This is a genomic window from Amycolatopsis sp. NPDC028719 (genome assembly GCF_055565395.1).
This window is the reverse complement of the sequence record NZ_JBVHUL010000016.1, coordinates 55,413-109,861: the sequence shown is the minus strand read 5'-3', so window position 1 is coordinate 109,861 and position 54,449 is coordinate 55,413. Positions and strand designations below refer to the sequence as shown.

The following is a 54,449-nucleotide window of genomic DNA, read 5'->3' as shown; positions in this document are numbered from 1 at the left end:
CGGGGTGTCCCCGGCCAGCTCGAACTGCTTGAGCGCTTCCTCGCCGATGATCGTCTGGTGCAGCAGCACGTGGTTGAGGACGCTGCCCAGCGCGTACCGCGCGTCCGGGTCCTGCGCCGCCTGCTCGACGGCCTCGCTGATCGCGATGCCGAGGCTGCCCGTCGAATCCGGGTGCTTCTCGAGGATCGCCCGGCCGGACGCGGTCAGCTCGGACGGGCTCGGGTGGACGGCCGCGCCGAACGTCTCCATCATCAGCTTGCGGTAGGGCTTCTGGTCGTAGGACGCGCGGACCTGCCACACCTCGCACTCCAGCCCGTACTGGGCGCAGGCGAAGGCGAGCGCGCTCCCCCACTGGCCGGCGCCCGTCTCGGTGGTCAGCCGGGTGACGCCTTCGGCCGCGTTGTAGAACGCCTGCGGCACGGCGGTGTTCGGCTTGTGCGAGCCGACCGGGCTGACACCTTCGTACTTGTAGTAGATCCGCGCCGGGGTGCCGAGCGCCTTCTCCAATCGGCGCGCCCGGTACAACGGCGACGGCCGCCAGAGCCGGTAGACCTCCCGGACCTCCTCCGGGATGTCGACATAGCGATCAGTCGTCACTTCCTGGGCGATAAGGGCCTGCGGGAAGAGCGGGGCCAGGTCGTCCGGGCCGACGGGCTCCCGGGTACCGGGGTGCAGCGGCGGGGGCGGCGGCTCCGGCAGGTCGGGGATGACGTTGTACCACCGGGTCGGCAGCTCGTCTTCGTCCAGGACGTACTTGGTCTTCTCGGCCATCGCGCCTCCTTGGTCGGCACCTCAACCTAGGACGCCTCCGGCCGCGTAGCCAGTACGGTGACCGGGTGGGGAACTACGTCCTGATCGACGCGCCGTCCGACCTGGGCCTGCGGCCACCGGCCCAGGGCGCGGTGCCCGGCTGCTACAAGACCCCGTCGTGCTGCGTGACCTCGCCATCCGCGACCGCCTGGGCGCGGCCGACGGCGGCGTCGTGACCCCGGGGCGGTACGTCGGCACGTGGTCGCCGGGCGACGGGGTCCGCAACTCGGCGGCCATCGCGTCGTACACGCGTGCGCCGGCTTCGCGGGTGGCGGCGGTCCGGTCGTCGGGCGGGTTCCCGGTGGTGCTGGGCGGCGGCGACTGTTCGATCTCGCTGGGCGCGATGCCGGCGCTGCGCCGGTCCGGCCGGTACGACTTCCGCCACCTGGGCATCGCGGACCACGTCGGCGCGGCGGCGGGCGAGGACCTGGCGATCATGACCGGCCGCGGTGCCGACGACCTCGCCGACATCGACGGGCTGCGGCCGTACGTCCGCGACGGCGACGTCGTGGTCCTCGGGGTGCGAACGGCCGAGTCGGCACACTTGCGCGCCGCGGGGATCCCGTTCGTCACGTCGGGAGCGCTGATGGCTTCGACGCCGGTGCCGTCGTTTCCTGAGCTGGACGGCTTCTGGATCCACGTCGACATCGACGTCCTCGACCCGGCGTACGTGTCCGCAGTGGACAGTCCCGACCCCGGCGGCCTCGATCCGGCCACGCTGGTCTCGGTCCTGCGGGAGCTGGTGGCCAGGCCGGGCGCCGCGGGCTTCGAGCTGACGGTGTTCGACCCCGACCTCGACCCGGACGGCCACCAGGCCGGACTGGTCGCCGACATCCTGGAAAGGGTCTTCCGATGACCGACGTGCCGACCGACCTCCCGGTGTGGCAGCCGCCCTCGGGTCGCGGCCCGGGCCTGGTGCTGATCCAGGAGATCTTCGGACTGGACGACTACCTGCGCTCGGTGGCGGCGGAGCTGGCCGCCACCGGGTACGTGGTGGCGGTCCCGGAGCTGTTCCGGCGGACGGCGCCCGGCTGGTCGTCCACGCACGACGAAGCGGGCGTAGCGGCGTCGATGGAGGTGGCGTCCACATTCGACCCGACGCTCGGGCTCGCGGACGTCCTGGCGACGGTGGCCCACCTCCGCGCCCTGCCCGCGGTGTCCGGCGGGGTCGGGGTGCTGGGGTTCTGCCTGGGCGGATCACTGGCGTTCGCGGCGGCGGCCGAGGGCGACCCGGACGTCGCGGTGTCGTTCTACGGCTCGACGGTGGCCGCGCGGATCGCGGACCTGGCGAAGATCACGTGCCCGATCCAGTTCCACTTCGGCGGCCGGGACCCGTACATCCCGCGCGCGGACGTCCGCGTGGTCGAGGAGGCGGTGGCAGCGCACCCGGGAGCGGAGATCCACGTGCAGGAGGAGGCGGGGCACGCGTTCCACAACAACGTGGCCCCGATGTTCCACCACCCTGAGGCGGCGTCCCGCGCCTGGGCGCTGACGACCGGCTTCCTGTCGCGCACCCTGCCGACCTGAGGAGCACCCGGTGCCGCCGGTGGTCCGTGCGGCCGGCCCACGCGTCGTCTACCGTCGTCACCAGTGCGTCCGCTGACCCGGGAGGAACCCGCCATGCCCCACGCCGTCGACTTCGGAACCGTGTCGACCGCCGGCCTGGAGTCGTCGCCGGTCGCGGCCGCGCTCGCCGGCCTGCGGGCGAACGAGGCCCGGTACTTCAAGAACAAGTACGACCACGTCTTCACGGTCGAGCCCGCGAGCGACGCCGCGGCGACCGTCGACTGGGTGCACCGGATCCTCGAGGAAGAACGCGGCATCGTCATTTCCTCGCCCGCGCTCGAAGCCACCGAGTTCCAGGTCGAGGACATCCGGATGGCTTATGTGTTCTACGAAAGCGGCCTGTCGGTCAACGTGATGTACACCCTCGGCGACGGCGGAAAACGAGCGGTCGGGTTCAAGCTCTCCGACGGGATGGAAGTCCCCGCGGAACTCGGCTCGTTCAAGTTCGCCCGGCAGAAGTCGAAGCTGGCCGGCACGATCCGCGGCTCCTACTTCGTCATCAAGAACGAGTACTGACCAGCCCTCGGGCCGGCCAGAGCAGGTCGACGGCCTCCTCGCGCGCCAGCACGGGACGCAGCACCGGCGCGCCGAGCAAGCGTGCGGCGAGTGCCGGCTCGGCCGACCGCTCGTACCGCCGCAGCCACCGGTGCACGGCCGGTCCGACCGTGTCGGCCGGCCGCCGGACCAGCTCGGTCCCGGCGGGTTCGCCGGCGGCCTGGTGGCCAGCTCCACCGACCAGGGCAGGTAGCACAGCGCGTACGCCGGTGCGAGCAGCTCCGCCGGGGTGGTCGCCGCGGCGCGCCTGGATACCCGTCGCGGGTCAGTCCCAGTAGTTGAAGAGCACTTCGCCGAGGTCGGCCGGAGCCCAGTACTTCAGGTCCTCCGCGTAGTACCCGGGCCACGTCTTCGCGTCGAACGGCCCGGCCAGGTCGGCCGGGGTGAGCACCAGAAAGGCCGGGTGTTCCGCCAGCACGGCGACCAGGTCGGGAGCGTCGAGGAACGTCAACGGGCCCCAGCCGGCGGCGGTCCCGTCGATCGCCCGCGGCTCGGCGACCGCGAGCACCGGTTCGGTCCGATCCCCGGTGCACACGATCGAGAGGCGATGGTCGCCGTAGTCGACGACGCCCTGGTGGAAGTTCGGCGTGACGCCGTCGGCGATCCGGAACTCCACGACCCGGCCGCCGGTACGCCGAGCCGCCTCGTGGCACACCCGGCGGAACTCACGCAGGTCCATCGCGCGACCGTATCCGCCCGGCGCCGGTCCCCAGGACCGATTTTCGCCGGCGCCAACCGATCAGGAATCGAGAAGCGCTGGTCATCGCCCCGCGCCTAGCGTTACCGGCATGACGAACATCGACTCCATCACCCTCGAAGTGGCCGACACGACCGCCGCCGAGCGCTTCTACGCCGACGCCTTCGGCCTGACCACCCAGGTGCGTTTCCGCGAGGCGCAGCAGCCCTCCACCGGCTTCCGCGGCTACACCCTCTCCCTCATCGTGGCCCAGCCCGCCGACGTCGACTCGCTCATGGCCACCGCCCTCGAAGCCGGGGCCACCACGCTGAAGCCCGCCGCGAAGTCCCTGTGGGGCTACGGCGCCGCCGTCCAGGCACCCGACGGTGCCATCTGGACCCTCGCCACCTCGACCAAGAAGAACACCGGGCCGGCGACCCGGGCGATCGTCTCGATCGTGCTGCTCCTGGGCGTCCAGGACATCCTCGCCAGCAAGAAGTTCTACGTCGAGCACGGACTCACCGTCGCGAAGAGCTTCGGCCGCATGTACGTCGAGTTCGACGGCGGGAGCGGCCCCGTCAAGCTCGCGCTCTACCGGCGCAAGGCCCTCGCCAAGCAGGCCGGCGTCGCGCCCGAAGGCACCGGCGCGCACCGGATCGCCGTCAACGCCGCCGCGCCGTTCACCGACCCGGACGGGTTCGCCTGGGAGGTCGCGACGACCCAGTCACTGGACGCCTGACCGGAGTTCCGCGCCGGCCGTCACCCGTTCGGGAGCTCGACCAGGGTGCCGCGGCCGACCGGCGCCGCGGACTTGGGGCTGCCCGCGCAGACGTATCCGCTGTACGTCCGGCCCTTGACCCGTTCGGCCACCGGCCGGAACCGATCGGGCCGGAGGCCGCGGAACCGCGTGGCGACGACGTCTTCGTACAGGCGCTGCGAGACGACCAGCACGACGTCTTCGCCGGGGTGCCGGGCCAGCGTTTCGCGCACGGATTCCGCGTCGAGCAACCGGCAGGCGACGACGAGGGCGTCTCCGATGGGGCCGAAGACCCCCGCGGTCAAGGCTCCGTGGTGCATCGAAATCCGCAGCCGCGGCCGGCTGCCCCGCCCGAGTTCTTCCACCACCTCGTCGACGAAGTCCGCGACGACGCGGGAAACGTCGGAATCGGCGGGCAGCACCGCCAGTTCACCGTCCCCTCGCGGTTGCCGGAGCCAGCCGGCGCGGACGAGCCCGGCCCCTTCGGCAGCCCGGTCGAGCACCTCCTCCAGCCGCAACGAAACCGCGGCCTGGTCGAGGATCCCCATTCCGGAGAAGCCTTCGACGTCCACCGCGACGACGAGTCCATAGACGAGCTGACCTTCGTGAAGCATGTTTCCATCCCCTCGGCAGAGCCGATGTCCCTGGGACGATTGAACCGTCACGAGCGGTTTCCGCACCACGTCCGCGGACACACGCAGACGAACGCGCTCCGGGACACCGGAGAAAGCCGAGGTCCCCGAATTCCGTCTGTTTTCGACCGCCCACCAGAGCACCTGGAAGTGAGACAATGTGAGACAAAGCCGGCCGACGTGGGACACGATGTCAAGATGCCTCTTTCCCGACCCGGGCCATACGGTGATCTTGACCCGTCCGGGGCTGTGACGCTCACCCAGTTGGCCGATTTACTCCGGCAATGCCGGGTGCGTGCCGGAAATCCGTCACTGCGCGATATCGAGCGGCTCGGCGAGAAACGCGGACACACCCTCCCCCGTTCCACGGTGGCCGGGGTCCTGGCCGGCCGGCGTGCGCCACGGCGGGATCTGCTGCTGGCCTTGCTGGCCGCGTTCGGGATTCCCGACGGGGATTGGGCGGCGTGGACGAGCGCCTGGGAAAGGGCGGTCACCGGCCGGCCGGTGGACCCCGCGGAAGCCCTTCGGCCGGCTGATGAGCAAGCCGACATCTGGCGGTTTCCGCCGGACGAGCCGGTGATGATCGTCTGCGGGCGCATCCCGGAATCGGAGGCCCGCAACCTCGCCTCGAGCGACCCACGGGATCCCGACTACGGCGACCTGCTGAACTACACCGACGTGGACGCGCTGGTCCACCTGTACGGCCACATTCGCGCCTTGAACCCGCATCACGATGTGAAGTTCGCGACGACGGCTGAACTGCAGGCCGCTGACTACGCCAGCCACCTCGTGGTGATCGGCGGATCGGACTTCAACATGCTCACCCGCGATATGTTCTCCGCTCTGCACCTGCCGGTGAAGATGTCGCCGCGTTTTCCCGAAACGGATTGGCTCGGCCTGGAGGTCGGCACCGGCGAAGGAACTCAGCGGTTCAGCCCCGTCCTCAGCGAGGAATACGGGGCGCGCGTCCTCCACGAGGACGTGATCCTTTTCGTCCGCGGCGTCAATCCGGCCGACCGGCGGCGCACCATCACGATCTGCGCGGGCATCCACGCCCGCGGCACCCTGGCGGCGGCTCGGTGCCTGACCGATCCGGTGCTCGGGCCGGGGAACCAGGCCTACCTGCGCCGCAAGGTCGGCGCGAACCTGCACTTCGGGTTCGTCGCGAGGGCCATCGTCATCGACCGGTCGGTGGCTCCGCCGGACCTCTCCGATCCCGAGCACCGGCTCTACGAGTGGATGCAGCCGGAGTGATCTGCGGGCGGGCGCCGGAGCCGCCAGACTGGTCGGCGTGCCGGAACTACCCGAAGTGGAGCTCGCCCGCCAGGTTCTCGCCGACGCGCTCGGCCGCGAGATCCGGGACGTCGACGACCACGACGACTGGGTCTGCCGGCCGCACGCGCCCGGGGATCTCGCCCGGGCGTTGCGGGGCGGGCGGCTCACCGAGGCGCACCGGCGGGGCAAGACGCTGTGGTGCGAAACGGAAAACGGCGACGGGCGGCCCGGCCCGAACCTGGGCCTGCACCTCGGGATGGCCGGGCAGCTGCGGTTCGGCGGCCGGAGCGGGCCGCCCGGGCCGAAACGCTTTCACGGTCGCGAAGAGAAGCCCGAATGGTTCCGGTTCGGGATCACCTTCGCCGACGGCGAACAGCTGCGGCTCTTCGACACGCGCCGGCTCAGCCGGGTGCGGCTCGACCCCGATCTCGACGCGCTCGGCCCGGACGCCGGCGAGGTGTCGCGCGCGGACTTCCGTTCGCGCGTCGGCCGGGGACGGGCGCCGGTGAAGGCGCGGCTGCTGGACCAGTCCATGCTGGCCGGGATCGGGAACCTGCTGGCCGACGAAACCCTCTGGCAGGCGGCGGTGAGCCCGGCCCGCCCGGTGAACGAACTGGGCGACGACGACCTCACGAACCTCCACAAGGCACTCCGGAAGTCCCTGCGCGCGGCGATCGAGCACGGCGGTGTCCACACGGGCGAGATCATCGGCCACCGCCGCGCCGGCGAGCACTGCCCGCGCTGCGGCGCGGAGATGGCGCACGGCACCGTCGGCGGCCGGTCGACCTGGTGGTGCACGAAGGAACAGGCTTAGCGCGGCCCGAGCCCGGTGCGGCCGTCGATCAGCTCGCGGACGACGTCCAGGTGGCCGGCGTGCCGGGCGGTCTCCTCGATCATGTGCAGGACCACCCCGCGCAGGTCGGCGATCTCGTCCGCGAGCGGCGCGGGGTGGCGCAGCTTCGGCACCGCGGACAACGGCGTCGCGGCGAAGATCTCGTCGGACCGGCGGCACTGGTCGCGGTAGAACGCGAAGACGACGTCCGCGGACCGGGGCGTGGTCAACGGCGCGTGGTCGTCCGGCCACGTCACCGGGTCCGCGGTCCCGGTGACGATCTCCTGGAACCAGTGCCGCTCGGCGTACCCGAGGTGCTCGACCATGCCGAGCGGGGTCCAGCCGGACGGCAGCACCGGGGTGGTCAGGACGTCCTCACCCAGTCCGTCGAGGATCGCCAAGACGCTGCCGCGCTGGGCTCGGAGGAACGACAGCAGTGTGTTCTTCTCGTCGTCGGCCACGATCGCGGACCTTAACGGGCGGCAGGGCACCTTGGCGGGCGGTTTTTGTCGGTGGTAGCCGGTAGCGTCGGAGACATGGCAACACTGGTCACCTTCCACGCCCACCCGGACGACGAATGCCTGCGCACCGCCGGGGTGATGGCCAAGGCCGTCGCCGAGGGGCACCGCGTCGTGCTCGTCGTCGCCACCCGGGGCGAGGTCGGCGAGGTCCCCGAGGGCTTTCTCGCCGAGGGCGAACAACTGTGGGAGCGGCGCGTGCGGGAGTCGCACGCGGCCGCGGAGATCCTCGGGGTCGAACGCGTCGAGTTCCTCGGCTACCGCGACTCCGGGATGATGGGCGAGCCGACGAACGACGATCCGGAGTGCTTCTGGCGGGCGGACGTCGAAAAGGCGGCCGAGCAGCTGGCGGCGATCCTGCGCGAAGAGTCGGCGGACGTCCTGACGGTCTACGACGACAACGGCGACTACGGCCACCCGGACCACATCCAGGTGCACCGCGTCGGCGTCCGCGCGGCCGAGCTGGCGGGCACGCCGCGCGTGTTCCAGGCGACGTTCAACCGCGAGTTCATGCAGCGCGGCTTCGAAACGGCCGTGGAGCAGGGGTTGATGCCCCCGGAGGCGGCCCCGAAGCCGCCGGAGAACGTCGAGTTCGGCAAACCGGAGGCCGAGATCACGGCGGCGGTCGACGTGTCGAAGTACGTGGGGGTGAAACGAGCGGCGATGCGGGCCCACCCCAGCCAGATCAGCGAGGACATGTTCATGCTGGCCATGCCGGACGACGCCTTCGCCTTCGCGTTCGGGACGGAGTGGTTCATCCGGACGGGACAGGGGCCGGGCATCACGGAGACGGACTTGATGGGCGGACTGTAGGGGTAGGGCCGGGGCCAGGGCCGCTTGGTCCACATCGACGGTCGCCCGGGCCGCTTCGGCCCGGGCAGCAACGGCTCCAGCGCTGCCCACTGAGCGTCGGTCAGGTCGAACCGCCCCGCCACCGCTGGGGTGTCCACGAGGTCTCCGGTGTTCAGGTTCTTCGATACAGGCCCTAGTCGCTCCGCGCTACGATGCCGGACGTGGCGCTCGACCGGTTTGAGGACATTTCAGGGCTGGAGTACCGATTGTCGGACTCGCCCTATGTCGAGGGCGTATATCGGGTGGCGCCGAATGGTGGGCACGGCAGTTTCGCGCCGGAGCGCATGGTGTCAGTCGTGAACTCGAACTGGGAGCTGCTGGTGTGGGCGTCGGACGGCGTCACCACCGTCTCGGTCCGCGGTCCCGAGACCCGGCCCACCGTGGTCCCGTTGGGTGGCGGGCTGGGCAGCACCTTCGGCGTGATCTTCCGGCACGGTGCCTTCCTGCGGAACCTGCCCGTGGGCGGGCTTGTGGACGGCAGCGTGTCGAGCCCGTACACGACGCCGCGCTCCTTCGTGCTGCAGGGCAGCGAGTGGGAGATCCCCACCTACGAGAACGCGGAGACGTTTGTGCAGCGCCTGGTCCGGGCGGGGTTGCTGGTGCGGGACCCGTTGGTGACCGACGTCGTCGCCGGGGAGCGGCCGGTGCTGGTCACACCGCGCTCGGTGCAGCGCCGGGTCGCCGCGGCCACGGGCCTGACGCAGGGCACGATCCGCCAGATCGAGCGGGTGCGGCAGGCCACGATGCTGCTGCGGCGGGGCGTGGCCGCGACCGAGGTCGTGCATCTGGTCGGGTATCACGACCAGCCACATCTGGCGCGGTCGCTGACCCGGTTCGTCGGCCGGACGGCGACCCAGCTGCGGCGGCCCACCACCGGCGAGATGGTGTCGCTGCTGTACAAGACCGAGGTCGAGGTACGGCCGTAGGTTCGAAGTCAGCCGGAAGGGCCGGCCACGAGAACCGAGGAGCACCAGTGGCTTTCACGCAGATCTATGTCAACCTGCCGGTCACCGACCTGGACGCGAGCACGTCGTTCTACCTGGCGCTGGGTGGTGTGCTCAACCCGCAGTTCACCGACGAGACCTCCGCGCAGGTCGCCCTCGGCGAGGTGGTGAGCGTGCAGCTGATGACGCACGAGCAGTTCGGTCAGTTCACCTCGCGGCCGATCGCCTCCGGTGCGATCGAGTCGATCCTGGCGCTGCCCGCCGAGTCGAAGGAGGACGTCGACCGGCTGGCCGACGCCGCGGTGAAGGCGGGCGGGTCCGAGCCGCGCCCTGCTCAGGACATGGGCTGGCTGTACAACCGTGCTGTGGACGACCCGGACGGCCACAGCTGGGAACTGCTCTCGTTCGACGCGTCGGCGATGCCCGGCACGCCCGAATGACCCGGAATGATGAGGGGCGCGGGCGGTTGATTCTCACCGTCCGCGCAGCACCCGGCCGAAGTCTGGTGTGGAGGTGCGAGTCCGGCCGGCCTCCCCCGCCGGGCCCGTCAGTCGAGCGCCGCCGTCACGTCCAGCTCCACCAGCTGACCCGGGTACCCGAGCCGGGCCACCCCCAGCAGCGTGCTCGCCGACCTGAACGCCGCGCCGATCTCCGAGCCCGTCAACCGGTCCCACACCGCCGACAGCTCCGCACGGTCCTCCGTCACCACGTAGATCACCGTCCGGACCACGTCGGCCGGCGAAGCTCCCGCGAAAGCCAGCGCCGCCGCCGTGTTGGCCACGACCTGGTCGACCTGCGGCAACAGCCCCTCGGCCACCGAACCGTCCGCGGCCAGCGGGCACTGGCCGGCCAGGTATACCGTCCGGTTCGAAACAGCCACCGTCACGTGGTGGTAGCCCGGCGGTGTGTGCAGTCCGGGCGGGTTCTGTCGTTCAATGGTCACCACCGCATCGTCGCCGGGCACGCAAGCCGAAAAAGGAGGGGCACGTGCGCAGGACCATCGACTGGGCCGGGGACGCCGTCGTCGTCATCGACCAGACCGCGCTGCCCGCCGGATACCGGCTGCTGCACCTGCGGACCGTCGGCGAGCTCGTCGACGCCATCAAGCGCCTCGCCGTCCGCGGGGCGCCCGCCCTCGGGGCCGCCGGGGCCCTCGGCGTCGCCCTCGCCGCCCGGACCAGCGAAAACGTCGAAGCCGACGCCGAACTGATCGCCACCGCGCGCCCCACCGCCGTCAACCTCGCCTGGGGCGTGCGGCGCGCGATGGCGAAGCTCCACCAAGGCGCCGACGCCGTCCTCGACGAGGCCCTGGCCCTCCTCGCCGAGGACGAAGAGCTCAACAAGGCCGCGTCGAAGCACGCCGCCGAGGTCGTGCTCGCCGAGTGCGCGCGCCGGCCGTTGCGGCTGCTCAGCCACTGCAACGCCGGGCGGCTCGCGACCGTCGGGTGGGGCAGCGCCCTCGGCGTCGTCTGGCACCTGCACGCCCGCGGGCTCGTCGAAGAAGTCCTCGTCGACGAGACACGCCCGCTCCTCCAGGGCGCCCGGCTGACGGCGTGGGAGCTGGCCCAGGAAAACGTCCCCTACCGCGTCCAGCCCGATGGTGCGGCCGCCGCCGCGATGGCGCGCGGGATGGTCGACTGCGTGCTCGTCGGCGCCGACCGGATCGCCGCGAACGGCGACGTCGCCAACAAGATCGGCACCTACGGCCTGGCGATTGCCGCCAAGCACCACGGCGTGCCGTTCGTCGTCGTCGCGCCGTCGTCCACTGTGGATACGGCGCTCGCAAGCGGCGCGGGCATCGCCATCGAAGAGCGCGATGCCCGCGAGCTCACCGAATACGCCGGGGTCGCGATCACCCCGCCGGACGCGCAGGTCTTCAACCCCGCGTTCGACGTGACACCCCACGAGCTCGTCACGGCCGTGGTCACCGAGCACGGCCGCTTCGCACCCTAGGGACGCGGGCCGATCTCGCGGCCGCCGTCGGTCACGGTGATCGCCATCGCCGGGCACGAGTCCGCCGCGTCCAGCACCGTCTCGTCCCCGTCGACCTCCGAGACGACCGCCTGCGCCACCGCGCCGTCGAGGACGAACACCTCGGGCATCAGCGCGGCGCACATCCCCGAGCCGATGCAAGTGTGTTCGTCGACTTCCACGTGCCAGCTCATGGTCACCTTCCGAGTCACCAGCCGATCGGCATCGACCGCGGTCCGCGGACGAGCATCTGCGTCTTCCACACGATATCGCCGGCCAGGTGCAGCCCCGGCAGCTCGGTCACCAACGCGCGCAGCGCCTCCTGCAGCTCGAGCCGGGCCAGCGGCGCGCCCAGGCAGTGGTGGACGCCGTGGCCGAACCCGAGGTGGTGGTTGTCCTCGCGGTCGAACCGCAGGCCCTCCGCGTCGTCGAACCGCAGCCGGTCGCGGTTGGCGGCGCCGATGGCCACCAGCACCGGCTCCCCCGCCCGCACGAGCACGCCGCCGACCTCGACGTCTTCGGTGGCGTAGCGCGCGAACCCGGCGCCGGCACCCAGCGGCACGAACCGCAGCAGCTCCTCCACCGCGGCCGGGATCAGGTCCGGGTCGGCGCACAGCCGCTCCCACTGCCCGGGCTGGTCGAGCAGCGCGTAGACGAAGTTGGGGATCTGGCTCGCGGTGGTCTCGTGCCCGGCGACGAGGATGCCGACGCACAGGTCGACCAGCTCCAGCTCGGTCAGCCGGTCGCGGGTGTCGCGCGCCTCGATCAGCGCCGTCATCAGGTCGTCCTGAGGCCGCGCCCGGTGCTCCGCGATCAGCCCGCGCATGTAGTCGCGCAGCTCTTCGCGGTTGCGCTCGAACTCCTCGGGCGTCAGGCCGCTGGTGGACAGCGCGGCGTCGCTCCAGACCCGGAACTTCGGCCGGTCGGCGACCGGGACGCCGAGCAGCTCGCAGATCACCGCGACCGGGATCGGCAGCGCGTACCGGTCGACGAGGTCCGCGGGCGGGCCGGCGGCCTTCATGCCGGCGATCAGCCCGGTCGCGAGTTCGACGACACGCGGGCGCAGCAGCTCGACGCGCCGCATGGTGAACGCCTTCGCCACCAGCGTCCGCAGCCGCGTGTGGTCCGGCGGGTCCATCTGCAGGATGCCGCCTTCGCGCTGGACGGGTGAGCGCCGCGGTGCGTCCTTCTCCTTCTCCATCGCCCGCGAGAACCGGCGGTCGCCGAGCACCAGCCGGGCGTCGGCGTAGCGGGTGGCCAGCCACGCCGGCTCGCCGTAGGTCATCTTGACCCGGACCATGCCCTCGGCTTCGCGGGCGGCCGCGTAGGCCTCGTTGAGGTCGAGCCCCGCCTCCTCGTTGAAGGGGTAAGAGAGCGGCTCGGTGTGGGTGACGGTCATGCGGCAACCCCTCGCTCCGATTGTAAGCAGCTGCTTACAAAACTACTCGGTTTCTTACCACCTGTCACGGTCCGCCATTGCCCGGTCACGAACATATAGGTTACGGTGACCTAGGTGTGGATCGAGATCCTCTTGCTGGCGAAGCTGGACCGCGAGCCGATGCACGGCTACGAACTGCGCAAGGCCGTGGAGGCTTCGACGGGCCACACCTTGTCGAACAACTCGCTCTACCCGACGCTGCGGCGCTTCGTCGACGCCGGCGCGGTGAGCCGCAGCGCCGAGGAGCAGGAGGCGAAACCGCCGCGGCACGTCTACACGATCACCGGCGTCGGGCGGGAGCTGCTGCGCGACATGCTCGCCGACTTCCCCGGCGAACTGGCGCTCAACGAACCGGAGTTCCTGGCCAGGGTCGGGAACTTCGGCCGGCTGAGCCGGGACGAACGCGCCCGCGTGCTCGACGTCCGCAAACAGGCACTGCTCGCCGAACGGGCCCGGGTCACCGGGCTCGCTGCCGGGCAGGCCGACCCGTGGGGCCGCGCGGCGCTGCAGCACGTGCTCGGAAAGTTCGACGCCGAGCTCCGCTGGCTCGCCGACCTCGAAACCGAACTGAGGAGAGACGCATGACCACCACCGAAGAGACGCCTCGTCTCCCCTTCGCCCGGGCGAACGCGCTCGCCATCGCGCCGGACTACGAGATCCTCCGCCGGCAGGCCCCGATCAGCCGGGTGCTCACCCCGGCCGGCGACCCGGCGTGGCTGGTGACGTCGTACGAAGAAGCCAAGGAGATCTTCCGCGACAAGCGCTTCGGCCGCTCGCACCCCGCCCCGGAACAGGCGTCGCGCATCTCGCACGCCGCGGTGCAGGACGGCCCGAGCGGCGACTTCGAGACCGAAGAAGCCGAGCACAAGCGGATGCGCCGGATGCTCGCGCCCGCGTTCTCCGCGCCCCGCATGCGCGCCCTCGGCGACCGGATCGCCGAGCTGACCGACCGCTGCCTCGACGACCTGCAGGCCGCGCACGACGCCCACCCGGGCGAGCCGGTCGACCTGACCGACTTCCTCGCGTTTCCCCTGCCGGTGCTGGTGATCTGCGAGCTGCTCGGCGTGCCGTACGCCGACCGCGAGAAGTTCCGCGGCCTGTCCGAGCGGATCGCGAGGATGGACGGCGGCGAAGACGCGCAGGCGGCCATGACCGAGTTCAAGGCCTACATGACGAAGCTGGCCGACGAGAAGCGCGCGGACCCGCGGCCCGACGTCATCTCCGACATGGTCGCGGTCCAGGCCGACGATCCGACGTTCACCGACGACGACCTCGCCCGGATGGGCGCCGGCCTGCTGTTCGCCGGCCACGAGACGACGTCCACCCGGATCGCGATGGGCACGTTGTTCCTGCTCAGCGACACCGCCCGCCGCGACCGGTTCGCCGCCGACCCCGAGGGGGAGGTGAACCGGACGATCGAGGAGATCCTGCGGCTGACGGCGACCAGCGGCACCGGCCTGCTGCGCTACGCCCACGAGGACGTCGAGGTCGCCGGGACGCGGATCATGCGCGGCGACGCCGTGCTCATCTCCAGCGATGCGGCCAACCGCGACGCCGCGGTGTTCGCCGACCCGGACGAGTTCGACCCCGCCCGCACGCCGAACGTCCACCTCGCCTTCGGCACCGGCGCGCACGTCTGCATCGGCGCCAACCTCGCCCGCACCGAACTGCGGACGGTGTTCCCCAAGCTGTTCTCCCGGTTCCCCGGCCTGCGGCTGGCGGCCGGGATCGACGAGATCCCGGTCCGCGTCAACCGTGTCGCCGGCGGCGTCGACGCCGTTCCCGTGACCTGGTGAGGAGGAGCCGATGAAGATCACCGCGGACACCGAGGGCTGTGTCGCGTCCGGACAGTGCGTGCTGCTCGCGCCGGGGACGTTCGACCAGGACGAAGAAGCCGGCACCGTCGTCCTGCTCTCCGACGAGCCGGCGGCCGGCGAGGAGGACGCGGTCCGGCAGGCGGAGCTGACCTGCCCGGCCGCCGCGATCCGGCTTTCGGGGTAGCGGGCGGCGCGTCCCGTTTGCCGGTTAACCTGCACCGATGACCGCACAGCCGGGCCGCCGACGGGACGCGGCCGCGACCAGGGCCGCGCTGCTCGACGCCGCGGCCGTGCTGTTCGCCGAGCGGGGGTTCGACCGCACGACCGTGCGGGACATCGCCGGGCAGGCCGAAGTCAACCAGGCGCTGCTGTTCCGCTACTTCGGCAGCAAGGAAGCGCTCTTCGAGGCGGTGGTGGCCCGCAACGGGCGCGAGCACCTGGCCACCACACCGCCCGAACGGCTCTTCAGCGCTTCCCTGCGCGGCATGCTGGCGCCGGAAGGCCCGCGGAACCGGACGCTGGAGACGTACCTGCGCTCGTCCGGCAGCGACGGCGTCGGGGCCACCCTCCGGCAGGAGATCGGCGAGGAGTACGCGCGGGTCCTGGCCACGCTGACCGACGCGCCGGACGCCGGGCTGCGCGCCGACCTCGCGCTCGCCTGGCTGATGGGCATCGCGCTGGTCCGCGAGGTCACCGGCAAGGAACCGCTGGCCAGCGCCGACCCCGAGCACGTCAGCGAGCTGGTGCTCACCGCCGTCCGGACCCTGCTGGAGCGCAGCGAGTAGTCAGGGCAACGCGCGCCGGAGCAGCTCGGCCAGGTGGACCGGTGTGCGCCCCGACTCCTGGGCGATCTGCGTCCGGCAGCTGAAGCCGTCCGACACCACCACCGTCTCCGGGGACGCCTCCCGGATCGCCGGGAGCATCCGGTCCTCCGCGACCGCCTTCGACACTTCGTAGTGGCCGCGCTCGAAGCCGAAGTTGCCCGCCAGGCCGCAGCACCCCGAGTCGAGGGTCGTGTTGCGCACCCCCGCCGCCGCGAGCGCCGACTCGTCGGCGCCGAAGCCCAGCACCGCGTGCTGGTGGCAGTGGACCTGCGTGATCGCGTCGACGTCCAGGGCCGCGAACGGGATCGGCGCCCGCTCCAGCAGTTCCGCGAACGTGAACGTCCGGGACGCCAGCACCGCGGCACGCTCGTCGCCCGGCAGCAGCGCCGGCAGGTCGCCGCGGAAGAGGGCCGTGCAGCTCGGTTCCAGCCCGGCCACCTCGTAGCCCTCGTCGAGGTACGGCGCCAGCACGTCCAAAGTACGCGTCAGGACACGGCGCGCGACCCCGAGCTGGCCCGTCGACACCCACGTCAGTCCACAACAGACTCCCCGGTCCGGCAGCACGACGTCGTAGCCCGCCGCGGTCAGGACTTCGTGGGCCGCGTCGAGCACCGAAGGCGTCAGGTAGTTGTTGAACGAGTCCGGCCACAGGACGACACGCCGCTCCCCCGAAGCCCGGCGCCGCAGATCCGCCCGCGAAGACGTGAACGCCGAGGGGGCGAAGGTCGGCAGCGAGCGTTCCGGCGCGATCCCGCCGAGCCGTTTCAGCAGCCCCGACAGCCGGGGAGAGCGTCCGACGGCGTTGGCCAGCTTCGGCATCCGCGCGCTGAGCCGCAGCCACAGCGGCAGCCAGCCCATCGAGTAGTGCGCCGCCGGGCGCAGCCGCCGCCGGTAGTGCTGGTGCAGGAACTCCGCCTTGTACGTCGCCATGTCGACGTCCACCGGGCAGTCCGAGAGGCATCCCTTGCAGGACAGGCACAAGTCGAGTGCGTCGTGCACTTCGGACGATCGCCAGCCGTCGGTGATGACCTCACCGTTGATCATCTCGGCGAGCAGGTGCGCACGCCCGCGCGTCGAGTGCTGTTCCTCGCGGGTGGCGCGGTAGCTCGGGCACATCACGCCGCCACCGCTGGTGTTGCGGCACTTTCCCACGCCGACGCAGCGCCGCATCGCCTGGCCGAAGCTCCCGCGGTCCTCCGGATAGCCGAGGAAGACACTGTCCTCAAAGGAGTCAGCGGTGGCCCGTACGCGCAGATCGGCGTCGACCGGCCGCGGCGCCACCAGGATGCCGGGGTTCATCCGCCCGGCCGGGTCGAAGATCGCCTTGAACCGCCCGAAGAGGGCCATCATCTCCGGGCTGTACATCCGGGACAGCAGCTCGGACCGGGCCTGGCCGTCGCCGTGCTCACCGGACAGCGACCCGCCGTGCGCCGCGACGAGGTCCGCCGCCTCCTCCAGGAACCGCCGGAAGTCGGCCACGCCCGGCGCCGACAGCAGGTCGAAGTCCAGCCGCAGGTGGAGACAGCCTTCGCCGTAGTGGCCGTAGACGACGCTGCGCCGGCCGTGCGCCCGCATGAGTTCTTTGAACTCGCGCAGGTACGCGCCGAGCCGTTCCGGTGGCACGGCCGCGTCCTCCCAGCCCGGCCAGGCTTCCGAGCCGTCCGCGAGCCGGGTCGCGAGGCCCGCGCCCTCCTCGCGGATGCGCCAGAGCCCGCGCTGCGCCGCCGGGTCGTCGACGATCGCGAACCCGGTGAGGTCCAACGACGCCGCGAGCGCACGGGCCCGAGAAGCCGGGTCGTCGCCGGCCAGCTCGACGAACAGCCACGCTCCGCCCGGCGGCAGATCGCCCGCGCGGCCCGGCAGCATCGCGACGAGCTCCGCATCGACGCCCTCGACGGTCAGCGGCGACCACGGCAGGATCGCCGGCACGGCGTCGGCCGCGGCGATGTCGGACGGGAAGCCGAGCACGGCAAGCACGCGACGAGCGGGCAGCTCGGCCAGCTCGACCGTCGCTTCGAGGATCGTGACGCAAGTGCCCTCCGAACCGACGAGTGCCTTCGCGACGTCGAAGCCGTTCTCCGGCAGCAGGTGTTCCAGCCCGTAGCCGGACACGCGCCGCGGCCACGTCGAAAGTTCCTTGCGCAGCAACGCCAGGTTGTCGCGCACCAGGGCGCGCAGTTCGTCGAAGATGCGGCCCTCGGCGGGCTCTTCGCGGCCGACCCGCAGCCGCGTGCCGTCGTAGAGCAGGACGTCGAGCGAGCGGACGACGTCGACTGTGCGCCCCCACGCCACCGAGTGCGAGCCGCACGCGTTGTTGCCGATCATACCGCCGAGCGTGCAGCGGCTGTGCGTGGAGGGGTCCGGGCCGAACCGCAGCCCGTGCGGCGCGGCGGCCGCCTGCAGGTCGTCGAGCACCGTGCCGGGCAGCACCCGCGCGAGCCGGGTCTCCGGGTCCAGCGAAAGCACCCCGCCGACGTGGCGCGAGGTGTCGATCACGAGACCCGGCCCGCACGCGTTCCCGGCGACGCTGGTGCCGCCGCCGCGCGCGATCACCGGCAGGTCGCGGGCGCGCGCCTCGGCGACCGCGGCGATCACGTCGTCGACGGTCTCCGGCAGCACCACGCCCCTGGGCACGTGGCGGTAGTTGGAGGCGTCGGTCGTGTACAGCGCGAGCGTGGCGGCGTCGGTGAGGATCTCCACGCCCCCATTCAAGTCGACGAAGGGCCTCCGTACCGCTCCAGCGGGGTATGTCCGAAACCACACTCCGGGCCGGGCGCCGTGCGACGATCCGCGCCATGACGATCGACCTGCACGCGCACAGCACGGCCTCGGACGGCACGACGCCGCCCGCGGACCTCCCCCGGCTGGCCGCCGAGGCCGGGCTCACCGTGCTCGCCCTCACCGACCACGACACCTTCGCGGGCCTGGCGGCGGCGTCGCGGGCGGCTCTCGACGTCGAACTGGTCCCCGGCGTCGAGATCTCCTGCCGGCTCGACGACGCCGAGGTCCACCTGCTCGGCCTCTTCGTCGACCCCGGGCACGCGCCGCTGGCCGCCGAGCTGGAGCTGATCCGCACCGACCGCGCCCGCCGCGCGGTGCGGATGGTCGAGCGCTGCCGGGAACTGGGCGCGCCGATCACCCGGGAGCAGGTCGAAACGATCGCCGCCGGCGCCCCGCTCGGCCGTCCCCACGTCGCGGCGGCGCTGGTGGCCGCGGGCGTCGTCGCCGACACCGCCGGCGCGTTCACCCCCGGCTGGCTCGCCGACGGCGGCCGGGCGGACGTCCCCAAGCACGTCCTGCCCACCGTGGACGCGATCGCGCTCGTCCGCGCGGCCGGGGGCGCGGCCGTGCTGGCCCACCCGCGTTCGGCGAAACGCCGTGCCGAGGTCGCCGACGCGCAGCTGGCCACGCTCGCCGAAGCCGGGCTGGCCGGGATCGAGGCCGACCACCCGGAGCAGGCCCCCGAGGTGCGGCGGCGGCTGCGTGCGGTCGGCGCGGAGCTGGGCCTGCTCACGACGGGGTCGAGCGACTTCCACGGCGACCGCAAGCCCGTCCGCCTCGGCGAGTGCACCACCTCGCCGGACGTGCTGGCGGCACTGCGCGAGGTCGCCGGAAGCCCGTCGCGTCACTGAGCAGTACGTGCCGCCGCACCGGAAGCGAGCCGGCGCTCGGCCAGCGCGGCGGCCTCGTGCAGCGGCGTGGTCGCGTTGGCCTTCGCGGCCGCCAGGAGGTCCGTGACGGTCTTCTCGACCGTCTCGACGCGGCCGAGCGCGGCCTCGTGGTCCAGGCCTTCGGCTTCGCGCGGGGTGTCGAGCGGGGTCTCCGCGCTCAGGGCGCCGCCGACCGCGGCCGGGATGACGACGTCCGCGGTCAGGGTCAGCGCCTTCTCCGGCTCGGCCCAGGTCAGGCCGAGCCGCTCGGCTTCGGCGCGCTTCGCCGGGTCGATGTCGGAGACGACGACGTCGGCGCCGGCCCGCTGGAGGCTCGCGGCCAGGTGGGCGCCGACCGAGCCGTAGCCGCTGACGACCACCTTCCGGCCGGCCATCTCCGGGCTGCCGGACACCGCCGTGGCGGCGGCCCGGCCAGGACGCCGACGGCGGTCGGGCTGCTGGAGGAGCCGGTGCCGCCCGCGGACTCGGGCGTGCAGAACGCGAACGCCGAGACCTCGCGCAGCACCAGCATGTCGGCCGGGCCGGTGCCGACGTCCGGGCCGGCCAGGGAGGTACCGTCGAACTCGGCGATCAGGCCGGCGTGGTCGAGGAGGACAGGCGGAGGACGTCGTCGACGGCCTGGGGGAGGTCGGCGTAGGGCTTCAGGCGGCAGCCGCCGACGGCCGGGCCGAGGGCGCTCGAGTGGATCGCGACCATCGTGGTGACGCCGGATCGACGGCCACGCCGGGCGACGAGCTGTTCATGTGCGGTCATGGCGACCGAAGTCAGCGTGAAGATCGACGCTGTCGACTTGTCGCCGAACTAAATTCGGTGTGGCCGAGGAGGTCCCGTGCTGGACGCACTTGATTCGGCGATCGTGCGCCATCTGCAGGAGGACGCCCGGCAGACCGCGGCTACCACGGGCAGTGACGATTTCCGGATCGAAGTGACCACACCCGGTATCGACGCGCTGCCTGGCCGGCCGGCTCGCGTTGCGCCGCGAGATCGTCGGTTTCCGGACGTCGATCGTTTTCCGTCACCTCCGCAAGACGACGCTTGAACCACTTCCACCGGGGTAACCCCGGTGAGTGCGACACGCCACCCCTAAGTGTTCCCCTGAAATACCCGGGTTCGCACCCTCAAAGGCGGAAAATGTCGGTGGTGAGCGGTCTAATGAGCACGACGGGAAGGAGGCACCGCCATGACAACGGAACTGAACCACCGTGAGCGGGCCACATTGAGAGCCGTGGCCGGGGGCCGCGCCGAGATCAGCTGCAGCTGCGAGCCCGACCTGTTCATCGACGGCCTGAGCTGCTGCGACCAGTCCACCGTGCACCGGCTGGCGCGGCTCGGCCTGATCGCCCCGGCCACTCCCGGCAAGTGCGGCACGCGGGTCCCCGCGGTGCTCACCGAGGCCGGCTCGCGCGCGCTGGGCGAGGTCTTCGCCGCCGCCGCGTAAGTGCATTGCCGCGCACCGGGGTCACTGACAGCATCACCCGATGCACGTATTCCTCGAAACCGAGCGGCTGATCTTCCGCCGGTTCACCGAGAACGACGCCGGCTCGCTGTTCGAGCTCTACGACGACCCGGCCGTGATGAAGTACCTCAATGGGGGACAGCCGGCGGACCGCACCGAGATCGCCACGCTGGATCTCCCCGCGTTCCTCGGTTACTACGAGCGTTTCCCCGGCTACGGGTTCTGGGCGGCGATCGAGAAGAGCACCGGCGATTTCTGGGGTGGTTCCATTTTCGCCCGCGCCCGCACGATCCCCCGGACGAGCCGGAACTGGGGTACCGGCTGCACCAGCGGGCCTGGGGCAAGGGTTACGGAACCGAAGGCTCGGCGGCACTGCTCGCCAAGGGCTTCACCGAACTGGGGGTCCGGCGCGTCACGGCGGGCACCATGGTGGTGAACAAGGCCTCACGCCGGGTGATGGAGAAACTGGGGATGACGCTCGTCCGCACCTACTTCGCAGAGTTCCCGGAGCACGAGCGGGCGCCGGGCAGCGAACACGGCGAGGTCGAGTACGCGATCACCCGCGAGCAGTGGCTGGCGCGGTCGTGAGTGTTCAGAAGGGTGGGAACCCTCCTGAACACTCACGACCTCCAGATCAGCGGTATACCTCGAACTCGTAGATCCGGGCCGCGCCGTTGCCGTCGTTGGCCGGGGTGGTGAGGTTCAGCTTCACGTACCGGGCCGACCGCGTCGTGATCGGATGGTAGGTGCGGCCGGCCCGGGAACCGGTCACCGACGCGACGGTCGTCCAGGTGGAGCCGTCGGTCGACGTCTGGATCGTGAAGGCGCCGGTGTTCCAGCCGGTCGTCTCACCGCCCAGGCCGGCGTGCTTGACGACGAACGACGACACGTTCTGCGCCGACCCGAGGTCGACCTGCAGGAACTTCGTGGCCGCGGTGGAGCAGAACTTGCTGTTGTTCGCCAGGCTGCCGTCGACGGCCTTGTCCGCGGTTTCGGCCGAGTTGCACGCCGCCGAGCCCGTAGCCGCCTTGCCCTGCGCCAGGTTCGTGCCGAGCTCCGGCGCGGCGGCCGGCGGCGTGAACCCGTCGTTGTACGACGGCGGGACGTCCGCCGCGCTCGTGCCCCAGGCGCTCGGCGACGAGCCCATCGTGTAGTTCAGCGTCGACGCGCCCGCGATGTCGCCGTAGCGGATCCACGACTTGGTCGTCGCCGTGCCGTTGACGCTCAGGCTCTGCACGTACTGCGCGCCCTGGCCCGCGCCGGTGCCGTTGATTCGGATCGTGCCGCTCGGGCGGATGATCGAGACGGCCGGGAACAGCGGGCCGTGCAGGGCCAGCACGTCGGCGCCCGGGGTCGCCGGGTACATGCCCAGCGCGGCGAAGACGTACCACGCCGAGGTCGCGCCGAGGTCGTCGTTGCCGGGCTCGCCGCCCGCGCCGGTGGTGAACGACTCGTTCATCACGCGCCGCACCGCCGAGCTGGTGCCCTGCGGGTGGGCGGCGTAGTTGTACGCCCACGGCACGCCGTGCTCGGGCTCGTTGCCGATGTAGAAGTACGGCTGGGTGAGGCCGCCGTTGAGCTGCGTGAAGTGGTGGTCCAGCCGCTGGACGGCCGTCTTCGCCCCGCCCATCAGGTTGATCAGGCCCTGGTAGTTGTAGGGCACCATCCACGTGTACTGCGACGGGTTGCCTTCGGTGTAACCGCTGTCGCTCGACGGGACGACCGGCCACGCCCACGTGCCGGTGCTGCCGCGCGGCTGGATGTAGCCGGAGTCGGTGCCGAACACGTTCTGCCACCACTGGGCACGCTGCATGTACGTGGAGTACTTCGTCGTGTCGCCGACGGCCTTCGCGAACTGGGCCACCGCGAAGTCCGACGCCGAGTACTCGAGCGAGTCCGACGGGTCCTCGGTGACGTAGTGCCGGCTGACGTACCCGGACTGGCGCCCGCGGATCGCCTGGCCCTGCGCGGTGCCGCCGTTGGAGCTCTTGTCCATCAGCGTCAGCGCCGCGGCGGTGTCGAAGCCGCGGACGCCGAAGGCGTACATGCTGCCGACGACGATCGGCCCGGGGTCACCGGTCATCACGAAGTGCTCGTTGTTGTTGTGCGACCACTTGGGCAGCAAGCCGCCCTGCTGGCCGTCCAGCACCATCGACTTCGCGATGTCGCTCGCTTCGTTGGGCGCGAGGAGCCCGATCAGCGCGGCCCACGAGCGGTAGATGTCCCAGCCGGAGTAGTTCTGGTACACGGTGTGCGACGCGGTGTGGATCGCCTGGTCGAACCCGCGGTACTGGCCGTTCGTGTCGCTGGCGATGTTCGGGTTCTGGAACACGTGGTACAGCGCCGTGTAGAACTTCTGCAGGTCCGCCGCCGCGCCGCCGGTCACCTGGACGCGGTTGAGGATCGCGTTCCAGCTCGTGTCGGCCGCGGCGCGCGTCCCGGCGAAGTCGAAGCCGGGGTTCTCGGCGGCGAGGTTCGCCTGCGCGTTGGCCAGGCTGACGAACGAGATGCCGACCTTCGCCTGCACGGTCGCGTTGGTGGAGGTGTCGAAGGTGACGTAGCCGCCGGAGTTCGTGCCGCTGGTGCTCGCGGACCCGGCGTTCACCGTGCCGCCGAGCCAGGTGCCGAACCCGGTGGGCGCGCGGTCGAACTGGATCACGTAGAAGATCTGGTAGGTCTTGGACGAGCCGCAGAACCCGCCGCCGGTCGCCGTGCCGGTGAGCTGGCTGCCGCTGATGCTGACGGATCCGGTGCGGTTGCCGGTGGCGCTGCGGCTCGGGTTGACCAGCAGGCGCGCGGACGTCGTGTTCGGGTAGGTCAGCTTCATGGAGCCGGACCGCTTCGTGGCGGACAGCTCGACGGTGGTGTTGTAGTTGTCGAGCTTGTTCTTGTAGTACCCGGGCGCGGCCGACTCGTTCGCCTTCGTGTAGCGGCCGGCGTAGCCCGTCCAGCCGGTGCCCGGCGACGTCCCGATGGCGCCGGTGATCGGCAGCAGGCCGAGGTCCTCGTTGTTGGGGCAGCCGGCGCCGTTGAAGTGGGTGAGGCTGAACTCTTCGATGCTGGTGTCGCTGTAGCGATAACCGGACGGCGACCCGGTCGGGGTGTCCGGGCTGAACTGCACCATGCCGAACGGCACGGCCGCGCCCGGGTAGGTGCTGCCGCCGGCGCCGCCGGGCACGGGGTTCGGGGAGTTGCTGTTGTCCGTGCCGATGAAGGGATTCACGTACTGCGTGAGGGCCAGCGTGTCGGCGCCGGCGGGCATGACGGGCAGCGCGACGAGCCCCGCTCCCCCGACGACCGCGGCGGCCACGGCGGCGCGCAGCCGTCTGGCGAATGGTCCGGACATGAACCTTTCCTCTCCTTGCCGCACGCGCGTTCCGCTGGGCGACAACGTTGTCGGGCAAGCGAAGCAGGTGGTGACATCGTTGTCAGCGCGGCTGGCGCCGCGCTGACGACGTTCTGGTGATCGAGGTGGTGCCGGAACTGGAGTGGCAGGACATGGTGGCACGGCCGGACCCGGGCGCGGTAGCACCAAAAGTTTTGTTGCCCGGCAAGCAAATCCGGGACCGGACCACTCAGCGCCGGTGGACCACCCAGTGGTCGCCGAGGGCGGTCGTCGTGGCTTCGCCGTTCGTCAGCTCCGCGAGCCGGCTTTCGAACGCCGGGACCTCGTCCGGCGCCAAGCCGATCTCGAAGCGGGCCAGAGCGTCGAAGCGGGTCGCGTGGACCAAGTACGGCGACGCGCGCAGGTCGTTCTCGAGCCGGCCCGCGCGGTCGTAACTCACCGCCACTTCCACGAGCCTGAGACGCCGGTGTTCTAGTACACCAACCACTTCCAGTGCGTCCGAAACGGACTGACCGTACGCGCGGATCAGCCCGCCCGCCCCGAGCAGCACTCCCCCGAAGTAGCGCGTCACCACCGCGACCGTGTCCGTGACTTCGCGGCGGCGCAGCACTTCCAGCATCGGCGTGCCCGCGGTGCCGGCCGGTTCACCGTCGTCGCTGGAACGCCGGGTTCGCCCATCAGGCCCCAAAACGAACGCGTGGCAGTGGTGTCGCGCCCCCGGTTCGGCGCGCCGGCGGGCCGCGATGAACTCGCGCGCGGCCTCTTCCGACGTCACCGGAGCGAGCGCGCAGAGGAACCGGGACCGCTTGATCTCGACCTCGTGGACCCCGGATCGAGCCACGGAGAGATAACGATCAGTCATCGGACGAGTCCGCCATGCACCCAGCTTGCCACCCGGCGCGGGAGGCGCGACACGTGCCCCAGACCACTTGGGACGGACGTTTCCGCAGCTCAGAGGCGACTTCGACCGACAGACGGGAGCGCCAGCCCGGCATATGGGACTACCCCGGGGCCCGTCAACGCAAGCGTGGCATTTCCCACCCGGGGACGACGACGTATGTCGATAACAGCGAATTCACACTATCGTCATAAGACCCGGCGAACCCGGGAGTAACACCGCGCGCTCCGGCTGACCCCCACCACAGTGGTCCGTCTGTGCGCGCAAGCAGGACCGACATGTTCGGCTGCCCAGCGCTGTGCGGCCTCCCAGATGACCCGCGTCCGGTTTCCGAGCATCGACGCCCGGCCGACGCTTCGCGGCATCCAGCACTCAGACCACGCCGACAACAGCAACTGTTCTCGACTGACCATCGCGGTACCGGACCACTTCGTTAACCGGTTCAGCTCGAACCACTCGATGAGGTGAGTACCGGTCGCGCCAACGCCTTGGGAGGCGGCCAGCCGTGACCCACCGTGCCCGTTCCCTGTCCCCCACGGGGCAGCAGCTCAGCAACGCCGAGGCCGAGGGCCTCTACCGGAGCGACTTCGAACACGACGCCTGCGGTGTCGCCTTCGTCGCCGACCTGACCGGCCGCCGAGATCACGCGATCGTCGCGAAGGCCCTGGTCGCGTTGCGCAACCTGGAACATCGCGGGGCGCGGGGCGCCGAACCGGACACCGGCGACGGCGCCGGCCTGCTGATCCAGATCCCGGACGAGTTCTACAGGGAGGTCGTGGACTTCGAGCTCCCCGAGCCCGGCACCTACGCCGTCGGCACGGCTTTCCTGCCGCAGGACGAAAAGCGCCGCGGCCGGGCCATGACGACCATCGAGCGCATCGCCGCCGAGGAGGACATGCGCGTCCTCGGCTGGCGCGAACTGCCCGTGCACACCGAGCACTGCGGGCCGACCGCGGCCGAGACCATGCCGCACTTCACGCAGCTGTTCCTCACCGCGCGCCGGCCGAAGCCGGAGCATTCGGACCCGCTGCACATCGAGCGCAGCGCGTTCTGCGTCCGCAAGCGCGCCGAGCACGAGCTCGTCGAGGACGGCGTGTACTTCCCGAGCCTGTCCTCGCGCACGATCGTCTACAAAGGAATGCTCACCGAGCCCCAGGTCGAGCGGTTCTTCGCCGACCTGACCGACGAGCGCGTCACCAGCGCCATCGGCCTCGTGCACTCCCGCTTCTCCACCAACACCTTCCCGTCGTGGCCGCTCGCGCACCCGTACCGCTACGTCGCGCACAACGGCGAGATCAACACCCTGCGCGGCAACCGCAACTGGATGGACGCCCGCGAAGCCCTCCTCGAAACCGACCTGGTCCCGGGTGACCTCAAGCGGATCTACCCGGTCATCACGCGCGGCGCCAGCGACTCGGCGAGCTTCGACGAGGTGCTGGAGCTGCTCCACCTCGGCGGCCGGTCGCTGCCGCACGCGGTTCTCATGATGATCCCGGAAGCCTGGGAGAACCACCAGGAAATGGACCCGGCGCGACGCGCCTTCTACGAGTTCCACTCGACGCTCATGGAGCCGTGGGACGGCCCCGCGCTCGTCGCCTTCACCGACGGCAGCCAGATCGGCGCGGTCCTGGACCGCAACGGCCTGCGCCCCGGCCGGTACTGGGTGACCGACGACGGCCTCGTCGTGCTCGCCTCCGAGGTCGGCGTGCTCGACATCGACCCGGCGACGATCGTCCGGAAGGGACGCCTCGAGCCCGGCCGGATGTTCCTCGTGGACACCGTCGAGGGCCGGATCGTCGAGGACGACGAGATCAAGACCGAACTGGCCACCGCGCACCCGTACGACGAGTGGGTCGAGGCCGGTCTGGTGAACCTCGAGGACCTGCCCGAGCGCGACCGGGAAGTGCCGCTGCACGCCGCGCTCGTGCGCCGCCAGCAGGCGTTCGGCTACACCGAGGAAGAGCTCGAAGCCATCCTCGAGCCGATGGCCCGCACCGGCGCGGAGCCGATCGGCTCGATGGGCAACGACTCGCCGATCGCGACGCTGTCCAGCCGGCCGCGGCTGATCTTCGACTACTTCATCCAGCTGTTCGCCCAGGTGACCAACCCGCCGCTGGACGCCATCCGCGAGGAGCTCGTCACCGCGCTCGGCACCCAGATTGGCGCGGAGCCGAACCTCCTGGTGGGCAACGCCGCCAGCTGCCGCCGGATCGCGCTGCCGTTCCCGGTGCTCGACAACGACCAGCTCGCCAAGCTGGTGCACGTCAACGACGACGGCGACCTGCCGGAGTTCCAGGCGGTCACCGTGCTCGGCCGCTACAACGTCCACGGTGGCGGCGAGGCGCTGGTCCAGCGCCTCGACGAGATCCGCGCCGAGGTGTCGGAGGCGATCGAGGACGGCGCGCGGCTGATCGTGCTCTCCGACCGCGGGGTCGACGAGAACCACGCGCCGATCCCCTCGCTGCTGCTGACCGGCGCGGTGCACCACCACCTCGTCCGTGAGAAGACGCGCACGCAGGTCGGCCTCATCGTCGAGGCCGGCGACGCGCGCGAGGTGCACCACATCGCGCTGCTCATCGGCTACGGCGTCGCCGCGGTGAACCCGTACCTCGCGATGGCGACCGTCGAGGAGATGGCCCGCCAGGGCCTGATCCCGGGCGTGACGCCGAAGGAAGCGACGTACAACCTGATCAAGGCGCTCGGCAAGGGCGTCCGCAAGACGATGTCCAAGATGGGCGTCTCGACCGTCGCGTCCTACACCGGCGCGCAGATCTTCGAGGCGATCGGGCTCGGCGAAGAGGTCATCGAAAACTGCTTCACCGGCACGACGTCCCGCCTCGGCGGGGTCGGTTTCGAGACGCTCGCCGAGGAGGTCGCCAAGCGGCACGCGTACGCGTTCCCGGCCGACGGCGTCCGTCCCGCCCACCGCGAGCTGGAGACCGGCGCGGACTACCAGTGGCGCCGCGAGGGCGAGCCGCACCTGTTCAACCCGCAGACGGTGTTCAAGCTGCAGCACTCCACGCGGTCCGGGAAGTACGAGATCTTCAAGGAGTACACGAAGGCTGTCGACGACCAGGCCGAGAAGCTGCTGACGCTGCGCGGACTGTTCGACTTCGAGTACGGCAAGCGGGCGCCGGTGCCGATCGACGAGGTCGAGCCGGTCTCGGAGATCGTCAAGCGGTTCGCCACCGGCGCGATCTCCTACGGCTCGATCTCGATGGAGATGCACCAGACCCTCGCCATCGCGATGAACCGCCTCGGCGGGAAGTCCAACACCGGTGAGGGTGGCGAAGACGCCGAACGGCTCTACGACCCGGAGCGCCGAAGCGCCGTGAAGCAGGTCGCCAGCGGCCGGTTCGGCGTCACGAGCGAGTACCTCGTCAACGCCGACGACATCCAGATCAAGATGGCACAGGGCGCCAAGCCCGGCGAAGGCGGGCAGCTGCCCGGCGCGAAGGTGTACCCGTGGATCGCGAAGACGCGGTTCTCGACGCCGGGCGTCGGCCTCATCTCGCCGCCGCCGCACCACGACATCTACTCGATCGAGGACCTGGCGCAGCTGATCCACGACCTCAAGAACGCCAACCCGAAGGCCCGCATCCACGTGAAGCTGGTGTCCGAGGTCGGCGTCGGCACGGTCGCGGCGGGTGTCTCGAAGGCGCACGCCGACGTCGTGCTCATCTCGGGCCACGACGGCGGGACGGGCGCGTCGCCGCTGTCGTCCATCAAGCACGCGGGCGGCCCGTGGGAGCTCGGCCTGGCGGAGACGCAGCAGACGCTGCTGGCCAACCGGCTGCGCGACCGGATCGTGGTGCAGACCGACGGCCAGCTCAAGACCGGCCGTGACGTCGTCATCGCGGCGCTGCTCGGCGCCGAGGAGTTCGGCTTCGCGACCGCGCCGCTGGTGGTGTCGGGCTGCATCATGATGCGCGTCTGCCACCTCGACACGTGCCCGGTGGGCGTCGCGACGCAGAACCCGAAGCTGCGCGAGAAGTTCAGCGGCAAGGCCGAGTACGTCGTCAACTTCTTCGAGTTCATCGCCCAGGAGGTCCGCGAGTACCTGGCGGAGCTGGGCTTCCGGTCGATCGCCGAGGCCGTCGGCCACGCCGAGTTCCTCGACAAGCGCAAGGCCGTCGACCACTGGAAGGCGGCCGGGCTGGACCTGTCGCCGATCTTCCACGTGCCCGACATGGCGCCCGCCGGCCTGCGCCTGCAGCAGACGCTGCAGGACCACGGGCTCGAGAAGGCCCTGGACAACACGCTGATCCAGCTGGCCGAGGGCGCGTTGAACTCCGGCGACAAGGTGCGGCTGGAACTGCCCGTCCGCAACGTGAACCGGACCGTCGGCACGATGCTCGGCTCGGAGCTGACCCGGCGGTGGGGCGGCGAGGGCCTGCCCGACGACACCATCGACGTCACCTTCACCGGGACCGCGGGTCAGTCGTTCGGCGCGTTCGTGCCGAAGGGCATCACGCTGCGGCTCTACGGCGACGGCAACGACTACGTCGGCAAGGGCCTCTCCGGCGGCCGGCTGATCGTGCGCCCGCCGAAGGAGGCGCGGATCGCCGCCGAGGACCACATCATCGCCGGCAACGTGATCGCCTACGGCGCCACCAGCGGCGAGATCTTCATCCGCGGCAAGGTCGGCGAGCGGTTCTGCGTCCGCAACTCGGGCGCGCTGGCCGTCGTCGAAGGCGTCGGCGACCACGGCGGCGAGTACATGACCGGCGGTCGCATGGTCGTGCTCGGCCCGATCGGGCGCAACTTCGCGGCCGGCATGTCCGGCGGCATCGCCTACGTGCTCGACCTGCCCGCGCACCGCGTCAACCCGGAGATGGTCGACCTCGACCCGCTCGACTCCGAGGACGCGGACTTCCTGCGCGAGACGCTGGAAAAGCACTACGACGAAACGGAATCCGCCGTCGCGCGGGAGCTGCTGGCCGACTGGGACGCGGGCGTCGACCGCTTCGGGAAGGTCATGCCGAAGGACTACAAGCGCGTGCTCGCGGCCCAGGTCCAGGCCGAACGGGACGGGCGCGACGTGAACGAGGCGATCATGGAGGCCGCACATGGCTGACCCCAAGGGCTTTCTGACCACCACCCGCGAAGAGCCGAAGCGCCGTCCGGTCGACCTGCGGCTGATGGACTGGCGCGAGGTCTACGAAGACTTCGCGTCGACGAAACTGGAGAAGCAGGCCGGCCGCTGCATGGACTGCGGCATCCCGTTCTGCCACCAGGGCTGCCCGCTCGGGAACCTCATCCCGGAGTGGAACACCCTGGTGTGGCGGGAAGACTGGCAGCAGGCCATCGAACGGCTGCACGCGACCAACAACTTCCCGGAGTTCACCGGCACGCTGTGCCCGGCGCCGTGCGAAACCGCGTGCGTGCTCGGGATCAACGACGACCCGGTGACGATCAAGCGCGTCGAGATCTCCATCGTCGACCGCGCCTTCGAAGAGGGCTGGGTGACGCCGCAGCCGCCCACCACGAGGACCGGCAAGAAGGTCGCGGTCGTCGGGTCCGGCCCGTCGGGTCTTGCCGCGGCGCAGCAGCTCACGCGCGCGGGCCACAGCGTCGTGGTCCTCGAGCGGGCCGACAAGATCGGCGGGCTGCTGCGCTACGGCATTCCCGAGTTCAAGATGGAGAAGCACCGCCTCGACCGGCGTCTCGCGCAGATGGAGGCCGAGGGGACGGAGTTCCGCACCTCGGTGAACGTCGGCGTCGACGTCACCGCGGCCGAGCTGCGGTCGTCGTACGACGCCGTGGTCCTCGCCGGTGGCGCGACCGACTGGCGCGACCTGCCGATCCCCGGCCGCGAGCTCGACGGCATCCACCAGGCGATGGAGTTCCTGCCGCCGGCCAACCGGGTCGCTTCGGGCGAGCTGGCGAAGTCGCCGTTCGACGCTTCGGGCCTGGACGTCGTCGTCATCGGCGGCGGCGACACGGGCGCGGACTGCGTCGGGACGTCGCACCGCCAGGGCGCTCGTTCGGTGACGCAGCTGGAGATCATGCCCAAGCCGCCGGAATCGCGTTCGGACGCGCACCCGTGGCCGACGTACCCGATGATCTACCGGGTGTCCTCGGCGCACGAAGAGGGCGGCGAGCGGATGTACGCGGTGAACACCCAGGAGTTCCTGGGCGACTCCGCCGGGCGCGTCCGGGCCCTGAAGCTGGTCGAGGTGCGCAACGAGGGCGGCAAGTTCGTCCCCGTCGAAGGGTCGGAGCGCGAGCTGCCCGCGCAGCTCGTCCTGCTCGCGATGGGCTTCCTCGGGCCGCAGAAGAAGGGCCTGATCGAGGACCTCGGCGTCGAGCTGGACGCGCGCGGCAACGTGGCGCGCGACAAGGCGTTCAAGACGAGCCTGGACAACGTCTTCGTGGCCGGCGACATGGGCCGCGGCCAGTCCCTGATCGTCTGGGCGATCGCGGAGGGCCGCAGCGCCGCGGCCGGCGTGGACGCCTACCTGACCGGGCGCGAGGTGCTGCCCCGGCCGATCGCGCCGACGGACCGGCCGATCGCGTAAGACCCGGCGCCGGCGGAGGTGTCACTGTCGCCACCTCCGCCGGCGCTGTCCCACTTTCAGCCGTAGTAACCCTTTTCGAGGTCGTCCAGCAGCCCGGGGTGCGCCGGCTGCCAGCCGAGCAGCTCCCGGGTCAGCTCGGCGGACGCCGGCTGGTCGATCGCCAGGAGCGCGCCGAGGAAGCCGAGTTCGTCGGCTTCGACGGACGTGACCGGCAGGCCGAGCCGGCGGCCGACCACCTCCGCGACGTCGCGGATGGCCACGCCCTCGTCGCCCACCGCGTGCAGCACGGAACCCGCGGGCGCCTGCTCCAGCGTCAGGCGGAAGAGGTGGGCCGCGTCCAGGACGTGCACCGCCGGCCAGCGGGCCGTCCCGTCGCCGACGTAGGCCGCGATGCCCTTCTGCCGCCCCGCGTCGACGAGCCGCGCGATGAGCCCGTGGGCGTCCCCTTCGCCGTGCACCGAGCGCGGGAGCCGGACGAGGGACGCGCGGACGCCGCGTTCCGTCGTCGCGAGAACGGCGCGGGCGATGTCCGCCCGGCCGGCCACCGGGCCCCCGAAGACGGCCTCGTCCTGCTCGGTCGCCGCGCGCCCGGCCGTGAACGGCGTCCCCGAGGCGGCGACGAACGGCTTGCCGTCGAGCACGGCCGTCATGGCGCCGACGGCGGCCGCGTCGGTCCGGATCGCGGCGTCCATCCGGCTGAAGTCGTGGCCGAAGGCGAGGTGGACGACGCCGTCGGCGTTTTCGGCTCCGGTTTTGAGCGTTTCGAGATCGTCCAGGTCGCCGCGGAGCACGTCGGCGCCCATCTTTTCGACGGCCGCCGCGGCCGCGTCCGATCGGGCGAGGCCGACGACCTGGTGGCCGGCGTCGAGCAGCTCGGGCACGAGGGCCGAGCCGATCCAGCCGTTCGCACCGGTGACGAAGACACGCATGAGAACCTCCCTGTGATGACACCTGGTGCCGTCAAGCTACCACGTCTGACGGCACCGGGTGTCATCGCTTAAGCTGGAGGCATGAGCCGCTGGGAGCCGAACGCACGCGAGCGGCTGGTGCGCGCCGCGGTGGCGTCGTTCCTCGAGCGCGGCTACGACGAGGTGACGGTCGCGGAGATCACCGAGCGCGCCGGCCTGACCAAGCGGACGTTCTTCCGGCACTTCACCGACAAGCGCGAGGTGCTGTTCGCGGGCCAGGACATCCTGAGCCGCATCTTCGCAGAGGCGATCGCCGCCGCCCCCGCCTCGGCGACCCCGATCGAGGCGATCTCGGCCGCGCTGACGGCCACCGAGACGGCGTTCGGCCCGGACCACCGCGAGTGGGCCCGCAAGGTCCAGACGGTGGTCGCGGGCCACACCGACCTGCGCGAGCGCGAGCTGTTGAAGAAGGCCAAGCTCCGCGCCGCCATGGCGGATGCGCTGCGAGAGCGTGGCGTCCCCGACCCGGCGGCGAGCCTGGCCGCCGAGATCGGCGGGCTGGCGTTCACGACGGGCTTCGCCCGCTGGGTGGCCCCGGCGAACGAACGGGACTTCGGCGAAGTGGCCCGGGAAGCCCTGTCGGAACTCGTCGAGGCGACGGCCAAGCTCGGTTGAGCTTCACCGAGTCCGATCTTCGTTCTGCCGGTCGCCGGCCCGCTGGTCGCCGGTCTCGCGGCTCCTCGTGACGGCCTGCACCACGAGGTAGCCCGCGGCGGCGAAGGGGATCACGAAGATGATCCAGGGGAAGGAGAAGGTCCCGCTCGTCTGGTTGGCGACATAGATCGCGTAGCCGATCAGGAGAACTCCGCTGACGACGGCCCAGAACCGTTCGGACGCCTTGATCTTGGGCGCGAAGGCGACCCCGACCATGACGACGCCGCTGAGCAGGCTGAAGACTTCGTACGCGCTCATGACAATTCCCTTCCTGGTGGCTTCAGCGGGGCAGGGTGCTGCCCTTGGGTCCGTGGCTGTGCGAAACGAGCTTGGCGAAGCAGTGGTCGGCGTCGAGGTGCTCGGCAACGCACCAGGCGTTGGCCTCCGCGCCGGAACCGAACGAGCGGCTCGCCACCGTGACCCAGAAGTCGCCCTTGGTGTAGCTCGTGTAGTCGCCGGACCAGAGCAGCAGGGCCGACGGGTACGACTGGCGGGTCGAAGTGAAGTCGGCCCAGATCGCGCGGTAGTCGTAGGTCCTTCCGTCCGCGACCAAGCCGTAGTTCTTCGACGACAGCTGCGGAACCCACTGGCCCGCCAGGACTTCCACCTGGGTCCGGTCGGTGTCCACCTGCTGCCGGAGCGTGCTCTGGGCGGATGTCTCGTCGCCGGCCGAGGTCGTCGGTGCCGACGACGTGGGTGGCTCGGCGTAGGTGTACGGCACGGACACCGTCGACGTCGTGGGAGTCGAGTAGCCGTAGCTCCCGTAGCCGCCGTCCGCCCGCGTGCTCCCGCCGCCGGTGCCCGCGTAGCTCGTCGTCCCGATGCCGAGCGGGTGCCCGCAGACCTTCGCGGTCCCGGCCGTGGCGCGCTCCAGCTCGAAGCCGTTCGTCCGGTCGGCGTCGGAGATCCGCTCCAGCGCGGCGGCGTCCGCGCTCAGCCCACCGCCCTGGTACCGGCCGGCCAGATCCCCCAGATCGCCGGCACTCGAGAAAACGGCGTTGTCGAACAATCCGCTCGAGGTCAGGAATTCCTGACCGAGTTCATCGAATTGGGTGCACAGCGCCCGCCGGTCGACCGGGCCGGTGGCACAGCCCGCGACCCCGATCACCCCGCTCACGATCGCGATCAGCACGACCGGCTGCCAACGTCCTGGTTTCATCTCCGCCTCCGCGTTTCTCGGGGCGGATGTCGGCGGCCGCGGGAATTCCGCTACCGGGTCCGGCGGAACTGACGTGGAAATGACCGGTAACCGAATACGCGAAAGCGGGACGAAAGGTGATTCGCCACCGCTCAGCCGTCCAGGAGAGCGCTTCCCAGCGGGGTGAGCGAATGCAGCACGGTGTTGCGCTCGCGGTGCGTGATGATCAGCCCGGCGCGCCGCAGCACCGTGGTGTGCTTGCTGACCGCCGACGGCGTGACCCCCAGCCGCGCCGCCAGCTCGGACGTCGAGCAGCCCACCTCCAGGACCGTCAGCGCGGCCGCGCGGGTCGGGCCCAGCAGCTCCGCCAGCGCCTTGCCCGACGCCTTGCGCGCCCCGCGCCCGAAGCCCGCGGGCGGCGCAGCCTGGCGGACGCACGGGTAGTGCAGCCGCGGCGTGCCGCCCGGGGCCGCGGGGACCAGGGCCGCGCACACCGAGAAGTACGTCGGCACCAGCAGCAGGCCGGTGCCCTCCGACGGGACCGTGCCCGGGATCCGGTCTTCGGTCTCCAGGACCGGCGCCTCCCAGCGCACCAGCGGGCGGAGGCCGGTCAGCAGCGCATCGACACCGCCGTGGAGCAGCAGCTGCGTGCGCATCCCGAGGTCGGCGTCCACTTGGCCGGACACCGTGTCCCAGCCCGGGGCGAGCGCGAGCTCGTGGTACTCGCGCATGACCTGGACCAGCCGCGGAAGACCCGCCGTGTCGCCGTCCGCGAGCGCGGCGGCCCACGCCGGCAGGTCGTGATCGGCCGGCGCCGTGCGCAACGCCGTCTTCAGGCTCACCGAATCGGTCTTGAGCACCGCCGTGAGCCCGGACTCCAGCTCGTAGCGGCCCGCCGCGGGCAGCAGGAACTGCGGGATCGGCGCGTCCGGCCGGCAGAGCCACATGAGCACCGCGGCCGAGTCGGGCAGGCTCTGCCACACGCGGTAGCGCCACCGGTTGAACGCCGCCGAAGCCGCCGCGCGGCCGCCGTCCCGCCGTTGCAGGACCTGCAGGCTCGCGGCGAGCTCGCCCATCGGATCGGCCGCGGCCGCGAGCCCGACGCGGACGAGGTCCCGCAACGTCAGCTCGATGCGCACGTGCTCCCCCTGGTGTCTGCCCGTCTATCGGCGCCGCATCCGTTCCGTTACACGCCTGACGTGCGTTCTGTCCCCTCGCGGAAATGACCTCGACGACGACGGGAGCGCACTGAATGATGGTTTCGGAGACCGCTTTCGGGGTTTGACGGTCTCGACGAGGGGGATTCGCCGGCACGTCCTCGCGCCGGGTCCACGGTGGCCCGGGGCCGGTTCGCGCCTGCCTTCTTCCTTCGTGACCACGGGTGAACCGACGAAAAGGGGAACGATGACGAAGATGAAGCGGCTGATGGTGACGGTCGCCGCGGCGGCGGGGCTGTTCGGCCTCGTGTCCGTCCCGCAGGCCGGCGCGGCGCCGGCTCCGGCCGAGGGTCAGGGAACCGCGGTTTCGGCGCTCGCCGGCGGGATCAAGCTGCGGCCGGCGAAGGTCGGTGCCGCGCACCGGTCCACCGCCGGGGTCGCGGGCGCGCAGGTCGCCGAGGCCGACGCCTACCTGATCGAGTCGGCCGCGTTCGGCCGTTGCTGGGACGGGGACCTGGGCACCATCGGCGCCAACGGCACGAAGATGCAGCTGTGGGACTGCGACGTGTACGCCGCGAACCAGGCGTTCTACATCACCCGCATCCCGGAGGGCTACCTGCGCTTCCAGAACGTGCAGAGCGGCCGGTACCTCGACGCCGACCTCGGCACGGCCGGCGCCAACGGCACCAAGATCCAGCTGTGGGACTACCGCGCCGGCGCCAAGAACCAGTGGTGGGCCGACACCGTGAACCCGGAGGGCTACCTGCGGCTGCAGAGCCCGCAGAACAACCGGTACCTGACCGGCGAGGGTTCGGTCGGCGCCAACGGCACGCGGCTGCAGCTGTGGGACTACATCGCCGGTGGCAAGTCGCAGTGGTGGTACTGAGCCACTTCCGGCCGAAGCACTGAGTCACTGAGGCACTGATCGGAAACGCGGGTCCCGGACGGGGCCCGCGTTTCCGTTGCCGGCGAACGGTTCCACGGGTGGGAAGAGCCGTTCACCGCGCGGGCCCCTGGCTCACAGCTCCGCCAGGCGGTCCCAGGCCAGCAACCCCGCTCCCAGCCGCCCGGCCTCGTCGCCCAGCTTCGCGATCCGCAGCTCCGGCATCCGCTGGAACGTCAGGTGCGAAGCCAGCCACTCCCGCACCGGCTCCAGCACGTAGTCCGCCGCCGTGAACAACCCGCCTCCGAGGACGATCACCTCCGGCCCCAGCAGCGTCAGCAACGTGCGGATCCCGTGGCCCAGACCATCGAGCGCGTCCTGCACCACCGCCACGGCGACCTCGTCCCCGTGGCGGGCCAGCTCGACCACCTCGCGGGCGCCGTCGGCCGCGCGGCCGGTGCGTTCGGTGTAGCGGCGGGCGATCGCCGCCGCCGAGGAAATCGCCTCCAGGCAGCCGATCGCGCCGCAGCCGCACTTGCCAGGGTGGCCGACGTCGATGTGCCCGACCTCGCCCGCCTGCCCGTGCGCGCGGTGGATCCGGCCGTCGAGCAGCAGCGCGGCCGCGATCCCCGTCCCGACCGGGATGAACGCCGCGTTCGTCGCGCCCTGTCCCGCGCCGACGCGGAACTCGGCGATGCCGCCCGCGGTGACGTCGTGCCCGAACGCCACCGGCAGCCCGAGCCGGTCTTCCAGCAGCTCGCCGAAGGGGACCTCGCGCCAGTCGAGGTTGGCCGAGAAATGGCAGACGCGGGTCTCCTCGTCCACGATCCCGGGCACGACGACGCCGACCGCGGCCGGCGCCCCGGTACCGGCCTGCGAGGTCAACGCGGCCACGATGTCCGCAACCTGCGCGGCCAATGCCGTGCCGTCCGCGCTGCGCGCCGTCTCCGCGCGCAGCGCCGCCTGGGGCTGGAGCTGCTCGTCCAGCAACGCCGCCTTGATCGTCGTCCCGCCCACATCGAGGGCCGCCACCATTCGAGTCACCGCGGCATTGTCACATTGACGGAGCCCGAACGGCGGACCTACGCTCAACCGGCCAGACGAGGAGATTCCGGAACGCGGTGCAAGTCCGCGCGGTCGCGCCACTGTGACCCCCGCCAGGGGGAAGCCAGACCCGGACCCTCGTGAACGACCCCGATGAGGCCGCGAAAGCCCGAGGAGGCCACGCTCATGTCCCACACGGCAGCTCCCGCCGTCCCGCTCCCGATCCGCATCCCGATCCGTGAGATCGTGCCGTGGGCGGTGTTCGTGGTGCTCCTCGCCCTGATCGCGTTGTACTTCGTGAGCGCCGAGCAGGGCGCGACCGCGGTGTTCGCGAACACGTACGTCCACGAGTTCGTGCACGACGGCCGGCACCTGCTGGCCTTCCCCTGCCACTGATCGGCGGCACGGCTTCCCATGATGAAGACCCTGCTGGTCCGCGGCATGCTCGCGGGCCTGATCGCCGGTGTGCTCGCGTTCGGGTTCGCCTACGCCTTCGGCGAGCCGTCCGTCACCACCGCCATCGGCCTCGAAGAGTCCGGTGGCCATACCCATTCCCACTCCCACTCCCACGACGCGGGCGCCACTCCCGCGCCGGCGGAGGAACCCGAAGAGGAGCTCGTCCCCCGGGACATCCAGAGCACCGCCGGGCTGCTCACCGGCGTCGTGGTCTACGGCGTCGCGATCGGCGGCCTGCTCTCGCTCGCCTTCGCGTTCGCGCAGGGCCGCCTCGGCCACCTCCGCCCTCGCGTGACGGCGTTGCTGCTCACCGGCGGCGCGTTCGCCGTGGTGTTCCTGGTGCCGTTCCTGAAGTACCCGGCCAACCCGCCGGCGGTGGGCCAGCCGGGCACGATCGGCTCGCGCACCGAGCTGTACTTCGGGTTCGTCGCGGTGTCGCTCCTGGTGGGCATCCTCGCGACGGTGTCCGGCCGCAAGCTCGCGGACCGTTTCGGCGCGTGGAACGGCTTCCTCCTGGCCGCGGCGGGCTACCTCGTCGTGATCGGCGTGGTGGCCTGGCTGATGCCGGCGGTCGACGAGGTCCCGGCGGACTTCCCGGCCTCGACGCTGTGGAGCTTCCGCACGGCTTCGGTCGGTACCCAGGTGACGCTGTGGCTGGCGCTGGGCCTGGCGTTCGGTGCGCTCGCAGAGAAGTCGCTCACGAGGAAGGCCGCCGTCACCGCATCGTGACCTCGTGACCGGCAACCGTCCGGCCCCTTCGGGCGTGGTGCGGTGGACGACGAGGGGGCAACGGTGGCGAACCCGGCGACGATCCGGCTGACGATCAAGGTCCTGTTCATGACCTTGGCGCTCATGGCGCTCACGCCGATCGGGGCAGACTGGCTGACCTCGGTCGGCGTGGGCGAGTGGACGGCCGTCTGGGTGGTGGTCACCGTGCCTTTCGCGGTGCTGCTGATCGGTACTCTGTACTGGCTGCGCACCGGGAAGCGGTCGCCCTGGGCACGGTTCCTGCCGTATTGGGTGAGCGGTCCGGGGATCGTTCTCGGTTTGTGCGGCCTGGTCACCGGGGCGGCGTCGCGAGGTCACGTGTTCGTGCTGGTCTTCATGGCGGTCCCGGCCGCGATCGTCCTGCTGGGTCTCACCCGCGAAGCGCGCCGAGCGGACGCCCGGCTGCACCCGGACGTGGCGGCGAAGCCGGACAGCGGGCTCGAGGACCCGTTGCGCTAGGGCGCGCCGGGCGGGACGAACGGCAGGTCCTTCGGCGCGCCCAGCTCCAGGAGGGTGCGCAGGGCCGCCGTGTCCAGGTGCTCGTCGATCGCGTCGGCCAGCTTTTCCAGCATCTCCTCGCGGAGGTCGGCGAAGCCGGGGGCGTCCGCCGCCGGCGTCCAGCCGACCCCGGCCTGGGCCGCCGCTTCCGTGAGCCACGCGCGGCGGAAGGCGTCGTTTTCGAAGGCGCCGTGCCACATCGTGCCCCAGACCGGGCCCTGGCGCACGCCGTCCAAAAAGGACTCCTGCGCCGACGACATCGTCACCGAGCCGTGGTGGATCTCGTACGCGTCGACGCGGTTGCCGCGCCACTCCCCCGACGGGCGGGCGAGCACCTTCTCTTCGGCGAACGTGACCCGCGCCGGCAGCAGGCCGAGGCCCGGTACCGCACCGGCGCCGGACTCTACCTCGTCCACAATGGACTCGGCGAGCATCTGGTAGCCGCCGCAGATGCCGAGCACCGGCCGGCCCGCCGCGGCGCGGGCGGCCACCGCCGCGTCGAGGCCGCGGTCGCGCAGCCAGGCGAGGTCGGCCACGGTGGCGCGCGATCCGGGCAGCACCACGACGTCCGCCGCCGCGACGGTGTCGGGGTCGGCCGTGAGTGTGACGGTGACACCGGGTTCGGCGGCGAGGGCGTCGACGTCGGTGGCGTTGGAGGCGCGCGGGAAGCGCACGACGGCCACCGCCAGCCCCCGGCCGTGGGCCTCGCGGCGCCAGCCCGCGGCGGCGAGGGCGTCCTCCGAGTCGATCCAGACGCGGTCGAGCCACGGGAGCACGCCCAGCACCGGCCGGCCGGTCACCTTCTCGAGGCTGTCCAGGCCGGGCCGCAGCAGGCCGACGTCGCCGCGGAACTTGTTGACCACCCAGCCGGCGACGAGCGCCTGGTCGTCGGCGGAGAGCAGGGCGAGGGTGCCGAACATGGCGGCCAGGACGCCCCCGCGGTCGATATCGCCGACGACGAGGACGGGCAGCCCGAACCGCCGCGCGAGCCCCAGGTTGACGTAGTCGCCGCCGCGCAGGTTGATCTCGGCGGGACTGCCGGCGCCTTCGCAGACGACGACGTCGTAGCGGGAGCTGAGGTCTTCGTAGGCGGCGAAGGCGATCTCGGCGAGCCCGGCGCGCCCGGTCGCGTACTCGCCGGCTTCGAGGGTCCCGAAGGGTTTCCCGAGCGCGACGACGTGACTGCGCCGATCACTGCCGGGCTTGAGCAGCACGGGGTTCATGGCGGCTTCGGGCTCGACCCGCGCGGCGCGCGCCTGCAGCCACTGGGCGCGCCCGATCTCGGCCCCGTCGGCGCAGACCATGGAGTTGTTGGACATGTTCTGCGCCTTGAAGGGGGCGACGCGGACGCCCTGGCGGGCAAGCCACCGGCAGACCCCGGCGGTGACGAGGCTCTTGCCGGCATCGGACGTCGTCCCGGCGATCAGGAGGCCGCTCATCGAGCAGCCCCCGCCGCGGCCACCACCGCGGATGCGGAACGGGTCACCAGCGTTCGCCCGCGGTCCGAACGTCGCGAACGACTCATTCGCGCCACCCCGACTTTGCCGGGCCGCACCCCAGACAGGGCGGGGGCCGCCGCCCCGGCGGCCACCACCACCGCGGCCACCCCTACCAGCCGGGACAGCCGCACCGCTCTCCTCAGGTCGACCGGCTCCGGATCGCGTCCCTCACCCAGCCGCGCCCGGCTCTCCACTTCGCCGCCGTAGCTGTTGGTCCCGCCGAGGCGGATGTCCAGCGCCCCCGCGAACGCCGCCTCGACCTGGCCCGCGTTCGGGCTCGGGTGCTGCCCGCCGTCGCGGCGCCAGACCCGCCACGCGCCTCGCGTGCGGCCTCCCGCCAGCGGCGCGCACAACGCCGTGAGCGCCGCTCCGAGCCGCGACGGCACCAGGTTGGCCACGTCGTCGGCCCGCGCCGCGGCCCACCCGAAGCGGCGGTAGCGCGGTGACCGGTACCCGACCATCGCGTCGAGCGTGTTGAGCGCGCGGTAGCCGAGCAGCCCGGGCATCCCGGCGACCGCGCCCCAGAACAACGGCGCCACCACGGCGTCCGAGGTGTTCTCGGCGATCGACTCGGTCGCCGCGCGGGTCAGCTCGGCGGAGTCGAGCGTCGTCGCGTCGCGCGCGCAGAGGTGCGAGAGCCGTGTACGCGCCGAAGGTACTTCACCCGCTTCGAGCAGGAGGGCCATTTCGGCGCCTTCGGCCGCGAGGCCGCGTCCGCCGAGCACTACCCACGTACACGTCGCAGTGAGCGCGAAGCGTGCGAAGGGACGTCGCCGTGTCGCCGTCTGAAGCGCGACGCCGAGGCCGACAGCACTGAAGGCGCACAACCCCGCGTACGCGGCTCCGCGCGGCTTCGAGTCCGCCCACAGGACGCGTTCGAGGCGCGCCGCCGCCGAACCGAAGAGCGCGACCGGGTGCCCCCGTCGGGGGTCGCCGAACAGGGTGTCGGCGACATATCCGGTCACGAGTCCGGCCGCGGTTGTCCCTAGACGGAGTGGCACGTGGCGCACGGTAGCGCGTGCACCACAATGCCGGGTATGACTGTGCCCAACGCCGCCTCCGCGGGAAAGAGAACGTCGGCGGAGCCCAACGCCTCTTCCGCGGGAAAGAGAACGTCGGCGGAGCCCAACGCCTCTTCCACGGGAAAGAGAACGTCGGCGGAGCCCAACGCCGCTTCCGCGGGCAAGAAACCGTCGGCGGGGCTGACGTCCCGGCTCGCCGGGTACCTCGAAACACTGGCACGCGCCCTTCGCCGGTACGGACGCGACGACAGCAAGGTGCTGGTCCTCGGTGGCGTCCGCTCGGGGAAGTCCCGGCACGCCGAGCGGCTCGCCGCCCACCACTCGCACCTCGTCTACGTCGCGCCCGGCCTCCCCGCGAGCGACGACGATCCCGAATGGGCCGCACGCGTGGCCGCGCACCAGGCGCGGCGGCCGGCGCACTGGAAGACCGTCGAGACCACGGACCTGGCGGGCACCCTCCGCAACGCGACCGAGCCGCTGCTGATCGACTGCCTCGGCACCTGGCTCTCCCGCGTGCTGGACGACGTCGGCGCGTGGCGGCAGAAGCCGGGCTGGGAGCACCGGCTGGACGACCGGCTCGAGGACTTCCTGGCCGCCTGGGCCGCGGCGCGCGTGCCGGTGATCGCGGTCAGCAACGAGGTCGGCAGCGGTGTGGTGCCCGCAACGTCGTCCGGACGGCTGTTCCGTGATGTGCTGGGCGCACTGAACAACCGGGTGTCCGCCGACGCCGACCGGGTCGTGCTGGTCGTCGCGGGCCGGGCGCTCGACCTGTAGCCAGGAGGCGCCCGTGTTCGACGTTCCCGTGCCCGACCCCGCCGCCCGCGCCGCCGCACTCGAGCGGCTCGACGGCCTGGTCAAGCCGCTCGGCGCGCTCGGCAGGCTGGAGGAGATCGCCGCCTGGCTGGCGGCGGCGCACGGGAGCGTGCCGCCGCGCCCGCTGGACGACGTCCGGGTGGTCGTCTTCGCGGGCGACCACGGCGTGTCGGCGCTGTCGGCGTACCCGCGCGAGGTGACCGCGGCGATGGTGCGAGTGTTCCTCGCCGGCAAGAGCGGCGTGAACGTCCTGGCGGCGCAGGTCGGCGCGAAGGTCCGGGTGGCCGACCTGGGCGTCGACTGGGACGGCGCGGACGTGCCGGCGTCGGTCACGGCGCACAAGATCCGCCGCGGGTCGGGCTCGATCGACGTCGAGGACGCTTTGGCGCCGGGCGAGGCGCAGGCGGCGTTCGAGGCCGGCCGGGCGATCGCCCGGGAGGAAGCGGACGCGGACGTGCTGATCCCGGGCGATATGGGGATCGGCAACACGGCGATGTGCGCGGCGCTGGTGGCGGCCTCGCTCGGCCTGCCGGCGGCCGAGGTGGTCGGCACGGGAACGGGCGTCGACGCCGCGGGGCTGGAGCGCAAGACGGAGGCGGTCGCGGCGGCTCTGGCTCGGACTTCGGGCCGGCTGGAGGACCCGTTCTCGCGCCTGACGGCTTTGGGCAGCGCATGCGTGGCGGCGACGGCGGGGTTCCTGGTCGAGGCGGCGCTGCGGCGGATCCCGGTGCTGCTGGACGGGGTGTTCTCGGGCGCGGCGGCCCTGGTCGCGCGGGACATCGCGCCGGGGGCGGAGCAGTGGTGGCTGGCCGGGCACCGGTCCACCGAGCCTTCGCAGGCGTTCGCGCTGAAGGCCCTGGGGCTGGAACCGATCTTGGACTTCGGGCTGCGGCTCGGCGAGGGGAGCGGCGCGGTCCAGGCGGTCCCGGCCCTGCGGGCGGCGCGGGCGATCATCGCGGACATGGGACTGCTGGCGGACCTGGCGTGAGCGGTAGGCGGGAGCGCCCCAATGTGGCGTTGGGTGCGTGGGACGCACCCAATGTGGCGTTCGGTGCGCCAGACGCACCCAATGTGGCGTTCGGTGCGTGGGACGCACCCAATGTGGCGTCCGGTGCGCCAGACGCACCCAATGTGGCGTTCGGTGCGTCAGACGCACCCAATGTGGCGTTGGGGCGCTCGTGAGCCGCTGGGGCGACTCCGTGCGGATGGCCGTCGGGACCCTCACCACCGTTCCCGTCCCGGCGCCCCGCGTCATCGATCGGCGCGTCGCCGGGGGTGCCATGGGGCTCGCGCCCCTCGCCGCCGTCCCCCTCGCCGCCGCCGCCGGGCTCGTCGTCGCCGGGGGGAACGCGCTCGGCCTCCCTGAGATCGCCACCGCCGCGCTCGCCCTCGGGGCCGTCGCGCTCGGGAGCCGGGGCCTGCACCTCGACGGGCTCGCCGACACCGCCGATGGCCTCGGGGCCTCCTACGACCGCGCCAAGGCCCTCGACGTCATGCGCCGCGGGGACTCCGGACCCACCGGGGTCGCGACGCTCGTCTTCGTGCTGCTCGTCCAAGTCGGCGCGCTCAGCCAAGCCGGCCATCCGATCACCGCCGTCGTCGTGAGTGTGCTCGTCGGGCGTTGCACGCTCTCGATGGCCTGCGCGCGCGGGGTGCCGTCCGCGCGGCCCGAAGGACTCGGGGCGACCGTCGCCGGTTCGGTCCCGAGAACCGTCGCGATCGGCATCGCCGTGGCCGCCGCCCTGGCGAGCGCTCTGATCCCGGGGATGGCCTGGTGGCGGGGCCCGCTGGCCGTGGCGATCGCCTACGTCGTGGCCGCGGCCCTCCTGGCCAGGTGCACCCGGCGCCTCGGCGGTGTCACCGGCGACGTCCTCGGCGCCGGGGTCGAGGTCGCCGTCGCCGCCTCGCTGCTCGCGCTCGCGTAAAACCGCTCGCGTAAAACGTCGTACCCCACGCCTAAGGTCCGGACCGTGAACCGGACCGACCGTCTCTACGCCCTCGTCGAAGAACTGCGCGCCGTCGCGCCGCGGCCCCGCAGTGCGCGCTGGCTCGCGGGCCGGTTCGAAGTCAGCACCCGCACCGTCGAGCGCGACATCAGCGCGCTGCAGCAGTCGGGCACGCCGATCTACGCCGAACCCGGCCGCACCGGCGGGTACTGCCTCGACAAGGCGCGCACCCTGCCGCCGGTCAACCTGACCCCCGGCGAGGCCGTCGCGATGGCCATCGCCCTCAGACGGCTGGAAGGCACGCCCTTCCGCGCCGAAGCGGGCTCGGCGCTGCGCAAGCTCGTCGCCGCGATGCAGGAGGACGACGCCGCCGCGGCCGAGGCCCTGGCCGGCCGCGTCCACTTCCTCGCCGACGCGGGCAGCCTCCCGCCGCTCCCCCGCGTGCTGGCCGACGCGCTCGTCACCCGCCGCGTCCTGCGCATCGGCTACGGCGATCGCGAAGGCGCCGAGACGCGGCGGGACATCGAGCCGCTGGGGTACGTCGGCAAGCCGGCGCACTGGTACCTGGTGGCCTGGTGCCGGCTGCGCGACGAGGTCCGCGCCTTCCGCACCGACCGGATCACCTCGGTCGCGGTCACCGCCGAGGTGCCCCCGCCCCGCCCGCTGCGGCGCGAGGACCTCGACATCCCCTACGGCGTGGTCGAGCAGCTCACTTTGGCGGAGTGAACACCGAGAAGTGGTTGCCCGCGGGGTCCAGCACGTGCGCGAACGTCACGCCGACGGGGTTCACCGCCGCCGGCCGCTGCACCTTCCCGCCGGCCTCCTCGACCCGGCGGCACGTGGCTTCGACGTCCTCGACGAGCACGGTGAACACCGCGTAATCGGGCATTTCGCCCTTGGTCGCGAAGAGCCCGCCGCGCGAACCGCCGGTGTCGACGACCCGGTAGGCCGCGTCGGTGCTGGCCGAGTCGTCCTGCGCGACGGCCCAGCCGAAGACGTCGCCGTAGAACCGTTCCGCGGCGGCCGGGTCGGCGGCACCGATTTCGAACCAGGCGACGTCGTTGAATCGGGGCATGTCGTTCCTTCCACTGCCACGCCGGGCGTTTCCCGGCGGCGACACCCACTTTCGGCGGTGGTGGCGACAGCCCCCTGTCGGTGTTTACGAAACTTCGCGCAGCGCCGCCAGGAACGCGTCGGTCGTCGCGCGGTCGCGGACCGCCAGGCGCAGGTGGTCCGGGCCGAGCCCGGGGAACGTGTCGCCGCGGCGCACCGCGTAGCCCGCTTCACGCAGCCGCGCCCGCACCGCCGCGCCGTCCGGGATCCGGACCAGCACGAACGGGCCACGCGGGTCGCCCAGCACCGTGACGCCCGCGTCGGCCAGGCCGGACACCAGGTACTCGCGGTCCGATTCCGCCGCGACCGCCAGCTTTTCCGCTTCCTCCAAAGCGGACGGACGGCAGCACGCCACCGTCGCCACCCCGGCCAGAGTGGACACCGACCACGGCACCTGCACCGCCCGCAGCCGCTCGACGACGTCCGGCGAAGCGAGCACGTACCCCGCCCGCAGCCCGGCCAGGCCCCACGTCTTCGTCAGGCTGCGCAGCACGACGACGCCCGGCACACCGGCGGCCAGGCTTTCGCTTTCGCCGGGGACCGCGTCCAGGAACGCCTCGTCGACCACGAGCAGCCGGCCGGGACGCACCAGCTCGAGGAGTGAAGCCGCCGGGTGCAGCACCGACGTCGGGTTCGTCGGGTTGCCCACGAACACCAGGTCGGCGTCGTCCGGGACCAGCGCCGGGTCGAGCACGAAACCGTCCTCTTCGGACAGGATCACGCGCGAGACGGCGTGGCCGGCCGTTCGCAACGCCGCTTCCGGCTCGGTGAACTGCGGATGTACGACCACGGCGTGCCGCGGCCGGAGCGCCGAAGCCAGCAGCGTGAACGCTTCCGCCGCGCCCGCGGTGACCAGGACTTCTTCCGAACGACGGCCGTGGCGCGCGGCGACCGCGCCCTCAGCCTCCACAGGGGACGGATAGGCCGCCAGGGAGTCCAAAGCGGACGCCAGCTCCTGCCGCAGCCACGCGGGCGGGCGCGGCAGCCGGACGTTCACGGCGAGGTCGACCAGCCCCGGCCCGACCTCGCGGTCGCCGTGGTGGTGCAGGTCGTAGCCCGCCGACGTGTTCCCTCCCACGGAGGCGGAATCAGGCACCGGCATACCCGCGAACCCGGGAAGCGAACCGCTGCGCCAGCTCGGGATATCCGGCCCAGTGGACGTGCAGGTAGGACGCGTGCAGCGTCGGCGACGCGAAGCCGTCCAGCTGCCGGTCCCAGCCCCAGGCCGCCGAGGTGCCGTGCGACGGCGTGACCTCGGTGCGGTGGAACTCGTGCCCGGTGACGCGCTGCCCGGCCGTGGCCAGGACGTTGTCCTCGACGGCGACCGCGCGCCGGTAGCCGAGCTTGCCGCGCGCGGTCATCTTCGCGTCCGCGGGCAGCGCGCCGACCATCGGCACGCCGTCCAGCGACTGGCACAGGTACAGCAGGCCCGCGCATTCCGCGCTCACCGGCATCCCGCGTTCGATCGCCGACGCCACCTCGAGCCGCAACGACGTGTTGGCCGACAGTTCCGCCGCGTGGACTTCGGGGAAGCCGCCGCCGAAGTAGAGACCGGCGCACCCCTCGGGCAACGCCTTGTCCCGCAAGGGATCCACATCGACCACGTCGACGCCGCACGCGGCCAGCAGCTCGACGTTCTCGGTGTAGCGGAACGTGAACGCGGGACCGCCCGCGGCCGCGACGGTCACCCGCGGACCGTCCACACCGGACGGCTCCCACGGTGGCGCGGAAAGCGGGGACGCCGCCGAAGCGATCCGGACGATCGCTTCGAGATCGACCCCGTCGCGCACCCACGCGGCCAGCGAAGGCAGCACGCGCTCGGCTTCGGCGGACCGTTCCGCCGCCGGGACGAGCCCGAGGTGCCGGCTCGGCGCGTGGATCTCTTCGTTGCGGTACAACGCTCCCAGCAGCGGGACGCCGGTGGCCTCCAGCGCGGCCGCGATCTCGTCGAGGTGCCGCTGCGAACCCAGCTTGTTGAGGACGACCCCGGCCAGCCGCACCCGCGTGTCGTAGGAAGCGAACCCGAGCACGGTCGCCGCGACACTGCGCGACGCCGCCGACGCGTCCACCACCAGCACGACCGGCGCGTCCAGGAGCCGGGCGACGTGCGCGGTCGAGGCGTAGCCCTCGGTGCCGAGAGCGCCGTCGAACAGGCCCATCACGCCCTCGATGACGGCGATGTCCGCACCGGCGGAACCGTGGCGCAGCAAGGGGATCAGCCGGTCTTCGCCCTGCAGGAACGGATCCAGGTTGCGCGCGGGGCGTCCGGTCGCGAGGGCGTGGTAGCCCGGGTCGATGAAGTCGGGGCCGACCTTGTGCCCGGAGACGCGGTGCCCGGCCTCGCGCAGCGCCGCCATCAGCCCGGCGGCGACCGTGGTCTTGCCGTGCCCCGAACCGGGCGCGGCGATGACCACGCGCGCTACCACTCGATCCCCCGCTGGCCCTTCTGGCCCGCGTCCATCGGGTGCTTGACCTTGGTCATCTCGGCGACCAGGTCGGCGGCTTCGACCAGCTCCGGCGGCGCGTACCGGCCGGTGATGACGACGTGCTGGTGCCCGGGCCGCGAGACCAAAGCGGACACCACGTCGGCCACGTCAAGCCAGCCCCACTTGAGCAGGTAGGAAAATTCGTCGAGGACGTAGAAATCGTGCGTCTCGGCGGCGAGCCGGCGCTTGATCTCCGCCCAGCCCTCACGCGCGTTCGCCGCGTGGTCCTCTTCGGAGCCGGACTTGCGCGCCCAGCTCCAGCCCTCGCCCATCTTGTGCCACTCGACCGGCCCGCCCTCGCCGGTGTCGTCGTGCAGCTTGCCGAGCGCGCGGAACGCGGCTTCCTCGCCGACGCGCCACTTCGCCGACTTGACGAACTGGAACACGCCGATCGACCAGCCCTGGTTCCAGGCACGCAGGGCCATCCCGAACGCGGCCGTCGACTTGCCCTTCATCTCGCCGGTGTGCACGGCGAGCAGCGGCCGGTTGCGGCGCTGGCGCGTGGTCAGGCCGTCGGCCGGGACGACGTCCGGTTTTCCTTGCGGCATCAGGCGGCCTTCCCGGTCCGGGCGCGGACGGCGCTCGTGAGGGACTCGGCGGCGACCTCGCCCAGGGGCACGTGTTCGGCGCCGAGGTGGGCGGCGAGATCGGCGGCCAGGCCGAGCCGCATCTTGCCGCTTTCGCAGTCCATGACGATGGCGGTGACACCGGCGAGCAGGCCGGCCGCGGCCTGGGCGCGCGCGACGGCGTCGGGGCCGCTGGTGGCGCGGCCGTCGGTGACGACGACCAGCAGCGGACGGCGCCGCGGGTCGCGGATCTCCTCGACGCGCAGCACCCGCGCGGCCTCCAGGAGGCCTTCCGCGAGGGGCGTCCGGCCGCCGGTCGGCAGGCCTTCGAGGCGGGACGCGGCCGCGTCGACGCTGATCGTCGGCGGCAGCGCGAGCTCGGCGGCGTTGCCGCGGAACGTGACGAGCCCGACCTTGTCGCGGCGCTGGTAGGCGTCGAGCAGCAGCGACAGCACCGCGGACTTGACCTCGCGCATCCGCGCCTTCGCGCCCATCGAGCCGGACGCGTCGACGCAGAACAGCACGAGGTTGCCTTCGCGGCCTTCACGGAGTGCGAAGCGCAGGTCCTGCCGGCGCAGCTTCAGCCCGGCGCCGTCGCGGCCCCGGGCCTTCTGGTGCGGCGCCGCGGCTTTGACGGTCGCGACCAGGTGCGGCCGCCCGTCCCGGACGCTCGGGGGCTGGACGCCGATGGTGCGGCCGCTGTCGGTGATCGCGCGCGAACGGCGGCCGCGCTCGCCTTCGCCCGTGCCCTTGACGCAGAACACGCGGGCCTTGAACGTCTCGCCGGCGCCGACGGTCTTCTGCTGCCCGCCGTTCTGCTTCTGCTGGGGCTCGCCCTGCGGCGCGTCTCCCTGCGGGACTTCTTGCGGCGCTTCCTCGGGCAACGAACCCGAGCCGGGGCCGTCGTCTTCGGGGCCCGGCTCCGGGGGCCGGGCGTCCTGAAGGGCCTGCTCCAGCTGCTCTTCCGAGATCCCGGGCGCGTCGAAGGGGTTCCGGCGGCGCCGGTGCGGCAGCGCGAGCCGCGCGGCGACGCGGACGTCGTCGGTGGTCACCTCGTCGCGGCCGGCCCAGGCCGCGTGCGCGACCGCGGTCCGCGCGGTGACGATGTCCGCGCGCATGCCGTCGACCTCGAAGGACGCGCAGATCTCGGCGATCTGGCGCAGGGCGTCGTCGGGCAGCTTGACGGCGGGCAGCAGCTTCTGCGCCGACTCGATCTCTTCGGCCAGCCGGGCGTCTTCGTCGGCGTACTGCGCGGCGAACCCGTCCGGATCGGCCTCGTAGGCCAGCCGGCGCCGGACGACCTCGACGCGCTGCTCCGGGTCGCGGCTGGAAGCGACCTCGACGGTCAGCCCGAAGCGGTCCAGCAGCTGCGGCCGCAGCTCGCCTTCCTCGGGGTTCATGGTGCCGATCAGCACGAACCGCGCGGCGTGCGACACCGAGACGCCCTCGCGCTCCACGGTCGCGCGGCCCATCGCGGCGGCGTCGAGCAGGGTGTCGACGAGGTGGTCGTGGAGCAGGTTGACCTCGTCGACGTAGAGCAGCCCGCGGTGCGCGGCGGCCAGGAGGCCGGGCTGGTAGTCCGTGACGCCTTCGCCCAGCGCGCGTTCGAGGTTCAGCGAGCCGACGACGCGGTCCTCGGCCGCGCCGACCGGCAGTTCGACCAGTTTCGCCGGCCGCCGGTGGCTCTGCGCGCGATCGTGCGGGCCGTCCGGGCAGAGCGGGTCGGGCGCCGCGGGATCGCAGGAGAACCGGCAGCCGTCCACGACGTCGACGCCGGGCAGCAGACCCGCGAGCGCCCGGACGATGGTCGACTTCGCCGTGCCCTTCTCACCGCGCACCAGCACCCCGCCGATGGCGGGCGAGATCGAGGAGAGAACCAGCGCCAGGCGCAGGTCCGGCAACCCGACGACGGCGGTGAACGGGTACGGCTTCAACAGCACTCCTCCAGCTCGGCGACCGGCCGATCATCGCACAGCGCCGGGCTCGCTTAGGGTGGGAAATCGTGCGCGAAAAATCACGGTTGACGGTGGTGGGAATCGGGGCCGATGGGTGGGCTGGGCTGTCGGAACAGGCTCAAGCTCTGGTGCTCGGCGCCGACGTCGTGCTGGGCGCGCCGCGGCAGCTGGCGTACCTGCCGTCGGACGTTCCCGGCGAGCCGTGGCCGTCGCCGTTGCTGCCCGGGCTCGACGCGGTCATCGCCGAGCACGAGGGACAGCGCATCTGCGTCCTGGCCAGCGGGGATCCGTTTTTGTCGGGGGTCGGCACCACGCTCGTGGCCCACGGATACGAGGTCGAGGCGCTCCCCGCGCTCTCGTCGGTGACGCTGGCCCGGGCCCGGCTGGGCTGGTCCGCCGAGGAGACCGAGGTGGTGACGCTCGTCGGCCGGTCGTCGGCCCGGGTCGCGCGGGTGCTGGCGCCGGGGCGGCGGGTGCTCGTCCTGGGTGCCGACGCGGCGGCCTTGCGCTCCCTGCTGACCGTGCGCGGGTACGGCGAGAGCGAGCTGTTCGCGCTGGAGAACCTGGGCGGGCCGGACGAGCGCATCTCCGACGGCTGGGCCGGCGACCCCGGGCCGCTGACGGTGTTCGCGCTGACGTGCGAAGGGCCGGCGCTGCCCCTGATCGGCATCCCGGACGACGTGTACTCCCACGACGGCCAGCTGACGAAGCGCGATCTGCGTGTCTCGGCGCTGGCGCGGCTCGCGCCGAGCCCCGGTGAGCTGCTGTGGGACGTCGGCGCGGGCGCGGGCAGCGTCGGGATCGAATGGTCGCGGCTGCACGAGCTGAACCGCGCCATCGCGGTCGAGCAGAATCCGGACCGCGCCGAGCGGATCGGCCGGAACGCGCTGGACCTGGGCGTTCCGGAGCTGCAGGTGGTGACCGGCCCGGCCCCGGAGTCGCTGAGCGCGCTCCCGGCCCCGGACGCGATCTTCGTCGGCGGCGGCCTGACCGCGCCGGGCGTGCTGGACGCCTGCCTGGCGACGGGGGCGCGGCTGGTCGCGCACGGGGTGACGCTGGAAGCCGAACGGATCCTCGGTGACCTGTACGCCGAGCGAGGTGGTGAACTGCTGCGGATCGCGGTCGAACGCGCCGCGCCGCTCGGGGGGTTCACCGGGTGGACCCCCGCCCGGACCGTGACGCAGTGGAGCAGCCGATGACCGCACATCCGCCCGGTCCGAAGGGGCCCTTCAGACCGGAGCCGGCGGCGGGAGGTGGCGGGCGATGACCGTGCACTTCGTCGGGGCCGGGCCGGGTGCCGCGGACCTCATCACCGTCCGGGGCCGGGACCTGCTCGCCCGCTGCGCCGTCTGCCTCTACCCCGGCAGCATGACGCCGCCCGGCCTGCTCGCGTACTGCCCGCCCGAAGCGACGCTGGTCGACACCGCGAACCTCAGCCTCGAAGAGATCGTCGGGAAGCTCGTCGAAGCGCACGAAAACGGCCACGAAGTCGTGCGGCTCTGCTCCGGCGATCCCTCGCTCTACAGCGCCGTCGCCGAGCAGGCCCGGCGGCTCGACGCGGCGAACGTCCCCTACGCGGTCGTACCCGGCGTACCCGCCTTCGCCGCTTCGGCCGCCGTGCTGAACCGGGAGCTCACCGTGCCCGAAGTGGGGCAGAGCCTGGTGATCACCCGCGTCCAGGCGCGCTCCACCAAGATGCCGCCCAAGGAAAGCCTCGCCGCCTTCGCCGCCACGGAGGCGACCCTCGCGCTGCACCTCGCGATCAACCACGTCGAGCGGGTCACCGAGGAGCTCGCCCCCCACTACGGCGCCGACTGCCCCGTCGCCGTCGTCGCGCTCGCGAGCCAGCCCGGCGAGACCGTCGTGCGCGGGGTACTCGGCGAGCTCCCCCAGCTGGTCCGCGAAGCCGGGATGACGCGGGCCGCCACCATCTTCGTCGGCCGGGTGCTCGCCGCCGCGGGCTTCCCCGACAGCTTCCTCTATTCCAGTGCCCGCGACCGGGCGAACCAACCGGAGTCGTTGTGACCGAACTGCGCTGGGGCCTGCTGGCCGCCGGGACCATCGCCGCCCACTTCGCCGCGGGCGTCGGCGAAAGCAAGCACGGCACGCTGACCGCGGTCGCGGCGCGCAACGGCGACCGCGCCCGCGAATTCGCCGCCCGCTTCGAGATCCCCAAGGCCTACAGCAGCTACGAAGACCTCCTCGCCGACCCGGACGTCGACGCCGTGTACGTCTCGACGCCGCACGCGCTGCACAAGGAATGGGCCATCGCCGCGATCGAAGCGGGCAAGCACGTCCTCTGCGAGAAGCCGCTGACGATCACCGCCGCCGACGCCGAAGAGGTGATCGCCGCCGCCCGCGCACACGACGTCTTCCTCATGGAGGCGTTCATGTACCGCCTGCACCCGCAGACGCGGCGGCTGGTCGAGCTGATCACGAGCGGCGCGATCGGCGAGGTCCGCGCGGTCGACACGACGTTCTCCTTCGACAGCAACCCCGAGGAGACCGCCCGCTTGAGCGACCCGGCCCTCGGCGGCGGCGGGATCCTCGACGTCGGCTGCTACTGCACGTCGCTGGCCCGGCTGGTCGCCCAGGCCGCGACCGGCCAGGACGTCGTGGAGCCCACCGAGGTCACCGGGATGGCCCGCCTGAGCCCGGAAGGCGTCGACGAGTACGCCACCGGCCTGCTCCGGCTGCCCGGCGACATCCTCGCGACGATCTCCTGCGGGATCCGGCTGACCCGCGAGGACGGCATCCGCGTGTTCGGCACGCGCGGGCAGCTGTACGTGCCGCAACCGGCGTGGATCCACCCGCTGCGCGACCCCGGCGTCTCCCGGATCGTCCTGACCCCGGCCGGCGGCGAGCCCGAGATCATCGAGGTCGAAGCGACGCAAGGCGTCTTCGCCCGCGAAGCGGACCACGTCGCCGTGCACGTCGGCGACCGGCAGGCACCCGAGCTGACCTGGGCCGAGACGCTGGCCAACCTGCGCACCCTGGACCGGTGGCGCGAGGCAGTCGGCTACGGAACTTCGCGATGATCCTCGTCCTCGGCGGCACCAGCGAAGCGCGAGAGCTCGCCGAAGACCTCGTAGAACGCGAAGTCCGCGTCGTGTCTTCGCTGGCCGGACGCGTCGTCCGGCCGCGGCTCCCCGTCGGCGAAGTGCGCGTAGGCGGCTTCGGCGGCCCGGAAGGTCTCGCCGCCTGGCTGCACGAGAACGACGTGAAGGCCGTTGTGGACGCGACGCACCCCTTCGCCGAGCGCATCGGCGCGAACGCGGCGAAAGCGGCCGAACAGACGCGAACTCCCCTGCTGAGGCTCGCCCGGCCCGGGTGGGAACCGGGCGAACACGACGTCTGGCACTGGGCGGACGACCTCGAAGACGCCGCGAAAAGACTCCCCGAACTGGGCGAACGCGTCTTCCTCACCAGCGGCCGCCAGGGCCTCCCGGCCTTCGCGCACCTCGACGACCTGTGGTTCCTGATCCGCTGCGTCGACCCGCCCGAGCCGCCGCTGCCCCGCCACCACGAGCTGATCCTCGCGCGCGGGCCGTACGAGGTGGCCGCCGAGCGCGAGCTGCTCCGCCGGGTCGACGTCCTGGTCACCAAGGACTCCGGCGGCACGCAGACCAGCGCGAAGCTGACGGCGGCGCGGGAACTGGGCAAACCCGTCCTCCTGGTCCGGCGGCCGGCGAGACCGGGCGCGGAAACCGCCGGCACCGTGGCCGAAGCCGTCGAATGGGTCCTGAACCGATGATCGAAGAGTTCTACGAGGTGCTGCGCAAACGCCGGGACGTCCGCGGCGAGTTCACCGGCGAGCCGATCCCCGAAGCCACCCTGCTGAGGATCCTCGAAGCCGCGCACGCCGCCCCCAGTGTCGGGCTCACCCAGCCCTGGGACTTCGTGCTGGTCGACGACCCCGCGACGCGCGAGACGTTCGCGAAGCACGTCCACGAGGAGCGCGAGGTCTTCGCGGAGCAGCTCACCGAGGACCGCGCGAGCACCTTCGCGAACATCAAGATCGAGGGCATCCTCGAATCGAGCCTCGGCGTCGTCGTCACCTACGACCCGGCCCGCGGCGCGCCCGACGTCCTCGGCCGGCACGCCATCGCCGACGCCGGCCTCTA

General features: G+C 71.9%; 59 protein-coding genes and 1 pseudogene (2 of these 60 cut by a window edge). 35 read left to right on the top strand and 25 right to left on the bottom strand.

Translation table 11 applies throughout. The features are described from left to right. On the bottom strand, positions 1 to 771 hold the 5' portion of the coding sequence (locus ACZ4TR_RS46155) for a TrpB-like pyridoxal phosphate-dependent enzyme (protein ID WP_465295100.1). 582 nt of this gene lie to the left of the window's left edge; 771 of the gene's 1,353 nt are visible here — the first part of the coding sequence; its start codon is at positions 769 to 771; the stop codon falls past the left edge of the window. A gap of 65 nt (positions 772 to 836) precedes the next feature. Between ACZ4TR_RS46155 and ACZ4TR_RS46150 the strand changes: the two genes are divergently transcribed. The 4 genes from ACZ4TR_RS46150 (at position 837) to ACZ4TR_RS46135 (ending at position 2,892) form a co-directional block, all read left to right on the top strand. Continuing rightward, positions 837 to 986 (top strand): hypothetical protein, encoded by a 150-nt coding sequence (locus tag ACZ4TR_RS46150; RefSeq protein WP_465295098.1) that lies wholly within the window; start codon positions 837 to 839, stop codon positions 984 to 986. Further along, positions 929 to 1,666 (top strand): arginase family protein, encoded by a 738-nt coding sequence (locus tag ACZ4TR_RS46145; protein ID WP_465295096.1) that lies wholly within the window; start codon positions 929 to 931, stop codon positions 1,664 to 1,666. The genes ACZ4TR_RS46150 and ACZ4TR_RS46145 overlap by 58 nt, the downstream gene beginning before the upstream one ends. Next, a complete protein-coding gene (locus ACZ4TR_RS46140) occupies positions 1,663 to 2,337 on the top strand; it encodes a dienelactone hydrolase family protein (RefSeq protein ID WP_465295094.1) in 675 nt (224 codons plus the stop codon). Before ACZ4TR_RS46145 ends, ACZ4TR_RS46140 begins: the two co-directional genes overlap by 4 nt. Positions 2,338 to 2,430: 93 nt before the next feature. Then, positions 2,431 to 2,892, top strand: a complete 462-nt coding sequence (locus ACZ4TR_RS46135; protein ID WP_465295092.1) for a phage tail protein — start codon at positions 2,431 to 2,433, stop codon at positions 2,890 to 2,892. On the opposite strand, the gene ACZ4TR_RS46130 is transcribed toward ACZ4TR_RS46135, so the two are convergent. After that, complete coding sequence (locus ACZ4TR_RS46130; protein WP_465295090.1) at positions 2,876 to 3,127, bottom strand: hypothetical protein; 252 nt, start codon at positions 3,125 to 3,127, stop codon at positions 2,876 to 2,878. The two genes, ACZ4TR_RS46135 and ACZ4TR_RS46130, sit on opposite strands and share 17 nt — an antisense overlap. A gap of 69 nt (positions 3,128 to 3,196) precedes the next feature. After that, positions 3,197 to 3,610: a hypothetical protein gene (locus tag ACZ4TR_RS46125; protein ID WP_364511997.1), complete on the bottom strand. Its 414-nt coding sequence runs from the start codon at positions 3,608 to 3,610 to the stop codon at positions 3,197 to 3,199. A gap of 109 nt (positions 3,611 to 3,719) precedes the next feature. Between ACZ4TR_RS46125 and ACZ4TR_RS46120 the strand changes: the two genes are divergently transcribed. Further along, positions 3,720 to 4,346, top strand: coding sequence for a glyoxalase (locus ACZ4TR_RS46120; protein ID WP_465295088.1), 627 nt, complete (start codon positions 3,720 to 3,722; stop codon positions 4,344 to 4,346). A gap of 20 nt (positions 4,347 to 4,366) precedes the next feature. Here the strand turns inward: ACZ4TR_RS46120 and ACZ4TR_RS46115 are convergent, their stop codons facing one another. Beyond that, positions 4,367 to 4,978, bottom strand: coding sequence for a nucleotidyl cyclase domain-containing protein (locus tag ACZ4TR_RS46115; protein WP_465295086.1), 612 nt, complete (start codon positions 4,976 to 4,978; stop codon positions 4,367 to 4,369). A 267-nt stretch (positions 4,979 to 5,245) separates the two neighbouring features. Between ACZ4TR_RS46115 and ACZ4TR_RS46110 the strand changes: the two genes are divergently transcribed. Together ACZ4TR_RS46110 and ACZ4TR_RS46105 are read left to right on the top strand one after the other, a co-directional pair. Then, positions 5,246 to 6,250, top strand: coding sequence for a hypothetical protein (locus tag ACZ4TR_RS46110; RefSeq protein WP_465295084.1), 1,005 nt, complete (start codon positions 5,246 to 5,248; stop codon positions 6,248 to 6,250). A 37-nt stretch (positions 6,251 to 6,287) separates the two neighbouring features. Then, on the top strand, positions 6,288 to 7,085 hold the full coding sequence (locus ACZ4TR_RS46105; RefSeq protein ID WP_465295082.1) for an Fpg/Nei family DNA glycosylase: 798 nt from the start codon (positions 6,288 to 6,290) through the stop codon (positions 7,083 to 7,085). Here the strand turns inward: ACZ4TR_RS46105 and ACZ4TR_RS46100 are convergent. Further along, on the bottom strand, positions 7,082 to 7,564 hold the full coding sequence (locus ACZ4TR_RS46100) for a DinB family protein (protein WP_465295080.1): 483 nt from the start codon (positions 7,562 to 7,564) through the stop codon (positions 7,082 to 7,084). The genes ACZ4TR_RS46105 and ACZ4TR_RS46100 overlap by 4 nt on opposite strands. A gap of 75 nt (positions 7,565 to 7,639) precedes the next feature. Between ACZ4TR_RS46100 and ACZ4TR_RS46095 the strand changes: the two genes are divergently transcribed. The 3 genes from ACZ4TR_RS46095 to ACZ4TR_RS46085 all read left to right on the top strand — a co-directional run bounded on the left by ACZ4TR_RS46095 (position 7,640) and on the right by ACZ4TR_RS46085 (position 9,857). Continuing rightward, positions 7,640 to 8,434 carry a PIG-L family deacetylase gene (locus ACZ4TR_RS46095; RefSeq protein WP_465295078.1) on the top strand — a complete coding sequence of 265 codons (795 nt, stop codon included), beginning with the start codon at positions 7,640 to 7,642 and terminating at the stop codon, positions 8,432 to 8,434. Between the two features lie 335 nt (positions 8,435 to 8,769). Then, on the top strand, positions 8,770 to 9,399 hold the full coding sequence (locus ACZ4TR_RS46090; RefSeq protein WP_465295076.1) for a helix-turn-helix domain-containing protein: 630 nt from the start codon (positions 8,770 to 8,772) through the stop codon (positions 9,397 to 9,399). A 47-nt stretch (positions 9,400 to 9,446) separates the two neighbouring features. After that, complete coding sequence (locus tag ACZ4TR_RS46085) at positions 9,447 to 9,857, top strand: VOC family protein (protein WP_465295074.1); 411 nt, start codon at positions 9,447 to 9,449, stop codon at positions 9,855 to 9,857. Between the two features lie 107 nt (positions 9,858 to 9,964). Here ACZ4TR_RS46085 and ACZ4TR_RS46080 read toward each other — a convergent pair whose 3' ends face one another. Continuing rightward, positions 9,965 to 10,360 carry a RidA family protein gene (locus ACZ4TR_RS46080; protein ID WP_465295072.1) on the bottom strand — a complete coding sequence of 132 codons (396 nt, stop codon included), beginning with the start codon at positions 10,358 to 10,360 and terminating at the stop codon, positions 9,965 to 9,967. Between the two features lie 44 nt (positions 10,361 to 10,404). Here ACZ4TR_RS46080 and mtnA point away from each other — a divergent pair, with 44 nt between their 5' ends. Further along, complete coding sequence (gene mtnA, locus ACZ4TR_RS46075; protein WP_465295070.1) at positions 10,405 to 11,370, top strand: S-methyl-5-thioribose-1-phosphate isomerase; 966 nt, start codon at positions 10,405 to 10,407, stop codon at positions 11,368 to 11,370. On the opposite strand, the gene ACZ4TR_RS46070 is transcribed toward mtnA, so the two are convergent. Together ACZ4TR_RS46070 and ACZ4TR_RS46065 are read right to left on the bottom strand one after the other, a co-directional pair. Next, a complete protein-coding gene (locus tag ACZ4TR_RS46070) occupies positions 11,367 to 11,582 on the bottom strand; it encodes a ferredoxin (RefSeq protein ID WP_364512031.1) in 216 nt (71 codons plus the stop codon). The two genes, mtnA and ACZ4TR_RS46070, sit on opposite strands and share 4 nt — an antisense overlap. A gap of 14 nt (positions 11,583 to 11,596) precedes the next feature. Next, the gene (locus ACZ4TR_RS46065; protein WP_465295068.1) at positions 11,597 to 12,787 is read right to left on the bottom strand and encodes a cytochrome P450; all 1,191 of its coding nucleotides are present in this window, start codon (positions 12,785 to 12,787) and stop codon (positions 11,597 to 11,599) included. A 114-nt stretch (positions 12,788 to 12,901) separates the two neighbouring features. On the opposite strand from ACZ4TR_RS46065, the gene ACZ4TR_RS46060 reads away from it, so the two are divergent. The 4 genes from ACZ4TR_RS46060 to ACZ4TR_RS46045 are packed head-to-tail and all read left to right on the top strand — an operon-like array spanning position 12,902 to position 15,428. Further along, positions 12,902 to 13,411, top strand: a complete 510-nt coding sequence (locus tag ACZ4TR_RS46060) for a PadR family transcriptional regulator (RefSeq protein WP_364512037.1) — start codon at positions 12,902 to 12,904, stop codon at positions 13,409 to 13,411. Continuing rightward, positions 13,408 to 14,622, top strand: a complete 1,215-nt coding sequence (locus ACZ4TR_RS46055; protein WP_465295066.1) for a cytochrome P450 — start codon at positions 13,408 to 13,410, stop codon at positions 14,620 to 14,622. Before ACZ4TR_RS46060 ends, ACZ4TR_RS46055 begins: the two co-directional genes overlap by 4 nt. Before the next feature lie 10 nt (positions 14,623 to 14,632). After that, a complete protein-coding gene (locus ACZ4TR_RS46050) occupies positions 14,633 to 14,827 on the top strand; it encodes a ferredoxin (RefSeq protein WP_465295065.1) in 195 nt (64 codons plus the stop codon). A 37-nt stretch (positions 14,828 to 14,864) separates the two neighbouring features. Continuing rightward, a complete protein-coding gene (locus tag ACZ4TR_RS46045; protein ID WP_465295063.1) occupies positions 14,865 to 15,428 on the top strand; it encodes a TetR/AcrR family transcriptional regulator in 564 nt (187 codons plus the stop codon). On the opposite strand, the gene ACZ4TR_RS46040 is transcribed toward ACZ4TR_RS46045, so the two are convergent. Continuing rightward, entirely contained in the window at positions 15,429 to 18,167 is a 2,739-nt protein-coding gene (locus ACZ4TR_RS46040) for an FAD-binding and (Fe-S)-binding domain-containing protein (protein ID WP_465295061.1), read from the bottom strand. Between the two features lie 95 nt (positions 18,168 to 18,262). Between ACZ4TR_RS46040 and ACZ4TR_RS46035 the strand changes: the two genes are divergently transcribed. Further along, positions 18,263 to 19,099 (top strand): PHP domain-containing protein, encoded by an 837-nt coding sequence (locus ACZ4TR_RS46035; RefSeq protein ID WP_465295059.1) that lies wholly within the window; start codon positions 18,263 to 18,265, stop codon positions 19,097 to 19,099. On the opposite strand, the gene ACZ4TR_RS46030 is transcribed toward ACZ4TR_RS46035, so the two are convergent. Together ACZ4TR_RS46030 and ACZ4TR_RS46025 are read right to left on the bottom strand one after the other, a co-directional pair. Then, entirely contained in the window at positions 19,093 to 19,530 is a 438-nt protein-coding gene (locus ACZ4TR_RS46030) for an NAD(P)-dependent oxidoreductase (protein WP_465295057.1), read from the bottom strand. The two genes, ACZ4TR_RS46035 and ACZ4TR_RS46030, sit on opposite strands and share 7 nt — an antisense overlap. Before the next feature lie 178 nt (positions 19,531 to 19,708). Next, entirely contained in the window at positions 19,709 to 19,891 is a 183-nt protein-coding gene (locus tag ACZ4TR_RS46025; RefSeq protein ID WP_465295055.1) for a Glu/Leu/Phe/Val dehydrogenase dimerization domain-containing protein, read from the bottom strand. 76 nt (positions 19,892 to 19,967) lie between these two features. On the opposite strand from ACZ4TR_RS46025, the gene ACZ4TR_RS46020 reads away from it, so the two are divergent. From ACZ4TR_RS46020 to ACZ4TR_RS46010, 3 genes and pseudogenes are all read left to right on the top strand, one after another. Next, positions 19,968 to 20,177: a hypothetical protein gene (locus ACZ4TR_RS46020; protein ID WP_465295053.1), complete on the top strand. Its 210-nt coding sequence runs from the start codon at positions 19,968 to 19,970 to the stop codon at positions 20,175 to 20,177. Positions 20,178 to 20,318: 141 nt separating this feature from the next. Then, positions 20,319 to 20,576, top strand: a complete 258-nt coding sequence (locus ACZ4TR_RS46015; RefSeq protein ID WP_465295051.1) for a hypothetical protein — start codon at positions 20,319 to 20,321, stop codon at positions 20,574 to 20,576. A gap of 40 nt (positions 20,577 to 20,616) precedes the next feature. Beyond that, positions 20,617 to 21,182, top strand: a pseudogene (locus tag ACZ4TR_RS46010) (GNAT family N-acetyltransferase). Between the two features lie 46 nt (positions 21,183 to 21,228). Here ACZ4TR_RS46010 and ACZ4TR_RS46005 read toward each other — a convergent pair. Both ACZ4TR_RS46005 and ACZ4TR_RS46000 read right to left on the bottom strand, forming a co-directional pair. Continuing rightward, positions 21,229 to 23,940, bottom strand: coding sequence for a GH92 family glycosyl hydrolase (locus ACZ4TR_RS46005; protein ID WP_465295049.1), 2,712 nt, complete (start codon positions 23,938 to 23,940; stop codon positions 21,229 to 21,231). Positions 23,941 to 24,169: 229 nt separating this feature from the next. Next, entirely contained in the window at positions 24,170 to 24,802 is a 633-nt protein-coding gene (locus ACZ4TR_RS46000) for a YigZ family protein (protein WP_465295047.1), read from the bottom strand. Positions 24,803 to 25,343: 541 nt separating this feature from the next. Here ACZ4TR_RS46000 and gltB point away from each other — a divergent pair. After that, a complete protein-coding gene (gene gltB / locus ACZ4TR_RS45995; protein ID WP_465295045.1) occupies positions 25,344 to 29,915 on the top strand; it encodes a glutamate synthase large subunit in 4,572 nt (1,523 codons plus the stop codon). Continuing rightward, positions 29,908 to 31,359 carry a glutamate synthase subunit beta gene (locus tag ACZ4TR_RS45990; RefSeq protein ID WP_465295043.1) on the top strand — a complete coding sequence of 484 codons (1,452 nt, stop codon included), beginning with the start codon at positions 29,908 to 29,910 and terminating at the stop codon, positions 31,357 to 31,359. Before gltB ends, ACZ4TR_RS45990 begins: the two co-directional genes overlap by 8 nt. Positions 31,360 to 31,415: 56 nt before the next feature. Here the strand turns inward: ACZ4TR_RS45990 and ACZ4TR_RS45985 are convergent, their stop codons facing one another. After that, complete coding sequence (locus ACZ4TR_RS45985) at positions 31,416 to 32,288, bottom strand: SDR family oxidoreductase (RefSeq protein ID WP_465295041.1); 873 nt, start codon at positions 32,286 to 32,288, stop codon at positions 31,416 to 31,418. An 81-nt stretch (positions 32,289 to 32,369) separates the two neighbouring features. On the opposite strand from ACZ4TR_RS45985, the gene ACZ4TR_RS45980 reads away from it, so the two are divergent. After that, on the top strand, positions 32,370 to 32,942 hold the full coding sequence (locus tag ACZ4TR_RS45980; RefSeq protein ID WP_465295039.1) for a TetR/AcrR family transcriptional regulator: 573 nt from the start codon (positions 32,370 to 32,372) through the stop codon (positions 32,940 to 32,942). 3 nt (positions 32,943 to 32,945) lie between these two features. Here ACZ4TR_RS45980 and ACZ4TR_RS45975 read toward each other — a convergent pair whose 3' ends face one another. The 3 genes from ACZ4TR_RS45975 to ACZ4TR_RS45965 form a co-directional block, all read right to left on the bottom strand. Further along, positions 32,946 to 33,239: a hypothetical protein gene (locus tag ACZ4TR_RS45975; protein ID WP_465295037.1), complete on the bottom strand. Its 294-nt coding sequence runs from the start codon at positions 33,237 to 33,239 to the stop codon at positions 32,946 to 32,948. 22 nt (positions 33,240 to 33,261) lie between these two features. Then, the gene (locus tag ACZ4TR_RS45970; RefSeq protein WP_465295035.1) at positions 33,262 to 34,140 is read right to left on the bottom strand and encodes a hypothetical protein; all 879 of its coding nucleotides are present in this window, start codon (positions 34,138 to 34,140) and stop codon (positions 33,262 to 33,264) included. Positions 34,141 to 34,271: 131 nt separating this feature from the next. After that, positions 34,272 to 35,258 carry an ArsR/SmtB family transcription factor gene (locus ACZ4TR_RS45965; RefSeq protein WP_465295033.1) on the bottom strand — a complete coding sequence of 329 codons (987 nt, stop codon included), beginning with the start codon at positions 35,256 to 35,258 and terminating at the stop codon, positions 34,272 to 34,274. A gap of 265 nt (positions 35,259 to 35,523) precedes the next feature. Between ACZ4TR_RS45965 and ACZ4TR_RS45960 the strand changes: the two genes are divergently transcribed. Then, complete coding sequence (locus ACZ4TR_RS45960; RefSeq protein WP_364512087.1) at positions 35,524 to 36,162, top strand: RICIN domain-containing protein; 639 nt, start codon at positions 35,524 to 35,526, stop codon at positions 36,160 to 36,162. A gap of 132 nt (positions 36,163 to 36,294) precedes the next feature. Here ACZ4TR_RS45960 and ACZ4TR_RS45955 read toward each other — a convergent pair whose 3' ends face one another. Further along, positions 36,295 to 37,194 carry an ROK family protein gene (locus tag ACZ4TR_RS45955; protein WP_465295267.1) on the bottom strand — a complete coding sequence of 300 codons (900 nt, stop codon included), beginning with the start codon at positions 37,192 to 37,194 and terminating at the stop codon, positions 36,295 to 36,297. Positions 37,195 to 37,389: 195 nt separating this feature from the next. Here ACZ4TR_RS45955 and ACZ4TR_RS45950 point away from each other — a divergent pair, with 195 nt between their 5' ends. Genes ACZ4TR_RS45950 through ACZ4TR_RS45940 form a run of 3 tightly spaced genes read left to right on the top strand, consistent with a single transcriptional unit; the run spans position 37,390 to position 38,886 of the window. Further along, entirely contained in the window at positions 37,390 to 37,599 is a 210-nt protein-coding gene (locus ACZ4TR_RS45950; RefSeq protein ID WP_285448934.1) for a CbtB domain-containing protein, read from the top strand. An 18-nt stretch (positions 37,600 to 37,617) separates the two neighbouring features. After that, positions 37,618 to 38,388, top strand: a complete 771-nt coding sequence (locus tag ACZ4TR_RS45945; RefSeq protein ID WP_465295031.1) for a CbtA family protein — start codon at positions 37,618 to 37,620, stop codon at positions 38,386 to 38,388. A gap of 42 nt (positions 38,389 to 38,430) precedes the next feature. Continuing rightward, positions 38,431 to 38,886 (top strand): hypothetical protein, encoded by a 456-nt coding sequence (locus tag ACZ4TR_RS45940; protein ID WP_465295029.1) that lies wholly within the window; start codon positions 38,431 to 38,433, stop codon positions 38,884 to 38,886. Here the strand turns inward: ACZ4TR_RS45940 and ACZ4TR_RS45935 are convergent. Together ACZ4TR_RS45935 and ACZ4TR_RS45930 are read right to left on the bottom strand one after the other, a co-directional pair. Next, a complete protein-coding gene (locus tag ACZ4TR_RS45935; protein ID WP_465295027.1) occupies positions 38,883 to 40,364 on the bottom strand; it encodes a cobyric acid synthase in 1,482 nt (493 codons plus the stop codon). The two genes, ACZ4TR_RS45940 and ACZ4TR_RS45935, sit on opposite strands and share 4 nt — an antisense overlap. Next, positions 40,361 to 41,425 (bottom strand): cobalamin biosynthesis protein, encoded by a 1,065-nt coding sequence (locus ACZ4TR_RS45930; RefSeq protein WP_465295025.1) that lies wholly within the window; start codon positions 41,423 to 41,425, stop codon positions 40,361 to 40,363. Before ACZ4TR_RS45930 ends, ACZ4TR_RS45935 begins: the two co-directional genes overlap by 4 nt. A 201-nt stretch (positions 41,426 to 41,626) precedes the next feature. Between ACZ4TR_RS45930 and cobU the strand changes: the two genes are divergently transcribed. The 4 genes from cobU to ACZ4TR_RS45910 all read left to right on the top strand — a co-directional run bounded on the left by cobU (position 41,627) and on the right by ACZ4TR_RS45910 (position 44,931). After that, on the top strand, positions 41,627 to 42,220 hold the full coding sequence (cobU, locus tag ACZ4TR_RS45925) for a bifunctional adenosylcobinamide kinase/adenosylcobinamide-phosphate guanylyltransferase (RefSeq protein ID WP_465295265.1): 594 nt from the start codon (positions 41,627 to 41,629) through the stop codon (positions 42,218 to 42,220). Between the two features lie 13 nt (positions 42,221 to 42,233). Beyond that, positions 42,234 to 43,247 carry a nicotinate-nucleotide--dimethylbenzimidazole phosphoribosyltransferase gene (gene cobT, locus ACZ4TR_RS45920; RefSeq protein WP_465295023.1) on the top strand — a complete coding sequence of 338 codons (1,014 nt, stop codon included), beginning with the start codon at positions 42,234 to 42,236 and terminating at the stop codon, positions 43,245 to 43,247. A gap of 217 nt (positions 43,248 to 43,464) precedes the next feature. Next, a complete protein-coding gene (locus tag ACZ4TR_RS45915) occupies positions 43,465 to 44,184 on the top strand; it encodes an adenosylcobinamide-GDP ribazoletransferase (protein WP_465295263.1) in 720 nt (239 codons plus the stop codon). A gap of 45 nt (positions 44,185 to 44,229) precedes the next feature. Then, positions 44,230 to 44,931 carry a helix-turn-helix transcriptional regulator gene (locus ACZ4TR_RS45910; protein ID WP_465295021.1) on the top strand — a complete coding sequence of 234 codons (702 nt, stop codon included), beginning with the start codon at positions 44,230 to 44,232 and terminating at the stop codon, positions 44,929 to 44,931. On the opposite strand, the gene ACZ4TR_RS45905 is transcribed toward ACZ4TR_RS45910, so the two are convergent. The 5 genes from ACZ4TR_RS45905 to ACZ4TR_RS45885 form a co-directional block, all read right to left on the bottom strand. Beyond that, positions 44,915 to 45,280, bottom strand: coding sequence for a VOC family protein (locus tag ACZ4TR_RS45905; protein WP_465295019.1), 366 nt, complete (start codon positions 45,278 to 45,280; stop codon positions 44,915 to 44,917). The genes ACZ4TR_RS45910 and ACZ4TR_RS45905 overlap by 17 nt on opposite strands. 84 nt (positions 45,281 to 45,364) lie before the next feature. Further along, complete coding sequence (cobC, locus tag ACZ4TR_RS45900) at positions 45,365 to 46,420, bottom strand: Rv2231c family pyridoxal phosphate-dependent protein CobC (protein WP_465295017.1); 1,056 nt, start codon at positions 46,418 to 46,420, stop codon at positions 45,365 to 45,367. After that, entirely contained in the window at positions 46,407 to 47,744 is a 1,338-nt protein-coding gene (locus ACZ4TR_RS45895) for a cobyrinate a,c-diamide synthase (protein WP_465295015.1), read from the bottom strand. Before ACZ4TR_RS45895 ends, cobC begins: the two co-directional genes overlap by 14 nt. Next, positions 47,738 to 48,352, bottom strand: a complete 615-nt coding sequence (gene cobO / locus ACZ4TR_RS45890; RefSeq protein ID WP_465295013.1) for a cob(I)yrinic acid a,c-diamide adenosyltransferase — start codon at positions 48,350 to 48,352, stop codon at positions 47,738 to 47,740. Before cobO ends, ACZ4TR_RS45895 begins: the two co-directional genes overlap by 7 nt. After that, a complete protein-coding gene (locus ACZ4TR_RS45885; protein WP_465295011.1) occupies positions 48,352 to 50,304 on the bottom strand; it encodes a putative cobaltochelatase in 1,953 nt (650 codons plus the stop codon). Before ACZ4TR_RS45885 ends, cobO begins: the two co-directional genes overlap by 1 nt. A 68-nt stretch (positions 50,305 to 50,372) precedes the next feature. Between ACZ4TR_RS45885 and cbiE the strand changes: the two genes are divergently transcribed. The 5 genes from cbiE to bluB form a co-directional block, all read left to right on the top strand. After that, complete coding sequence (gene cbiE / locus ACZ4TR_RS45880; RefSeq protein WP_465295009.1) at positions 50,373 to 51,524, top strand: precorrin-6y C5,15-methyltransferase (decarboxylating) subunit CbiE; 1,152 nt, start codon at positions 50,373 to 50,375, stop codon at positions 51,522 to 51,524. Positions 51,525 to 51,588: 64 nt separating this feature from the next. Further along, on the top strand, positions 51,589 to 52,350 hold the full coding sequence (cobM, locus tag ACZ4TR_RS45875; RefSeq protein ID WP_465295007.1) for a precorrin-4 C(11)-methyltransferase: 762 nt from the start codon (positions 51,589 to 51,591) through the stop codon (positions 52,348 to 52,350). Then, complete coding sequence (locus ACZ4TR_RS45870; protein ID WP_465295005.1) at positions 52,347 to 53,363, top strand: Gfo/Idh/MocA family protein; 1,017 nt, start codon at positions 52,347 to 52,349, stop codon at positions 53,361 to 53,363. Before cobM ends, ACZ4TR_RS45870 begins: the two co-directional genes overlap by 4 nt. Continuing rightward, positions 53,360 to 54,079, top strand: coding sequence for a cobalt-precorrin-6A reductase (locus ACZ4TR_RS45865; RefSeq protein ID WP_465295003.1), 720 nt, complete (start codon positions 53,360 to 53,362; stop codon positions 54,077 to 54,079). Before ACZ4TR_RS45870 ends, ACZ4TR_RS45865 begins: the two co-directional genes overlap by 4 nt. Next, on the top strand, positions 54,076 to 54,449 hold the 5' portion of the coding sequence (bluB, locus tag ACZ4TR_RS45860; RefSeq protein WP_465295001.1) for a 5,6-dimethylbenzimidazole synthase. The gene runs 286 nt beyond the window's last position; the window shows 374 of its 660 coding nt (coding positions 1–374); the start codon lies at positions 54,076 to 54,078; its stop codon lies off the right edge, out of view. Before ACZ4TR_RS45865 ends, bluB begins: the two co-directional genes overlap by 4 nt.

Bases quoted from the DNA above. Each gene is read 5' to 3' on its own strand.
- ACZ4TR_RS46025 (WP_465295055.1), bottom strand. From the start codon at position 19,891: ATGACCGCACATGAACAGCTCGTCGCCCGGCGTGGCCGTCGATCCGGC.
- ACZ4TR_RS46015 (WP_465295051.1), top strand. From the start codon at position 20,319: ATGACAACGGAACTGAACCACCGTGAGCGGGCCACATTGAGAGCCGTG.
- ACZ4TR_RS45990 (WP_465295043.1), top strand. From the start codon at position 29,908: ATGGCTGACCCCAAGGGCTTTCTGACCACCACCCGCGAAGAGCCGAAG.
- ACZ4TR_RS46135 (WP_465295092.1), top strand. From the start codon at position 2,431: ATGCCCCACGCCGTCGACTTCGGAACCGTGTCGACCGCCGGCCTGGAG.
- ACZ4TR_RS45935 (WP_465295027.1), bottom strand. From the start codon at position 40,364: ATGAGCGGCCTCCTGATCGCCGGGACGACGTCCGATGCCGGCAAGAGC.
- ACZ4TR_RS45975 (WP_465295037.1), bottom strand. From the start codon at position 33,239: ATGAGCGCGTACGAAGTCTTCAGCCTGCTCAGCGGCGTCGTCATGGTC.
- ACZ4TR_RS45950 (WP_285448934.1), top strand. From the start codon at position 37,390: ATGTCCCACACGGCAGCTCCCGCCGTCCCGCTCCCGATCCGCATCCCG.
- ACZ4TR_RS45945 (WP_465295031.1), top strand. From the start codon at position 37,618: ATGATGAAGACCCTGCTGGTCCGCGGCATGCTCGCGGGCCTGATCGCC.
- ACZ4TR_RS46035 (WP_465295059.1), top strand. From the start codon at position 18,263: ATGACGATCGACCTGCACGCGCACAGCACGGCCTCGGACGGCACGACG.
- ACZ4TR_RS46125 (WP_364511997.1), bottom strand. From the start codon at position 3,610: ATGGACCTGCGTGAGTTCCGCCGGGTGTGCCACGAGGCGGCTCGGCGT.
- ACZ4TR_RS45985 (WP_465295041.1), bottom strand. From the start codon at position 32,288: ATGCGTGTCTTCGTCACCGGTGCGAACGGCTGGATCGGCTCGGCCCTC.
- ACZ4TR_RS46095 (WP_465295078.1), top strand. From the start codon at position 7,640: ATGGCAACACTGGTCACCTTCCACGCCCACCCGGACGACGAATGCCTG.
- ACZ4TR_RS45960 (WP_364512087.1), top strand. From the start codon at position 35,524: ATGACGAAGATGAAGCGGCTGATGGTGACGGTCGCCGCGGCGGCGGGG.
- ACZ4TR_RS45980 (WP_465295039.1), top strand. From the start codon at position 32,370: ATGAGCCGCTGGGAGCCGAACGCACGCGAGCGGCTGGTGCGCGCCGCG.
- ACZ4TR_RS45955 (WP_465295267.1), bottom strand. From the start codon at position 37,194: ATGGTGGCGGCCCTCGATGTGGGCGGGACGACGATCAAGGCGGCGTTG.
- ACZ4TR_RS46120 (WP_465295088.1), top strand. From the start codon at position 3,720: ATGACGAACATCGACTCCATCACCCTCGAAGTGGCCGACACGACCGCC.
- ACZ4TR_RS46005 (WP_465295049.1), bottom strand. From the start codon at position 23,940: ATGTCCGGACCATTCGCCAGACGGCTGCGCGCCGCCGTGGCCGCCGCG.
- ACZ4TR_RS46050 (WP_465295065.1), top strand. From the start codon at position 14,633: ATGAAGATCACCGCGGACACCGAGGGCTGTGTCGCGTCCGGACAGTGC.
- cobC (WP_465295017.1), bottom strand. From the start codon at position 46,420: ATGCCGGTGCCTGATTCCGCCTCCGTGGGAGGGAACACGTCGGCGGGC.
- cobO (WP_465295013.1), bottom strand. From the start codon at position 48,352: ATGCCGCAAGGAAAACCGGACGTCGTCCCGGCCGACGGCCTGACCACG.
- ACZ4TR_RS46140 (WP_465295094.1), top strand. From the start codon at position 1,663: ATGACCGACGTGCCGACCGACCTCCCGGTGTGGCAGCCGCCCTCGGGT.
- cobM (WP_465295007.1), top strand. From the start codon at position 51,589: ATGACCGTGCACTTCGTCGGGGCCGGGCCGGGTGCCGCGGACCTCATC.
- ACZ4TR_RS45970 (WP_465295035.1), bottom strand. From the start codon at position 34,140: ATGAAACCAGGACGTTGGCAGCCGGTCGTGCTGATCGCGATCGTGAGC.
- ACZ4TR_RS46055 (WP_465295066.1), top strand. From the start codon at position 13,408: ATGACCACCACCGAAGAGACGCCTCGTCTCCCCTTCGCCCGGGCGAAC.
- ACZ4TR_RS45865 (WP_465295003.1), top strand. From the start codon at position 53,360: ATGATCCTCGTCCTCGGCGGCACCAGCGAAGCGCGAGAGCTCGCCGAA.
- ACZ4TR_RS46115 (WP_465295086.1), bottom strand. From the start codon at position 4,978: ATGCTTCACGAAGGTCAGCTCGTCTATGGACTCGTCGTCGCGGTGGAC.
- ACZ4TR_RS46065 (WP_465295068.1), bottom strand. From the start codon at position 12,787: ATGACCGTCACCCACACCGAGCCGCTCTCTTACCCCTTCAACGAGGAG.
- ACZ4TR_RS45905 (WP_465295019.1), bottom strand. From the start codon at position 45,280: ATGCCCCGATTCAACGACGTCGCCTGGTTCGAAATCGGTGCCGCCGAC.
- ACZ4TR_RS46045 (WP_465295063.1), top strand. From the start codon at position 14,865: ATGACCGCACAGCCGGGCCGCCGACGGGACGCGGCCGCGACCAGGGCC.
- ACZ4TR_RS46000 (WP_465295047.1), bottom strand. From the start codon at position 24,802: ATGACTGATCGTTATCTCTCCGTGGCTCGATCCGGGGTCCACGAGGTC.
- ACZ4TR_RS46070 (WP_364512031.1), bottom strand. From the start codon at position 11,582: ATGAGCTGGCACGTGGAAGTCGACGAACACACTTGCATCGGCTCGGGG.
- ACZ4TR_RS45915 (WP_465295263.1), top strand. From the start codon at position 43,465: ATGGCCGTCGGGACCCTCACCACCGTTCCCGTCCCGGCGCCCCGCGTC.